Raw genomic sequence first — 42274 nt, 5'->3', positions numbered from 1 at the left:
CCCCCCCCCCCCCCCCCCCCCCCCCCCCCCCCCCCCCCCCCCCCCCCCCCCCCCCCCCCCCCCCCCCCCCCCCCCCCCCCCCCCCCCCCCCGCCGTGAGTGGCCGTCAGGCTGTGGATGAATCAGACGGGCGGGGTGTCAGGACCTGGTCTCGTGCGCGTGCTCGTGGTCGTGCGCGTTCGAAGCGCCCACGCCGGTGTCGCCACCCGTGGTGCGCTCCGTCTTGGCCGTGGCCTGCGTCTTGGCCTTCGCGGTGAGCGGGCTCAGGTCGTGTGAGTACCGGCCCACGGCGTCGGCGATGACGTCGATGTTGACGTCGAACGCCTCCTTGTTGATGTTGTCCAGGTCGTCGCAGGCCGCGTGGTAGCAGGGGTCGTACGCGACTCCGGCCTCGCCGCCGAACTTCGCCGCCTGCGCCTCGGTCTTGATGCCCTCGGCGCCGGTGAAGGTTCCCCCGGAGGGGATGCCGATCTCGATGAACGGCCCGTAGTCGGAGCGGCCGGTGAAGTCGGTGCCCTCGTGCGGGTGGTCCTTGCTGTCGAGGAAGTCGGTGATGCCCTTCTCCAGCTGTGCCGAGCCCTCCGGACCCGGACCCGCGCCGACGGCGTCGGAGTCGTCACCGTCGTAGACGAACTGGCCGAAGTTCGGCGAGGCGATCATGTCGAAGTTCAGATAGAGCTTGATCTGCGCGGCCTGCTCGGGGCTGAGGCCCTTGACGTAGTCCTCGGCGCCGAGCAGCCCCAGCTCCTCCGCCGACCACCAGGCGAAGCGGACCTTGTTGGCGGTCTTCTCACGGGACTTGGCGAGGTCCAGGGCGACTTCGAGCAGCCCGGCGGAGCCGGACGCGTTGTCGTTGATGCCCGCGCCCTCGGTGACGGAGTCCAGGTGGGAGCCGAGCATCACGGTGTTGGCCGCGTTGCCGCCCTTGGTCTCGGCGATGACGTTGCGGGTGGTGCGCTCCTCCTGGAGCTGGCGGATGTCCAGGGAGACCGTCACGGGGCCCGCCTCGGCCTCGGCGGCGAGCTTCGCGCCCTCGGCCTGCGTGATGCCGCCGGTGGGGATCCTGGCCGCGGCCGGGTCGCCCAGGGTGCCGCTGAGGGCGCCCTCGGTGTTGTTCGAGACGATCGCGGCGACCGCTCCCGCGCCGGCCGCCGTCTGCTGCTTCGTGGCGAAGTCGCAGCCGCCGCGCTGGATGAGCGCGATCTTGCCGGTGAAGGCCCCGGCGGCGTAGTCGGTGGCCTCGCAGCCGGTGGTCGCGTCGACCGGCACGACGGCGAGGTCGGCCTCGATGCCGCCCTCGGGCGTCGACGTCGTGTACGACATCGCTGTGATCTCGGAGTCGCGCGGTGTCGGCGCGGTGACCTTCAGCGTCTCGGCCTCGGTCTCGATGTAGGTGAACTCGAACGAGTCGTACGAGACGTCGTAACCGGCCTTCTTCAGGAGGCCGTACACGTACGCGGCGGAGGCGTCGTGGCCGAGCGAGCCTGCCGCGCGGTGGCCGTCGGCGGAGTCGGCGATGTCCTGGAACTTCTTCAGGTGCTTGTACGCGTCCTTGCCGGACGCCTCCCTGACGAGCTTCTTGGAAAGCTTCGCCGCGTCCTTCGCCGGGTCGGGCTTGTTGTGGGCGGAGGCGGAGGATGCGGACAGCAGAAGCGGTGCCGCGAGCGCGGTGGCGGCTGCGACTGCCATGAGTCTGCGGGACGTTGCGTTCACAGGGGTCCTTCCGATGCGAACGAAAATGCGAACGGTGCGGAGTGAAGCTAACGAAAGCTAGCGACCAGGGGTGCCCCAGGGGAACAGATGTGCCACAAGTCGTGCACTCGCGCCGGGGTCCGCTCAGCTCTTCGCGCGGGCCGGGGGGCTCTCGGCCGCCTTCGCCGCCTTGGCGGCCCGCTTGGCCTCCTGCTTGTGCGCGCGGACCTTGGCCAGGGTCTCGGGCCCCGTGATGTCCGCCGCCGAGCGGTACGAGCCCTCTTCGCCGTAGGCGCCCGCCGCCTCGCGCCAGCCCTCGGGCCGTACGCCGTACTGCTTGCCGAGCAGGGCGAGGAAGATCTGCGACTTCTGCTTGCCGTAACCGGGCAGTTCGGTCAGCCGCTTGAACAGCTGGGCGCCGGTGGCGGCGTCCTTCCACACCGCGGCGGCGTCGCCGTCGTAGTGCGCGACCAGGAACTGGCAGAGCTGCTGCACGCGCTTGGCCATGGACCCCGGGTAACGGTGCACGGCGGGCTTCTCCGAGAGCAGCGCGGCGAACGCCTCGGGGTTGTACGCGGCGATCGCGCGGGCGTCCAGATCGTCACCGCCCATGCGTACGGCGATGGCGTACGGACCCGAGAAGGCCCACTCCATGGGTACCTGCTGGTCCAGCAGCATGCCGACCAGCGCGGCCAGCGGGCTGCGTCCGAGGAGTTCGTCGGCCTCGGGCTGCTGTGCGATCCGAATCGTCGTGCTCATGGGCAGATGGTGGACCGGCGGGCGGAGAATTTCACGGATGCCACGCCCTGACGGTGTGTTCATATGACTGTTTTATGGCGCGGATGGCGGTACGGGCCGAGGGGTAGTGCTGGACACGGACAGCTGCCGGAGTCCTCCGGAAACCTCGGGAAAGGCCGCGCACCAGTGACACAGCCCTTCGAACTGCCGGATTTCTACATGCCTTATCCGGCGCGTATCAATCCCCGTCTGGAGGAGGCCAGGGAGCACTCCCGGACATGGGCCGCGGAGATGGGAATGCTGGAGGGCTCCGGCATCTGGGAGCTGAGCGATCTCGACGCGCACGACTACGCGCTGCTGTGCGCCTACACCCATCCCGACTGCACAGGCCCGCAGTTGTCGCTGGTCACCGACTGGTACGTGTGGGTCTTCTTCTTCGACGACCACTTCCTGGAGATCTTCAAGCGGACCCAGGACCGGGTCGGCGGCAAGGCGTATCTGGACCGGCTTCCGGCGTTCATGCCGATGGATCTCGCCGAGGGGTTCCCCGAGCCGGCGAATCCGGTCGAGGCGGGACTCGCCGACCTCTGGAGGCGCACGGTCCCCTCGATGTCGCTGGACTGGCGGGCCCGGTTCGCCGAGAGCACGGAGAATCTGCTCAACGAGTCCCTCTGGGAACTCGCCAACATCAACGCCGAGCGGATCTCGAATCCCGTCGAGTACATCGAGATGCGCCGCAAGGTCGGCGGGGCGCCGTGGTCGGCGGGGCTCATCGAGTACGCGGCGGGTGCGGAGGTTCCCGCCGAGATCGCCGGCTCACGTCCGATGAGGGTCCTGCGCGACACGTTCTCCGACGGGGTCCATCTGCGGAACGACCTCTTCTCCTACCAGCGGGAGATCGAGGAGGAGGGCGAGCTGAGCAACGGCGTGCTCGTCCTGGAGACGTTCCTGAACTGCACCACACAGGAGGCGGCCGACGCGGTCAACGACCTGCTGACCTCACGCCTCCACCAGTTCGAGAACACGGCGCTCACGGAGCTGGGCCCGCTCTTCGTGGAGAAGGGCGTCGACCCGGTCGCGGCGGCCGGGACCCTGGCCTATGTGAAGGGACTCCAGGACTGGCAGTCCGGCGGCCACGAATGGCACATGCGCTCCAGCCGGTACATGAACGGCGCCGAGGCGGGCGGACGCCCAACGGGGGAGACGGCGGGTCCGCTGTTCCCGCAGACGCCGGTCGGGCGCGGTACGGCGGCGTCGGACTATCTCAAGAGCCTCACCAGCGGCTCCCCCGCCAGGGCGCGCCGCCACAGCCACGTCCCGTACCAGCGGGTGGGGCCCTCGATCCTGCCCGAGTTCGAGATGCCGTTCGAGGCGAGGCTCAGCCCGCACCTGGAGGCGGCGCGCGAGCACGTGGTGGAGTGGGCGCACCGGATGGGCATCCTGGACGGGCAGCCCGGTGTCCCCGGCTCGGACATCTGGGACGAGGACCGGATCCGCCGCATCGACCTGCCGCTGTGCGCGGCCGGCATCCACCCCGACGCGACCCCCGGAGGGCTCGATCTCACGTCGGACTGGCTGGCCTGGGGGACGTACGGCGACGACTTCTTCCCCGTCGTCTACGGGAACAGCCGCGATCTGGTGGCGGCGAAGGTCTGCAACGAACGGCTGTCGCTGTTCATGCCGATCGACACCCTCGACACCCCGGCACCGCTCAGCGCGCTGGAGCGCGGCCTGGCCGACCTGTGGGTCCGTACGGCGGGCCCGATGGACGCGGACGCCCGCCGCACCTTCCGCACGTCCGTCGAGGACATGACGGCGGGCTGGGTGTGGGAGCTGACCAACCAGATCCAGAACCGCGTCCCGGACCCCGTGGACTACATCGAGATGCGCCGCGCCACCTTCGGCTCCAACATGACGATGAGCCTGTGCCGCATCGGCCACAGCGACGCCGTGCCGCCGGACATCTACCGCAGCGGCCCGATGAGGTCCCTGGAGAACGCGGCGCAGGACTACGCCTGCCTGATGAACGACCTCTTCTCGTACCAGAAGGAGATCGAGTTCGAGGGCGAGGTCCACAACGGCGTCCTCGTCGTGCAGTCCTTCTTCGACTGCGACTACCCGACGGGCGTCGCCATCGTCCACGACCTGATGAAGGGCCGCATGCGCCAGTTCCAGCACGTCGCGGCCAACGAACTCCCCGTCCTGTATGACGACTTCGCCCTCAACGACGAGGCACGCGCGGTCATCGACGGATACGTGAAGGACCTGGAGAACTGGCTCTCCGGCATCCTCGTCTGGCACGACGGCTGCCGCCGCTACAAGGAGGAGGACCTGCTTTACGACCGCGCGGGCATCACCCGCTGGCTCCCCCCGACACCCAAGGGACCGGGCACATCGGCGACGAGAATCCACCTCCCCTCCCCGGCGTCGCCGGTGCCGCCGGACAGCCGTGGCCCGGAGCAGGAAATGGTTGTTCCAATTGCCGCAAGAACGGAGTGAGTTGGCTACTTCGGGCGCTAAGGTTCACTTCTCGCACCGTGAAGATTCGGTGTGTTTATGGGGGTGGAAGCGTGTACGAGATGATCAAGGGGGCCAACACCGGACTTGCGGTCCTGAGCGAGGACACCGAGTCCGTGCGGGTGGGGCTGAGCTGGAGCAGTGAGGAGGGAGACGGGGACGCGGACGTCTCGGTGCTGCTCCTGGGCGACGGGGGAAAGGTCCGCGGGGACGCCGACTTCCTCTTCTACAACAATCCGGTGGCCGCTGACGGCAGTGTCCAGTTGCTTGGGAAGACACCCACGGACAGCGGCAGTGAGGACCGGATCAGCCTGGACCTGCACGCGATGGCGCCGGATGTCGAGCGCGTCGTCGTGGCGGCGAGCCGCTACGACGACGCACGGTTCGGCGACCTCAACGGGTTACGGCTGACTGTCGCCGACCGTACCGGCGAGGATCTGCTGGGCTTCTCCATCGACGACGCGAGCACGGAGAGCGCCTTCGTCTTCGGTGAGTTCTACCGGCGCGGCGGCGAGTGGAAGTTCCGGGCCGTCGGACAGGGGTACGAGACCGGACTGGCGGGCCTGGCCACCGACTTCGGCATCGACGTGGACGACGCGGAGCCCGAGCCGGGCTCGGACACGGGGCCGGGTACCGGTGCGGCTGCGGACACCGCGGCGGAAACCGGCGGGGCGGGGCCCGTCGGCACCTCTGTGGCCCTGTCGGGCGAGAAGGCGGTTCCGGAGAGGGTTCCTGCGGCGATCGCCACCGGCCCTTCCGCCGCCATTCCGGCACAAGCGGCAGGCGGGACCGCCGTACCGCCGGCGCCCGGGAAGGAAGAACCCGCCGCGCCGCCGCCCATACGAAGGCCACGCACCGCCAAGAAGAAGGTGACGATCCCGAAGGTCACCAAGAAGTCCCTGGCCGAGAACGACTCGTGGCGCCCCGCCCGCCTCTTCCCCGTGCCGTCGCTCAAGAACGACCGGGAGCGCGAGACACGGGCGACTTCGGTCCTGCTCTCGGTGATGACGCAGGTCCCCGAGTTCGGGCGCCGGCTCACCGCCCCGTTCGGAGCACCGGTGGGGCGCATGGAGACGTTCACGGAAGTGCCTCTGCGGCACGGCGATGCGCCGAGACGTCCCGACGGCGTCATTCGCGTGGAGCGGGCGGGCAAGCTGTGGACGGCGCTGGTCGAGACGAAGACCAACGGCAACGCGCTCAAGGCCCAACAGGTGCAGGACTACATGGACATCGCCGCTCGGCGTGGCTACGAGGCGGTCATCACCCTCTGCAACGACGTCGCCCTGGAGGGCAGCCCGCTCGTCGACGTACGGATCGACGGCCGTCGCAAGCACAAGGTCGTGCTCTGGAATCTCTCCTGGGCCGAGGTCGCCCACCAGGCCCAGATGCTGATCCGGCACGAAGGCGTCGGCAACGCCGCGCACGCCTGGCTGTTGCAGGAGTTGCTCCACTACCTCCAGCACGAGAACTCCGGCTGCCACGGCTTCCAGAACATGGGCCCGGCATGGGTGCCGGTACGCAGGAGCATCGATGACGAGACCCTGTGCCAGGGTGACCCGCGTGCCGTGGACGTGGTGGAGAGCTGGGAGCGCCTCGTACGACAGGTGTGTCTGCGGCTCGGCGGTGAACTCGGCCAGAAGGTCCTGCCCGTGCGCCGCGTGAGACGCGCCTCCGACCCCCACGCGCGCCGCGCCGCGCTGGCCGATCAGCTCTGCCACGAGGGCCGGTTGTCGGCCGAGCTGCGCATCGAGGGGACTTCCGGCATTCTCGCGCTCGCCGCCGATCTGCGAACCGGCAAGCTGCGCACGTCGATGGATGTCCCGGCCCCCGACCACGACTCTCCGCTGATCTCGGCGAAGCGTCTGATCAGGCAGCTCGCCGACGCGCCCGCGGATACCCATGTGCAGACGCTCGTGGGCGGAGGCGGCGACGGACCGCGAGGGACGCTGGAGCGACTGCGTCCCGAACCGGCCGACCTGCTGCCGAAGGGCGAGACGCGGAGCGACATGGAGATCACCGGCTTCCGGCTGTCCCTGTTCAAGGGCATGGGCAATACGCGCGGCAACGCGGAGTCCAGCTTCATCCGCAGTGTCGACGATGCCGTGGACCGGTTCTGCGCGAGCGTCGTCGCGCCTCTCGAACGGCGAACCGCCCGACGGTCGTTGCCCGAGCGGCAGGGATCGGAACCGGTGGCTGCGCGGTGATGCCGGGTGGGTGACGGGCGCCGAGGATCAATGGCCCCTGCACGTGGAGTGTAAGGAGGAAGATACCCTCGCCCCTCAGGTCTGTGGAGGGGGAGTGGCATCGTGCGGGGGCGGTTGCTGAGCGGGCGTTATGAGTTGGGGGAGTTGCTCGGGGCCGGTGGGATGGGGGAGGTCTGGCGGGCGCGGGATCGGGAGCTGGGGCGGGAGGTCGCCGTAAAGCTGCTGCTCGCGCCCAGGGGGGACGGGGAGCGGAGGGAGCAGTTGGCGCGGTTCCGGCGGGAGGCGCGGGCCGTGGCCTCGCTGGACAGCCCGCACATCGTCGCCGTACACGATCACGGTACGGACGGCGACAGCCCGTACCTGGTGATGGCGCTGGTGGACGGCCGTACGCTGCACGACGTCCTCGCCGAGAGCGGGCGGGCGAGCGTGGCGGACGCACTGGGCTGGACCATCGACGTGTGCCGGGGGCTGGAGGTCGCGCACGCGGCGGGCATCGTGCACCGCGACATCAAGCCGGCCAACATCATGATCACGGGCGAGGGCGTCGCCAAGGTCGTGGACTTCGGCATCGCCAAGTACACCGAGGCCCGGTCCGGCGATCCGCAGCTCACCCAGACGGGACAGGCACCGTTCGGCAGTGTGCTGTACATGGCGCCCGAGCGTTTTCAGCAGCGGCACGGCGACGGGCGTACGGATCTCTACGCGCTGGGGTGCGTCCTCTACGAACTCCTCGTCGGGCGACCGCCGTTCGTCGGCCACGCGGCCGGGATCATGTACAACCACCTGAACGACGAGCCGTTGCGGCCGAGCCGTGCGCGGGCCGAACTCGGTCCCGACATGGACCGGTTGATCCTCTCGCTGATGGCCAAGGATCCTGACGACCGGCCGTCGGACGCGCGTGCGGCGCGGCAGGCGCTGGAGCAGGTGCGGTCGTCGCCGGTGCGGTCGCGGGACGAGGACGGCGGTGACGCGAAGGCCGGGGCGGGGGCCGGCTCCGGGGATGGGGTCGCGGCCGAGGCCGAGGACAAGGACAAGGACAAGGACAAGGACAAGGACAAGGACAAGGACAAGGACAAGGACGAGCATGAACGTGAGCGTGAGCGTGAGCCCGAGGACGAGCGTCCGTCCGTGGCCGTGGTTGCTCCGGTTGCCGCTCCCGCTCCTGCTCCTCGGCCGCACGTCGTCGCGAAGGTGTCCGCCCCGCCCACGCCTCCGGCGCCCGTACGGCGTCGTCCACGCAACGCCCTCGTCGCGGCCGCCGTGGCGCTCGTCGTGCTCGGTGTACCGACCGGGCTCGTGATCTCCTCCTCGTCCTCTTCTCCGTCTTCGTCTTCGTCCGGCGGGTCCGTGCCGGCCGACGGACCCAGCGCGGCGGTGGCGGACCAGTACGTCGTCGGCGTCCCGTACGACTGGTCCCTCGACGATCAGCACGGCAAGGAGCGCGTGGCCGTCGTCGAGGCGGCGTTCAGGGACGCGGCGCGCGCCTCGGGCAAGAAGCTGCCGGTGCGCCTCGTCCCCGTGAAGGACGACCGGGAGACCCCGGCCACCGAGATGCTGACGAAGTATCCGGGCATGATCGCGCTGGTCGGCGATGTCAGCAGCGTCGACGGCGTCGAGACGGACTTCGACCAGAGCATGGCCGCCGTCGACACCTGCAAGGGAGGTTCGGGCCCGGACTTCGCCTTCGGCACGATGCCGTCGAAGTTCGACATGGGCACCCAGGAAGGGCGCTATCTGAGGGGTGCGTACGGCGTGCGGAAGGTGATCGTCGGCTCCGACTTCAACTGGGACGACGACATCATCGCCGACGAGGGTCCGCACCGCCGCTCGATCGGGCACGGGCTGCGCGAGGCGGGTGTCGACGCCGTCGAGGCCGTGGACTACCCGGAGGACATGGACGAGGAGGACGTGGCCCGGGACGTCGGCAAGCAGCGGCCGGACACCGTCACACTGCCCAACTCCCGGCAGCGCGAGGGCTGGGTCGACGCCCTGGAGAAGTCCGGGCAGTTGATGGTGGTGCAGGAGGACTACGAGGCGTCCTGCGACACCGACGACGACCACGAATACACCGACAAGGAAGACAAGTTGGTGCCGGACGGCACTCTGCGCTTCCGGTCCTTCCACGACGAGCGGCAGCCGGAGGCGGACTGCGAGCTGTTCCCGAAGGTCTGCACGAGTCCGGCCGCGCTGCGGGAGATGTTCCGGGCGCGGGGCGGGGTCGAGCTGTACGACGGCGCGCTCGTACTCGCCGCCGGGATCGGGAAGGTCATGGACGACGGGGCCCTGCCGGAGCCGGACGGGACGGCGGACACCGATCCCGGGCGGGCGCGGGCCGCGCTCCGTGAAGCCATGGGCGGTGTCGACGTGGAAGGGGTGCTGGGCCGGTACCGGTTCAAGGACCACCAGGCGGTGAGCCGGCCGGTGTGGATCGACGTCCGTGCGAAGGGCAAGTGGAAGCAACTGGGGACGGTCGGCAGCCTGACCGGCTGACCGGCTGACCCGACTGTCCAGAGGATCGGCTGGCCGGCTGACTGTCTGTCTGACCGGCTCGTCCGCTGAGCGCCTGACCGTCCGTCCGACCGGCTGAGCGCCTGACCGGCTTTCCGGCTGATTCGCCGATTCGAGCGATTCGCTGATCCGGCGTCAGGCACCCAGCCGTGCCGCCCGCATCATCAGATAGCGGGTCTCGGGCACGCTCAGCGTCCGGTTGGCCGCCGATCGGTAGGCGGCCAGGGCCCCTTCCGTATCGCCCGCCCTCTCCAGCAGATGCGCCCGCACCGCGTCGAGCCGGTGGTTCCCCGACAACTCCTTCTCCAGGCCCTTGAGTTCCGCGAGCCCGGCCTCCGGGCCGTGCGCCATCGCGACGGCCACCGCCCTGCTCAGCTCGGCCATCGGCTCGGGTCCGGGGGCCCGGCGTACCAACTCGTCGTACAGGGCCACGATCTGGAGCCAGTCGGTCTCCTCGGCGCTCGCCGCCTCGTCGTGCAGCGCGGCGATCGCCGCCTGCAACTGATAGGGCCCGGCCGGGCCTTGGGACAGTGACTCCTCGACCAGCGCCGTACCCTCGGCGATCGCGGCGCGGTCCCAGCGGGTGCGGTCCTGCTCGTCCAGCGGTACGAGTTCGCCGTGCGGTCCCGTACGCGCGGTGCTCCGCGCCTCCGTGAGCAGCATCAGCGCGAGCAGGCCGGTCACCGCGCCTTCCGTCGGCAGCAGCTTCCGTACCGCGCGGGTCAGCCGGATCGCCTCGTGCGCGAGGTCGGCGCGGTGCAACTCGCTGCCGGAGGTCGCCGTATGGCCCTCGTTGAAGATCAGATAGAGCACCTGGAGCACGGTCGCGAGCCGGCGGTCGCGGTCCTCCGGGCCCGGCTGCCGGAAGGGCACGCCCTTGATCTTCTGCTTCGCCCTGCTGATCCGTTGCGCCATCGTCGCCTCGGGCACCAGGTGCGCGCGGGCGATCTCGGCGGTGGTCAGACCGCCGACGGCGCGCAGGGTCAGTGCGGTACGGCTGGCGGCGGGCAGTTCGGGGTGGCAGCAGAGGAAGAGGAGGGTCAGGGTGTCGTCCTCCGAGGGGGCCCGGCTCTCCCCGGGCGGTGGCGCGGTGAAGGCGTCCCCGGGGGTCAGCGCCGCGGCGTTCTCCTCGCGTCTGCGCCGCGCCTCCTCGCTGCGGAGCTGGTCGACGAGCCGGCGGGAGGCGGTCTTGATCAGCCAGCCGCGGGGGTTGTCGGGCGGCCCGGCGGCCGGCCACTGCTGGGCGGCGGCGATGAGGGCTTCCTGTACGGCGTCCTCCGCGAGGTCGAAGTGGCCGTACCGGCGGACAAGCGCGCCGAGGACCTGCGGCGCGTGCAGGCGCAGCAGGTCCTCGGTCGTGGCGTGGCGGACCGGTGGGCCCGGACCGTTCTTCGTACCGTCGTTCACACCGCGTATTACACCCCGTCGTGCCGGGGCGCGCACGGTGTCTCAGCCATCGACGCCCGGGCCGTCCGGGATGGGCCGGATGACCACCGGATACGCCGGGACACCTTCGGGCTGGGGGCATGCCGCGACGCGGGCGGCGATCTCCGTGACCCGCTCCAGGCTGGCGCAGTCGAGCACCCAGTAGCCGGCGAGGAGTTCCTTCGTCTCGCCGTACGGACCGTCCGTGATCACCGGCTTTCCGTCCTTGTCCGCGCTGACGAAACGGGTCTGGGACGGGGCGGCCAGACCGTTCGCGTCCACCAGCTCGCCGGACTCGGCGAGGTCGTTGTTGACCTCGCCCATGAAGGCGAACATCGCCTGCAGGTCCTTCTCGCTCCAGGCCGCGCTGTGCTCGGACGCCTTGCCGTTCATCGCGTCGTAGTCGGCCTGCGAACCCTGGACCATCACCAGATACTTCATGACGTACTCCTTCTGTTCCCGGCCGCCGGCTCTCTGCCGGCTGCCGCGTCGTCACCCCTTGTGGGCGACTCTCACAGGGGACGTCGGAGCCGATGACGGGTTCTCGACAGCTCGCGGGATTTTTTTTCGAATCACTCCGTCGGCTCCGTGCGCGGTTACGAGGTCGGCCCCGAAGCCGATTCCAAGCCGGCCCCGAGTCCCGAGGGGTAGCGATGTTACGGATTGGGGTAGCGACGCTAACTCGAACATGTTAGCGTTGTTCTCGTCGGGGAGCGGAGACCGTGCTCCCGGCTGAGATCCCCTTGGGTGGAGGGAGCAGTGTCATGAGCGAGCAGTCGAGCGCGTCGCGTCGGGTGGCGATCGTCACCGGAGGGTCCCGCGGGATCGGCCGGCAGAGTGCGGAGCGCCTTGCGGCGGACGGGCACACCGTCGTCGTCAACTACGCGGGGAATCGGACCGAGGCGGAGGCGGCGGTGGCCGCCATCACCGAAGCCGGCGGCACAGCCATGGCCTTCCGCGCCGACGTGGCGGACGAGGCCGCGGTGTCGGCGCTCTTCGACGCGGCCGAGGAGGCTTACGGCGGCGTCGATGTCCTCGTGCACGCGGCGGGAGTCATGTCGGTCACGCCGCTGGTCGACATGGAGCTGAAGGCGCTGGACCGTATGCACCGCACCAATATCCGCGGCACGTTCGTGGTCGATCAGCAGGCCGCGCGCCGACTGCGCAGCGGCGGGGCGATCATCAACTTCTCCAGCTCGGTGCTTGGCCTGTCCTTCCCCGGATACACGGCGTACGCGGCCAGTAAGGGCGCCGTCGAGGCGATGACCCTGATCCTGGCGCGGGAGCTGCGCGGACGCGACATCACCGTCAACGCGGTCGCGCCCGGACCGACCGCCACCGCCCTGTTCCTGGACGGCAAGGACGAGGAGACCGTCTCGAAGCTGGCCGCGCAGCCACCGTTGGAGCGGCTCGGGCGTCCGGAGGACATAGCCGAGGTCGTGTCCTTCCTCGCCGGACCGGCCCGCTGGGTCAACGGCCAGGTGCTGCGCGCCAACGGCGGCATCATCTGACGCGGCACGCGGCAGGCCGCTGGGTGCTGGTGTCTGGCACACGCCGCATACCCGGCGCCGCGCGTGCACCGCGTCTGGGTTCCGCGTCATCGGTCAGACCCAGGTCCAGGTCGGTTCCGTTCCGTTCGCGACCGAGGGAGGAGTCCCGCCATGAGTGACACCCTGATACCCATCGCTCCCGCCCGCGCCGGGCGGACCGTCCGCGAGGCGAACGCGCTCCGCGGCCGGAGCGTCAACAGGCCCGATCCGTATGCGTAACAGCGCTACGGAGCCCTTGATACCGTCGTCCGCGATGAGCACACGAGCGCGGATCCTGGAAGTCGCGACGCGGCTGGTCGCCGAGTCGCCCAACGGCGACGTCTCCACACGGGCCGTGTGCGACGCCGCGCAGGTGGGTGCCCCGGCGCTCTACCGGTACTTCGGGGACAAGGAGGGGCTCCTGTCCGCCGTCGTGGACTACGGCTTCGACAAGTATCTGGAGACCAAGCGGCAGCGCGCACCGGAGGACGACCCGATAGAGGATCTGCGCAAGGGCTGGGACAGCCATGTGGAGTTCGCGCTCGACAACCCGAATCTCTACCGGCTGATGTACTCCCCCGCGATGCGTACGCCCCCCGCGGCGGCGCTGGAGTCCCACGAGATCCTCACCAGGGACCTGCGGCGGGCGGCGGCGGACGGCAAGCTGCGGCTGGCGCCCGAGGCGGCGGCGGAGGTCGTCATGTCGGCCAATGTCGGGGTGGCGCTGATGCTCGTCGCCCGTCCCTCGACCTTCACCGACAGGGACACCTCCCGGCGGGTCCGTGACTCCGTCCACGCCACCGTCTTCACCCCGGAGGTGACGGCGGACGGCGCGGCGCGGGCGGCGAGCGCGGCCAGGACCGAACTTCCCGCGGCGGCGGCCCAGTTGAACGCCCTGCTGGGGCGGTCGGCGCAGTCGGGGCTGAGCACCGCGGAGGTGGCGCTGATGACGGAGTGGCTGCGCCGGCTCTCCACGACCGCCGAGGGGGACAGTCCTTAGCCACCGCTCACTCAGGCGGGGAGATCCGCGCAGGTCTCCGACGCGGGGAGTTCGTCCGCGAGGAAAACGGTCTGGGCCATCATCTTGAAACCGGACATCTTCTCGCGGAATGTCTCCACGGACTCCTCGGGGTGCACGGAATCGATCACGGCGTGCTCGCCCACGGCGTTGAACTGGTGGCTCACCCCGCGCGGGATCTGCATGTCCACGAAGGAGCAGGGCGGCACGACCAGGTTGTAGCGCGTGCGCACCACACCCGGCGGGGTGTCGGGCAGCGTGTCCTCGAAGGAACGCAATGCGAAAGGAGTGACCCCGGTGACACCGGTGATCTCGAACGGCGACAGGCTGCTCACCCGGATCCGCGTCGCCGGGCCCGTCATCATCCGCACGAATCGCAGCCCGGTGTGCATATGCATACGCGAACAGACCCCGCGCTCCTCCACATTGTAGAAATCCATCAGATAGCGATCGGCGAAGAAGTCGTCGAAGGGCGCTTCGAGCATATAGACGTCGCCCTCCTCGAAAGTCTGGAAACGAGTTATCCCGTCGCCGTCCGGCGTCGTGGCCGATTCGCTTCTCTTCGCGTCCCGCACGATCTTGGTGAAGGCGTTCACCACGGCCAGGGCGATTTCATCGGGGAGTCGCAGGACAGGTGTGACCACATTTCTCGCGGCGTCCGCGAATTCCGCGACGTCGTGGACCTCGTTCTCCGCGTTCGCCTCGTGTTTCATTCTCGTATAGGAGTCGTCCATGTGAATCAAGCTCCGTCGTCTAGGATCTGTCCGGTCGACATAACGAAACCACGTGCTTGTCGGAGCAGTTGGAGGGGGCCACTGTGATCTGCCCGCACTGTGCGAAAGACCTTCAGCACCGGGAGCGGCTGAGTGGTACGTGCCCGACCTGCAAGCGGGCCTTCGCGCTCGAACCGAAGGAGAATCCGTTCCGCCTGCACGACATCCGGATGCGCAAGCTCATCGAGAAGCTCGGCAACCAGGAAGGGCTGCGCTACACACCCACCCAGCTCTGGTACGCCGCCGCGCGCAACCACACACCCACCGGGATCGTGGCGTACGGATGCGTCGCCGGCTTCCTCGTCGTCGTGACGTCCTTCGTCCTGCTGGTGGTCAGTGGCGCCTCCGAGTTCGATCCGGATGTGGTGCGCCCCGCCGTCGTGGTGGGTGTGGTGGTCCTGGCACTGGGTCTCCTGCTGACCGTCCTGGGTTCCCGCCGCGCGAAGCGGACCGGCAAGGTCGGCGTGCCGATGTCGCTCGCTGACTTCCGCGTCAGGATCATCGACCGCTGGACCTCCGTCTACAGCCGTCCGTACGGGCTGAAGGACGAGGAGAGCGTCCGGTTCCCCGTGATCCCTGAAGGGCGCGCTCAGAAAGCGGTCCTCCTCTGCCCCGACCGCGCCGTGCTGGCCTGTCTCGCGCTGAACGGCGCGCACACCACGCACTCGCTCACGCTGGCGCAGTCGCCGGATCAGCTCGGGAACATATCCACCGGCCCAACCCGGCCCGGAGAAGGTGGTGTTGTGGGGATAGTCCTGCACGACGCCAGTCCGGCGGGGCTCGCCTTCGCCTCCGAGGCCAGGGCCGCGCTCGGCGGCCGGGTGGTGGTCGCGGGGATGCTCCCCCGCACGGTCATGGACAGGGACAACGCCGTACGGCTGCGGAAGCCGCTGAATCCCGGGGACCTGGACGCCATCCGTACGTCGGCGTCGGCGCTGACCGCGGCGGAGGCCGACTGGCTGACCCGGGGCTGGTGGTCCCCGCTCGCGGCCGTACCGCCGGCGAAGCTGCTGGCCGTGGTCGCTCGGGCGGCGGACCGGGCGGCGGGGCTGGCCGATCCCGACCGGGGCCGTGCGCAGCGGATCGGGTTCCTGACCTGGCCGACGGCGTCATGAGGGACTCCGGGCGTGCGGGGCGGCGGACGGGGCCCGTGGGGGACGCGATCCTCGACCGCGTACTGCGGACGGCCGCGGAGAAGGCCGCGCGGCCCGGTCAACTGCGCTTTACCGAGCGGCAGTTGTACTACGAGGTGTGCAGGGTGCTGATGCCGTGGCACCGGGCGCCCCGGCGTGCGCAGTTCACCTCGGCGCCCGCGCTGACGTACGACGCGTTCCTGGGCGCGCTGCGTCGGCAGGGGCCCGGCTCGGTGGACGGTCTGTTGCCCCCTGTCGTGCCGACGCCCGGGCAGACGGCCGGACGGCACACTCCGGAGCCCGATCTGTTCGACTACGGCCTGCCGAGGCTGCTGGTCTGCGAGTCCGACGACATCGCCGCCATGCTGCGGGCCAACGGGGTGCCGATGGAGTCGGCTTGCCCGGTGTACGGCGCGTCGGAACTGCCCCTCGGCGAAGGGGTGTTGAGGATGCTGGGGCTGGCGGAGCGGGCGACGGTCTATCTCCTGCACGACGCGAGCGCCCGCGGGCTCACCTTCCCCGCGCGGTTCGCCAGGGCGGTCGACCTGCCGGACGGGGTGCGGGTGGTTCCGCTGGGACTGCGGCCCAGACAGGCGGGTGCACTGCATCTGGTGCACGGCCGGGGCCCGGCGTACGCGGCGGTCCCGGCCGCTTTTCCCACCGCGGGTCCCGCCGCGGGAACCACCGGTGGCCCCGTCGCCGGTCCGGTGCCAGTGGCCCGTCCCGGTGCCTGTCCTGCTCCCGGTCAGGGGATCGCGTTCGAGCTCGGTCGCTGGGAGCGCGACTGGCTGCGGCGTGGCAGATTCGTGGAGGTCGCCGCCGTGAACCCGGCGTCGCTGGTCCGTACGGTGCACCGTCTCGTACGGGAAGTGCGCACGCCGCGCTCGCAGTTGACCGAACTCCGTCAGGTACGCCGGGCGGGTTTCCTGAGCTGGCCCACCGCATGAGAGGAACCGCAGTGCCGCAGCCGCAGAGGCGGGAGATCACCTACACCGACGAACTGCTCGCCGACCGGACGGTTCACCGGCGCTACTCGGACGGCGGTCAGGAGTGGCGCAGCGCGGTCGGCGGCGGGGGCCGCCGGGTCGTGCGGTGGCGGGACGAGCGCGGTGGTTCGGGCACCGACGAACTGCTGGGCGGACGGATCGTCAAGCGTGTGTACGCCAACGGGCGCCGGCCGATCTACGGCAGGGAGGCCGGTTACGGCCGGACGCTGTGGAGCGACGGGGTGCTGACGGTGAACCGGACGTCGTTCGGCGGCCGGCTCGGTACCGTCCTGGGCGCGGTCACCGCCGGGGCCGTCATCGGCGGGCTGACCATGCCGCCCGACTTCCTCTCCCCGGAAGAGGAGGAGGAACTGCGGCGTCAGGCCGAGGCGAGTGCCTCGGGCGGAGGCGGTGACGGCGGCGGGGGTGACGCCGGATACGGGGACTGGGGCGACGGATCCGGCGACTCCGACGACGACTTCGGCTGAGCCGGGCGGCCGGCGGCCGGCTGCCCGGGGCCGGGCGGCCGGGGGAGACCGACCGAGGGCCGGAGCCGTAGCGGCGAGAGCGCGTTGCGGATGACGAGAGAAGAGAGAGGGGGCGTGAGATGTCCCGCTGGTGTGCGTCTCTGACCGCCGACGATCCGGCTGGGCAGCTGGCGGCCATGGGCGGCCGTCCCGTACCGACACGGACGGCCCGTCACGCGCTCGGACTGCTCGACGGGCCCGGCGCCGCCGCGGGGCCGTACCGGGTGGGCGACGTGTACGCGATCGGCGAGGTCACACTCCACAACGCGCCCGAACTACGCGCCCGGCTCGCAGCGCCGGGTCCGGCCGGGGGGAGCGGCTCGCGCGCGGGCAGCGGTTCGGCCCGAGCGGTGGGCGCGGGTCCCGTCCCGCACGACTGCCCGGACGGTGAACTGCTCCTGCGCGCCTACGTCAGATTCGGCGCCGCCGGACTGGCCGCCGCCGACGGCATGTTCGCCCTCGCCATCGCCGACGGCGACGAACTCGTACTCGTACGCGACCACATGGGCGCGCGCACCCTCTTCCACGCGCGCGCCGGCACGGGTGACCGCACCGCGTGGGCGGCCTCCACCTCGCTGCGGGCGCTCCAGCGCTGGCCCGCACTGGACACCGGGCTGCATCTGCCCGCCGTCCGGTCGTTCCTCACCTTCGCGTATCTCCCCGGCAGGGAGACCCTGTTGCGCGGAATCCACGAGGTGCTGCCGGGGCGGTGCGTACGGCTGAGGCCCGACGGTTCGACGGTCGAGGAGACGTACTGGGAACCGGTCGAGGTGACCGACGAGCGCCCGGCCGCCGAACACGCCCGCGAGCTGCGCGAGTTGCTGGAGTCCGCCACCGCGCGGCGGCTGCCCGCCGCCGAACCGGTCGGTGTGCTGCTCTCCGGCGGGGTGGACAGCAGCCTGGTCACCGCGCTCGCCGCCAAGCTGCACGACCAGGCCGTCAGGTCGTACTCGATCAGCTTCGGCGGCGACGCCCCGAACGAACTCGCCTACTCCGGACTCGTCGCCGCCCACTGCCACACCGAGCACCAGGTCCTCACCGTGCCGGGCGAGGCCGTCGCGGCACGGCTGCCGGAGACCGTCGCGCTGCTGGACAGCCCGGTCGGCGACCCGCTCACCGTGCCCAACCTGCTGCTCGCCGAGGCGGTCGCGGCGGACGGCATGAGAGTGGTGCTCAACGGGGAGGGCGGCGACCCGGTCTTCGGCGGCCCCAAGAACCTGCCGATGCTGATCCACGAACTGCACCGCGAGGCGCCGGGCGTGGAATCCAGGGCACGGGCCTACGTGGACTCGTACCGCAAGTGCCACTCCGACCTGCCGGTGCTGCTGACGCCCGGTGTGCTCGCCGAACTGGCACAGGCCCCACCGGTGACGGATCTGCTGGCGCCGTATCTGACGCCGGGACGGATGACCAGCCTGCTCAACCAGTTGCTGCACACCAACCTGCGGACCAAAGGCGCCCACCACATCCTCACCAAGGTGGAGCGCATCACGGCGTCCCAAGGGCTGGAGGGCCGGGCGCCGCTGTTCGACCGCGCGGTCGTCGACCACGCCTTCCGGGTGCGGCCACGGCTGAAGCTCGCCGGTACGAGCGAGAAATGGATCCTCAAGGAGGCGGTACGGGACCTGCTGCCGCCGACGATCGTGGACCGGCCCAAGAGCGGGATGCGGGTGCCCGTCCAGCAGTGGCTGGACGGCCCCCTGCGCGAGCTGGGCCACGACCTGTTGCTCGGCCGGTCCGCGCGCGCCCGGGGCCTGTTCCGCGAGGACACGATCCGGTTGTGGCTCCGGAAGGAGGGGACGCTGCTGCCGCGCCAGGGAGGCAAGTTGTGGCTGGTGCTCACGCTGGAGCTGTGGCTGCGCTCGTTCGAGGTCGGCGCCTGAGCCGGTGATCCGGGAGACCGGCCCTCGGGCCGGCACTGTCCGACCCGGCGCCTATCCTCCGATGCCATGACCACCTCCCGGACGGACGCTTCCGCCGACGGCGCCGGCGAACTCGACACCCTGCGCGCCCTGCTGGCCACCGCCACGGCCCCGCGGGCCCGTAAGGCCGTACAGGAACTCCTCGTCCGGGCCGGCGACGCACCGCCCCTCGACCCCGCCCAGGCGCTCGCGCTCGCCGCGCGTTTCGCCGCCGTCGGCCGGCCGAGCACCCACACACTCCTGAAGCTCTGGCCCAAGGTCGCCGACCCCGACGGGTTCGCCGAACAGCTCCTCGCCCCCGCCTACGGGCGCGAGAACCGCACCGACCTCAAGGTGAGCAAGACCGTCCCGGAGGGCCTGCGGCATCTCGCCCCCTTCCTGCGCACACTGCATCTGGACCGCTGCGCGGAACTCACCGACCTCGCGCCGCTCGCCGAGTTCACCCGGCTCACCAGCCTTGATCTGGGCGGCTGTTCGGGCGTCGACGATCTGGGTCCGCTCGCCGCGCTCACCGCGCTGGAGAGCCTGCGACTGCACCGCTGCCGCAAGGTGAAGGACATCGCCCCACTGCTCGGGCTGCGTACGCTGCGCCGGCTCGATCTGAGCACGACCGGCGTCGCGTCGGTCTCCGGCCTCGGAAGGGCACTGCCCGACCTGGAATCGCTCAGCCTTCAGGGCTGCCGCCATCTGCGCGACCTCCGCCCGCTCAGCGGTATGCGCCGGCTCGCCACGCTCGATCTGGGCCGGACCGGTATCAGGGACCTGTCCGGCCTGGCGGACGTCGGCGCCGTCACCGAGCTGAACCTCAGCGGTTGCTCCCATCTCGTCGACCTCAAGGGCATCGACGCGATGCCCGCCCTGCGCGTGCTGCGCATGGAGAGCCTCCGCCGCCTCCGCTCGCTCGACGGTCTCGGCCACCACCCCGACGTCACCGAGCTGCGCCTCATCGACTCCGTCGAACTCCACGACCTGCGGGCGATCGGGGGCCTGTCCGGTCTGAAGACCCTGGAGATCGCCCGCTGCTGGGGGGTCACCTCCGTCGCCGGGGTCGAGGCACTGACCGGCCTCGATCTGCTCAGGGTCACCGACTGCACCGCGCTGAGCGACTTCTCGTCGCTGGCGGGCTCCCCCGCCCCGCGCCGCCTGTTCCTCACGAACGTCCACGGCGGACCGGACCTGGGCTTCCTGCCGGAACTGCCGGGCCTGCGGGTGCTGTTGATCGACCGCTTCCGTACCATCCGGACGCTCGGCAACGCACCGGACCTGCCCGACCTGCGCGTTCTCGACGTCCGTCACTGCCCCTCGCTCGCCGGTCTCGGCCGCGTCGGGGACCTGCCCAGACTCCGGCACGTCCAGATCTTCGGGTGCGACGTCCTGCACGACGTGGACGGACTGGCGGGCCGGGCGCCGCTGGACGAACTGCGGCTGGAAGGCGTGCGGCAACTGGAGTCCCTGGACGTCCTCGCGGACTCGCCCACCCTGCGCAAGATCAGGATCGAGTCGTGCGACCGGCTGAAGGCCCCGCCGATGGGAGGGATGAAGGCGCTCCGCGAGCTGGAGTACGCGTATCAGCAGTGGCCGGACTTCGGTTTCCTGACCGGCAGCACGTCGATCGAGTCCGTGAAGGCGTACTCGCTCGGGCTGCTCGACGTCTCGGCGCTCGCCGAGCTGCCCGCCCTGAGCAAGGTGGACTTCCGGCTCTCCTCGGCCACCAAGCTCTCCTCGTTCGCCCCGTTGCTGGAGATCAAGGGGCTCACGCACGCGGTTCTGAACGAGTACGTCACGCGGCACGTCCCCGACGGGGCCGAGGTGCGCGCGGAGCTGAAGGCGCGGGGCGTCAGCCCGTTCACGTTCTGAGCCCGTGCACGTTCTGAGGCCCGTGGGCGTCCCGAGCCGCCCGTGGACGTACGGGGGCGCGCGGGACCGCTACCCCTCCTGCGCCCGCGCCCAGGCGAGATAGTCCGTGATCACCTCGGGCGGGTTGGCCGCCACGGCGAGCCGGTCCAGGTCTTCGGTCCGGTACATGTCGAACGGCAGGATCGGTACGGGGCGCCCGAGGACCTCGGTGAGCTTGCCGCTCGTGTGCAGATGGCGGGCGAGGCCGGTGCACGCCTCGTCGAAGTGGGCGATCAGGAGATCGTCCCGGACCTCCCGCTCCTCGTCCTCGACCGTGCCGTCCTCGGCCGCGTCGTCGGCGCCCGTCTCGTCGTCGGGGCCGCCGGAGTCCTCGTACCAGAGCCCGAGTTCCCTGATCTCGGCCAGATGCAGGGCGGCTCCCACCGGGTCGTCCCTCGGTTCGGGACCGTGGCCGACGACGCCCGTCGTCTCGTCCAGCGGCCAGTACGCGTAACTCCAGCGCACCTCACCGGGGTCGGCGGCCGTCGTGCCCTGTGCCGCCAGCACGCGCCGTACCTCGCTCTCGGTGTTGTATCCGATCGCGAGGTACGGGTGGCGCCAGTCCAGCGAGTCGTGCCGCCAGATCCGGAAGGAGACCACATAGATCTCGGGCCTGAGCGGTGCCGGAAGCGCCTCCAGCGCCCGCTCACCCGCCCGTCGCACGTGCTCCTGGAACGCCGTCATGGCGGGCACCCTCGCACATCGCGCCGTACGGGGCCGCGCCGGGTGCTCAGCCCTCCTTCGTGGAGTACGAGCGCGCGCCCGTGCCGGCGAGAGCCCCGCCTTCCACGATCAGGTACTCGTCACGGATGGGAGTCCCGGCGAAGTACGACTCCAGGATCTCCCGTGTGCCGGCCGCGTACCGCGCCTGCGCGGAGAGCGACGAGCCGGAGATGTGCGGCGTCATCGCGTGGTGCGGCATCGTGCGCCACGGGTGGTCGGACGGGGCGGGCTGCGGATACCAGACGTCGCCGCCGTATCCCGCGAGCTGTCCGCCGCGCAGCGCGCGGTCCACGGCGTCGCGGTCGACGATCTTCGCGCGCGCGGTGTTGATGAGGTAGGCGCCGCGCTTCATCGTGCCGATGAGCTTGTCGTCGAACAGGCCCTCCGTCTCCGGGTGCAGCGGCGCGTTGATGGTGACGACGTCGCAGTGCGGCACCATGTCGGCGGTCGACTCGTGCCAGGTGAGGTTGAGCTCCTGCTCGACGGCCTCCGGAAGACGGTGCCGGTCGGTGTAGTGGAGGCGTACGTCGAAGGGGGCCAGCCGGCGCAGGACGGCGAGCCCGATGCGGCCGGCCGCGACCGTACCGACGTGCATGCCCTCCAGGTCGTACGAGCGCGAGACGGCGTCCGCGATGTTCCAGCCGCCGTCGAGCACGATCCGGTGCGACGGGATGAAGTCGCGTACCAGGCCGAGCACCGTCATCACCACGTGCTCGGCGACGCTGATGCTGTTGCAGTACGTCACCTCGGCGACGGTGACGCCCTGCGCGATGGCGGCGTCCAGGTCGACATGGTCGGAGCCGATCCCGGCGGTGACGGCGAGCTTCAGGTTCTTGGCGGCGGCGATGCGCTCGGCGGTCAGATAGGCCGGCCAGAACGGCTGGGAGATCACGATGTCCGCGTCGGCCAGCTCGCGGTCGAAGACCGATCCCGCGCCTTCCTTGTCGGACGTGACGACGAGGGTGTGGCCGCGGCTCTCCAGGAAGGAGCGGAGGCCGAGTTCGCCCGAGACGCTGCCCAGCAGATGGCCGGGGGTGAAGTCGATGGCCTCGGGGGTGGGGGTGGTCTGGCCGCCCGGATAGTGGTCGATGACCGGGAGGTCGTCGCGGGCGTAGGTGGTGGGCCGGCCGTCGGTCGGGTCGTCGTACAGCACACACAGGATCTTGGCCATGATGGTTGCGGCTCCTCGTCCGTCGCTGTGGATTGCCTCGGCAGGTGCCAACCACGGTGTGCCCTGGCGTCAGCGCTGGTCAAAGCGTTGTTCTCTATGCCTGGATAGACGAGAACTATCGTTGCCGCGGGGGTGGTCCGGGCCCGGGAACCGCCGTACGGTCAGGGCGCCGGACCGAGGTACGTGTCGAGCAGGCTGTCCAGCACCTCCCGCACGCTCACCCGGCGCGCGGTCTCCAACAGCGCCTTCGCCGGCACCGGTTCGGGGCTCCGGTCGGCGATCACCAGCCCCACACGCGGGCCGTGCGCGGGGTGCTCCAGCGGGACCACGCGCATCGCGGCGGGCACGCCGAACATGTGCAGCCAGGCGTGCGAGATCACGCTCGACCACCGGCCGGCCGCCATGTGCGTGTAGAGGCCCGCGACGGTGTCGGTCTCGATGGCGGGGGTGACGGCCGCGCCCTCGGCGGCGAAGTACTCGTCCATGATGCGGCGGTTGCGCATCTGCGGCGACAGCAGGCACAGCGCCAGCCCGGCGACCTCGGCCCAGCGCACCGACCGCTGTGCGGCGAGCGGGCTGTCGTGCGGGGTGAGGAGCAGATACCGCTCCTCGTACAGCGGCGTCCTGCGCACCCGGCGCAGGCTTTCGTCGTCCAGATACGTGAGCGCGATGTCCAGCTCGAACGAGGTCAGCCGCCGGGTGATGTCCCGCGACGACAGGGACTCCAGAGATACGCGGACGAGGGGGTGCTGCTCGCAGAAGGGCGTGGTGAGGAGGGACGCGGCGGTCAGGGCGGTGGGGATGGCGCCGAGCCGCAGGGTGCCGGTGAGTCCACCGCGCATGACCGACAACTCGTGCTGCAGCGCGTCGCGTTCGGCGAGGATGCGGTGCGCCCACAGCAGCACCCGCTCGCCCTCGGGCGTCAGCCCCTCGAAGCGCCGGCCGCGCCGCACGATGGGCACGCCGAGTTCGTGCTCCAGCTTGCGTATCGCGGCGGAGAGGGAGGGCTGTGACACGAAACAGGCGTCGGCGGCCCGCGCGAAGTGGCGCTCGCGGGCGAGCGCGACCAGATACTCCAGCTGCCGCAACAGCACGACGACCCGCTCCCCTCGTCCCGGTTCGCCATCCTCACGCATCGGGGGCGGTTCCGGTACGGGTACGCGGCCGGTGACGGCCCTGCCGTGGCCGACGGCCGGCGACTTTCAGGAACCGGCAACCGGCAACCGGCACCGGGCCGAACGGCCGGTGGCCGGCGGCGCGACCGCGCCGCGGCTGCCGCACCCGTCGTGGTCATCCGGGCGTCGACCGCCCGTACCGCCCGGCCAGGTCCCTCAAGTGGGCGACCAGTTCCGGGGGTTCGGTGACGTCGAAGTCGTGGCCCAGCATGCCGAGGTGGACGGCCAGTGTCTCCAGCGAATCCGCGCCCGTGTCCAGGACACAGGTCGTCGCGTCGACCGCCTCCACCACACCCACCGCCGGGTTGATCCGCTCGACGACCGCCTGCGCCGGCGCGTGGACCGTCACGCGGGCGCGGTGGCGCCAGGCCGCCGCCGAGACCCGGCGCGAGACGTACGCGGCCACGTCGCCGTCCGGCGCCGGACGGGGCGTGAAGCGGGGACCGGCCGGGAGACGGGGATCGATCCGGTCGACGCGGAAGGTCCGCCAGTCGTCGCGGTCGACGTCCCACGCCACCAGGTACCAGCGCTGGCCCCAGTTGACGACCCGGTGCGGTTCCACGACACGGCGCGTGGACGCGCCGCCGTGGTCCCGGTAGTCGAAGCGCAGCCGCTCGCAGTCGCGGCAGACGGACGTCAGCGTCGTCAGCAGGTCCGCGTCCACCTTCGGGCCGGGCCGGTCGGCGGGCACCGGGACCGTGTACGTCCGCAGCGCGTCGACGCGTCTGCGCAGCCGGGACGGCAGCACCTGCTGGAGCTTGGCCAGGGCCTGGAGCGAGGTCTCCTCCACGCCCACGATGGCCCCCTCGGCGACCGTACGCAGACCGATCGCGACAGCCACCGCCTCCTCGTCGGCCAGCAGGAGCGGCGGCATCGCGGTGCCCGCGGTCAGCCGGTAGCCGCCGGTGGCGCCGCGCGCCGCGAGGACGGGATAGCCGAGTTCGCGCAGCCGCTCGATGTCGTTGCGCACCGTGCGCCCGCTCACGCCGAGCCGTTCGGCCAGTTCGGTGCCCGGCCAGGACCGTGGCGTCTGGAGCAGGGAGAGCAGGCGCAGGAGTCGTGCGGAGGTTTCCAGCATGGGTGGCAGCCTGTCCGGTATTCAGGAACGAAGTCTTCCTAATGCGACTCTACGGTTCTGTCCATGGAGAACAACAGCGGCGCCAGCCGCACCAGTGCCGATGTCCGCCCCTTCCGCATCGAGATCGCGCAGGCCGAACTCGACGACCTGCGCGACCGGCTGCGCCGTACCCGCTGGAGCGACGAGGTCCCCGGGGTCGGCTGGACGCGCGGTGTCCCGGTCGGTCATCTCAGGAAACTGGCCGCGTTCTGGGCGGAGGATTTCGACTGGCGCGCGGCGGAGGCGCGGCTCAACGAGTTCCCGCAGTTCCGCACCGAGATCGACGGCCAGAACATTCACTTCCTGCACGTACGGTCGGCGAACCCCGCCGCCACGCCGCTGCTGCTGGTGCACGACTGGCCCGGCTCGTTCACCCAGTTCGCCGAGGTCGTCGGCCCGCTGGCGAGCGATTTCCATGTCGTCGTCACATCGACTCCGGGCGTCGGCTTCTCCGGTCCGCTCAGCGCCCCCGGCTGGAACAACGGCCGGATCGCGGGCGCGTTCGCCGAGCTGATGTCCCGCCTCGGATACGAGCGTTACGGAGTCCAGGGCGGCGGCGGAGGCGCCTGGATCGCCACCGAGATGGGCCGGCAGGTGCCGGAGCGCGTCGTCGGAGTACACGTCAACGGCTTCATCACCTTCCCCTCCGACGACCCGGCCGACTTCGACGGCCTCACCGAGGGCGAGCAGACGCGCATCGCCCGCCTCCAGGAGTTCCGGGACGAGAAGATGGGGTTCAACGCCATCCAGTCGACCCGCCCGCAGACCCTCGCGTACGGGCTGACCGACTCGCCCGTCGGCCAACTCGCCTGGATCGTGGAGAAGTTCAAGGAGTGGACGGACACCGACGCGGAACTTCCCGAGGACGCGGTCGGCCTGGACCAGCTGCTGACCAATGTGAGCGTCTACTGGTTCACCGGCACGGCCGGGTCCGCCGCGAACCTCTACTACGAGTCGGCGCACGACCCCGGCGCGTGGGCGCCGAAGGAGCGCGGCACCGTTCCCACCGGGGTCGCCGTGGCGCTGTCCACGGACGTCGCCGTCCGGCGGTTCGCGGAGCGGGAGCACAACGTCACGCACTGGACCGAGCTGGAGCGTGGCGGCAACTTCCTCTCGCTGGAGCAGCCGGAGCTGTTCGTCGCGGACGTGCGCGCGTTCTTCCGTTCGGCCGGCGCGCTGTAGGGAACGCGTCCAGTGCGGTGTCCGTGGCGCGCCTTCGAGACCGGATCGCCCAGGGCCACGGCGCACAGAGCCCGGCCCGGACGATCGAGTCACTTCGCGCCGCGCGGAAGTTCCTGTGGCCGAGAGTGACCTCTTTCGCCTCACGTACCGCCCGACCAGACTCTCCGGGCCGGGGAATACGGCCACAACGACCGGAGTCGGGGGCGACGCATGGGGCCCGGGGACGCATGACGTGCGAGGACGCGTGACGAGGAGGCGCCGGGGCAGGCGCCCGCCGGCGGCACGCAGACGCTACGAGGGCCGTCGGAGAGCCCTGTCGGGCGTCGGCGTTCTGGCGCTGCTCGTGCTGATGACCTTCTGGACGGATATCTGGCCGTACGTGGTCGGCGCTGCCGTGACCGGTGCGGCGGGCGGTGTGGCCTGGTGGCTGCGGCGTACGGACCGGGTGGTACGCCGTCGGGACAGCCAGTGGCGCGAGGCGGACGCGATCAGGGCCGGGCAACGGTCGCTCGCCGAGGTGGACGCCATGAGCTGGCAGGAGTTCGAGCGGTACGTCGCCGATCTGTGCCGCCGCGACGGCTGCACCGACGTCGAGGTCAGCGGCCGGTCGGGCGACCTGGGCGCGGACGTGACCGGGAAGCTGCCCGACGGCAGACGACTGGTCGTCCAGTGCAAGCACTACGCCCCGCACCGCTACGTCCCGAGCGGCGACATGCAGAAGTTCGTCGGCACGGCCTGGCTCCATCACAAGGCGGATGTCGCGGTGTTCGTGGCCACCTGCCCGTTCAGCAGGGCCGCCCTGGCACTCGCGGTCCAGCACGGCATCCTCGCGGTCCACCGCGACCTGCTCGGCCTGTGGAACACGGGCACCCCACTACCCGGACTGCTCCCCCTGAACGGCAGGGGTCAGGGCGACCGCGGTCACCGCGGACGCTGGAAGGACACGTACGGCACCTGACTGGCGTCGTCAGCGCTTCTTGGTCTTCCGCTTCTGCCGTGGAGTCCAGTCGCCCCTGTGCGTCTGACAGCGTGAATAGCCGATCATCGCCGGCCTCTGGCACGGTTTGCCGGTCGTGGTCTTGGTCGATCCGCACTTGACCTGCTTGCCCATACGTCCTCCCGGGATCACGGGCAGTACGCCGGACACCATCGTCTCCGGGAAGCGTCGGGCACGGAAGGCGCGAAGTGCGCCCGTATCCCGTCATCCCCCGCATTCGACCGATTCGCGGGCTCCTGTGACCGGTTCCCGCCCTCGGGCCCGGCACCCGGCTGTCGCCCAAGGGCGTCCGTGCCCTGACGCGGGCCCAAGAAGGCGCATATGGCGGGCAGTTCGGTAACAGGTCTCGGCGACAGGTCTCGGTGACGTACCGCCCTCTCCGCCTCGGTGACAGCACCCAACTCGGTGGTAACGGCACCTGGCGCCCCCTCCGGCGTACGCCCGTGGAACGCGAGACGGCCGGGCCGGCCCGTTGAGTACGGGCCCACCCGGCCGAAACGCTCAGTTCGGACGCTCGACGTCCGTGGACTCGGCCGTCCGTGGACTCGGCCGTCCGCGGACTCAGCTGTCCGCGGACTCAGCCGCTCAGACGAGGTCGAACCGGTCCAGGTTCGAGACCTTCGTCCACGCCGCGACGAAGTCCTTCACGAACTTCTCCTTCGCGTCGTCGCCCGCGTAGACCTCCGCGAGCGCGCGCAGCTCGGAGTTCGACCCGAAGACCAGGTCGGCCCGGCTGCCGGTCCACTTGACCTCGCCGGTGGCGGAGTCGCGGCCCTCGAACGTGTTCTCGTCCTCGGACGTCGCCTTCCACGTCGTGCCCAGGTCGAGCAGGTTGACGAAGAAGTCGTTGGTCAGGGCACCGGGGGTCGCCGTCAGTACGCCCAGCGACGACTGCTGGTAGTTCGCGCCCAGGACACGCAGGCCGCCGACGAGGACGGTCATCTCGGGGGCGCTCAGGGTCAGCAGGTTGGCCCGGTCGATCAGGAGGTACTCGGCGGGCAGCCGGTGGCCCTTGCCGAGGTAGTTGCGGAAGCCGTCGGCGACCGGCTCCAGCGCGGCGAACGACTCCACGTCGGTCTGCTCCTGCGACGCGTCCGCGCGGCCCGGAGTGAAGGGCACCTCGACGTCGAAGCCGGCGGTCTTGGCGGCCTGTTCGACGGCGGCGGCTCCCGCGAGCACGATCAGGTCGGCGAGCGAGATCCGCTTGTCGCCGCCCTTGGCGTCCTGCGCGGAGTTGAAGCTCTCCTGGACGCCTTCGAGGGTGCGGAGCACCGTCCCGAGCCGGTCGGGGTCGTTGGCCTCCCAGCCGATCTGCGGCTGGAGACGGATACGGGCGCCGTTGGCGCCGCCGCGCTTGTCGCTGCCGCGGAAGGACGAGGCCGAGGCCCAGGCGGTGGAGACGAGCGCGGAGACCGGCACGCCCGCGGCGAGGACCTGCTCCTTGAGGGAGGCGATGTCCGCGGCGTCCACGAGCTGGTGGGTGACGGCGGGCAGCGGGTCCTGCCACACCAGCGTCTCGGCCGGGACCTCCGGGCCGAGGTAGCGCACGACGGGGCCCATGTCGCGGTGGGTCAGCTTGAACCACGCGCGGGCGAAGGCGTCCGCGAACTCCGCGGGGTTCTCCAGGAAGCGCCGCGAGATCTGCTCGTACGCCGGGTCGACGCGGAGCGCGAGGTCGCTCGTCAGCATCGTCGGGGCGTGGCTCTTCGACGCGTCGTGGGCGTCGGGGACGGAGCCCGCGCCGCCGTTGTCCTTCGGCCGCCACTGGTTGGCGCCGGCGGGGCTCTTGAACAGCTCCCACTCGTAGCCGTAGAGGATCTCCAGGAAGCTGTTGTCCCAGGTGATCGGGGTGTTCGTCCAGATGCCCTCAAGGCCGCTGGTGATCGTGTCGCCGCCCTTGCCGGTGCCGTGGCTGTTCTTCCAGCCGAAGCCCTGCTCCTCGATCGAGGCGGCCTCGGGGTCGGCGCCGACGCTCTCCGCCGGGCCCGCGCCGTGGGTCTTGCCGAAGGTGTGGCCGCCCGCGATGAGCGCGACGGTCTCCTCGTCGTTCATCGCCATCCGGCGGAACGTCTCACGGATGTCGCGGGCCGAGGCCAGCGGGTCCGGGTTGCCGTTCGGGCCCTCCGGGTTGACGTAGATGAGGCCCATCTGGACCGCGCCGAGGGGGCTCTCCAGGTTCCGGTCACCGCTGTAGCGCTTGTCGTCGAGCCAGGTGGTCTCGGGACCCCAGTAGACGTCCTCCTCCGGCTCCCAGACGTCCGCGCGACCGCCGGCGAAGCCGAAGGTCTCGAAGCCCATCGACTCCAGGGCGACGTTGCCGGCGAGGATCATCAGGTCGGCCCACGACAGGTTCTGGCCGTACTTCTTCTTGACCGGCCAGAGCAGCCGGCGGGCCTTGTCGAGGTTTCCGTTGTCCGGCCAGCTGTTGAGGGGCGCGAAGCGCTGCTGTCCGGCGCCGGCGCCACCGCGGCCGTCACTGATCCGGTAGGTGCCGGCGCTGTGCCAGGCCATGCGGATCATGAACGGACCGTAGTGACCGAAGTCCGCGGGCCACCAGTCCTGCGAGGTGGTCAGGACCTCGGCGATGTCCTGCTTCACGGCCGGCAGGTCGAGGGACTTGAACGCCTCCGCGTAGTCGAAGTCCTCACCAAGCGGGTTGGCCACGGCGGGGTTCTTCGCGAGGATCTTCAGGTTCAGCCGCTCGGGCCACCACTCGCGGTTTCCGCCGCCCTGGGTCGGATGCGGGGCCCGCCCGTGCGCGACCGGGCAGCCACCACTCGCTTCCTCCGACTTCGCGTCTACGACGATTGCATCATGGTTCTCAGACATTGAAATCCTTCCGGACCAGGCGGATCAAGGTGCTCAGGAGAGGCTGTGGCTGTCGGACGCGGTCGGGCGGTGCCCCCGCCGGCCGGGCTTGACGCGGCGTACGGGCTCTGCCGCGTTGAGCGAGTGGGGAGCCCCACACGGCCCCACACGCGACGTTCCTTGGCTATTCGCCGGAACCGATCCTACGATGGACGGAGTCCAAGTCAAGAAGCGAGCTAAACGTACATCCAGTAATAATCCGGACGTCCGGCGGACGTCCGCCGGTATTTTCGGAATCCATTCTCGGAATCTCGCGAACGCGAACAGGTGAACCGACATGAGCGACCTGCTGGAGCGACTACGCAGCCGTGGCTGGCGGATGACCTCCCAGCGCCGGGTCGTCGCGCAGGTGCTCGACGGCGACCACGTCCATCTCACGGCCGACGAGGTGCACGCGCTCGCGGCACGCCGGCTGCCCGAGATCTCCCGCGCGACCGTCTACAACACGCTGGGTGAGCTGGTCTCCATCGGCGAGGTGATCGAGGTCTCCACCGAGGGCCGCGCCAAACGCTACGACCCCAACGCCCGCAGTCCCCACCAGCACCTGGTCTGCTCCAACTGCGGCACGATCCGCGACGTCCACCCGGCCGGCGACCTCCTCGCCGCCCTCCCGCCGGAGGAACGGTTCGGCTTCACGGTGTCGACGGCGGAGGTCACGTACCGGGGGCTCTGTCCGGCCTGCGGCTAGATCCTGTCCGGCGGGGTCCGGGGACTCGTCGGCCCCTGTCCGGCGGGGTCCGGGAAGTCGCCGGCCCCCGTCCCGCGGGGATCCGGGAACTCGTCGGTCACCCGGCCGGGACGCGCGGGTCACCGTGAAACACCTGCCGCGTGTGCCAGGAGCGGTGATCCGGCGCGACGGGACTCGTGCCCGGCTGCGGGCCCAGCAAGGGGCGCCCCGCGAGGGCCGTCACCTGCGCCCGCGCCGCCTGACTCCGCCCGGCGAAGTGCCGCGAGACCATCACGCGGTGTTCGTCGTCGACACCGAACACGCCCTTGTCGAACAACTTGTGGTGCAGCGCGCACAGACAGAGCCCGTTGTCGACCTCGTCCGGGCCGTCGAACGCCCACCAGCGCACGTGCGCGGCCTCCAGCCCGACCGCGACCGCGCCGATCCTTCCGTCGTAGCCACAGAAGGCGCACCGGTACTCGTACGCGGTCAGCACCAACTCCCGCATACGCCGGTCCCGTTGCCGCCGCGCGGGCGACAGCCGAGGTATCTCAGCCGACTCCGGCTCAAGGCCGACGGCTTCACACAACTCGCCGTGGAGCGAGGGCGGGAAATGCAGATCGAGCAACACCCGCGCCATACGGCCGACGAGCGACGGCTCACGCCGCAGCGCCGCCCTCAACTCCGGCACGAGCCGCCCGGCCGCCCCCCTCGCCCGCAGCTCCAGCACCCCGCTTCCGGGGCTGCCGACGCCACGATCGGTACGCACCTCCCACACCCCGTCGCTGACCAGGTGGTGGAACGGATACGCGGGTGTCGTCCGGTTGCGGGGGCCGTACTCGATCAGCAGCCGCTTCAGATCGCCTTCCACCGCGCTGTACGAGAGCTCACTCTCGGCGTCCTCCTGGAACCGGCCGAGGGCGTAGAGAAGAAGCAGGGGCTTATGGGGAGCGCGCACACCGTTGGCCGTCCACTGCCTCAACGTCGCGGCGCGCTCAAGCCAGTCCATGACGGGCGATGATAGTTCCGGCGCCCGCGAGCCGATCCGGCGAGCGGCGGCCATCGCACGTCGGCGGCACCGAAGATCACCAGGACCGGCATGCCGAGGCCGGCCACGCGCTCGGGCATGCTCCGCTCGGTCCGAGCCGCCGGACTGCTGCCGCCCCGCGCCAATCCGACGGTGAACGCCCGGTCTCCGCACCGGGATCGCCGCCCCAACCTGAGCGGCCGGCGGCGGGCGAGGTGGTGGCTCGCGGGGTGTGACCGCGCCGACCGGCGATCAACTCCTCCGCCGGGCACCGAGTGGTACGGGCGGCACGATCGTCGGTCCTTCTGCCCCCCGTCCGCCGAGTACCGGCCCGCTCGCAGCGACCGCGACCACACACGTCGAAGGCCCGCCATCGCTAGCGACGGCGGGCCTTCGACTATTGCCCGGTGAGAGCAATGGCGGAGGATACGAGATTCGAACTCGTGAGGGGTTGCCCCCAACACGCTTTCCAAGCGTGCGCCCTAGGCCACTAGGCGAATCCTCCGCGACGAACCATACAAGACGGGGAGCCGTGCTCGCGAACTCGTTCGTGGGGGTGGGGATCGGGTACTGTTGGGCGCAGCCCCTCACGTGGCGCTATCTGACTGAACTCCCCCAGGGCCGGAAGGCAGCAAGGGTAGGTCGGCTCTGGCGGGTACGTGAGGGGCGTCCGCGTTGGCGGGGGTGGGATGTCGGAGCGGGCCGATATCGTCGTAGGTGTGTCGTCCCTAGCGCTGTACCGCCGTTACCGCCCCGAGTCCTTCGCCGAGGTCATCGGGCAGGAGCATGTCACTGACCCGTTGCAGCAGGCCCTGCGCAACAACCGGGTCAATCACGCGTACCTGTTCAGCGGGCCGCGGGGCTGCGGGAAGACCACCAGCGCGCGCATCCTGGCGCGCTGTCTGAACTGTGAGCAGGGGCCCACGCCGACCCCCTGCGGGGTCTGCCAGTCCTGTCAGGACCTGGCCAGGACCGGCCCCGGTTCGATCGATGTCATCGAGATCGACGCGGCTTCGCACGGTGGTGTGGACGACGCGCGTGATCTGCGGGAGAAGGCCTTCTTCGGGCCGGCCGGCAGTCGTTACAAGATCTACATCATCGACGAGGCGCACATGGTCACGCCGGCGGGGTTCAACGCCCTGCTGAAGGTGGTCGAGGAGCCGCCGGAGCATCTCAAGTTCATCTTCGCGACCACCGAGCCCGAGAAGGTCATCGGCACGATCCGGTCGCGCACGCACCACTATCCGTTCCGGCTCGTGCCGCCCGGGACGCTGCGGGACTACCTCGGCGAGGTGTGTGCCAAGGAGCGGATCCCGGTCGCCGACGGGGTGCTGCCGCTCGTGGTGCGGGCCGGTGCCGGCTCCGTGCGGGACTCGATGTCCGTCATGGACCAGCTCCTCGCGGGCGCCGCCGAGGACGGTGTGACGTACGCCATGGCGACGGCCCTTCTCGGTTATACGGACAGCTCGCTGCTCGACTCGGCGATCGACGCCTTCGCGGCGGGCGACGGCGCGGCGGCCTTCGAGGTCGTGGACCGGGTCATCGAGGGCGGCAACGATCCCCGGCGGTTCGTCGCGGACCTCCTGGAGCGGCTGCGGGACCTGGTCATCCTGGCCGCCGTTCCCGACGCCGGTACGAAGGGGCTCATCGACGCCCCCGAGGACGTGCTCCAGCGGCTGCGGGACCAGGCGTCGGTCTTCGGGGCCGCCGAGCTGAGCCGGGCCGCCGACCTCGTCAACACCGGGCTCACCGAGATGAGGGGCGCCACCTCGCCCAGGCTCCAGCTCGAACTGATCTGCGCGCGCGTGCTGTTGCCCGCCGCCTTCGACGACGAGCGCTCCGTACAGACGCGCCTCGACCGGCTGGAGCGCGGGGTGGCCACGGCGGCGTTCTCGACCGGGGGCCCGGCACCCGCCATGGGGTACGTCCCCGGGCCCGAGGCGCACCCGGTGGCGCCCGGCGGCGGACCGGCGGCGGCGCGGGCCGCCGTGCAGGGCGGCGGCGCGCCGGGCCCGGCGCCCACGCCCCCCGCGCCTCCTACGCCCCCCGCCGCCGCACCGCCCGCTCCCGAGCCCGCACCCGCCCCGGCGCCCCCGAGCGGCGGTCGGCCCGGCGCCTGGCCGGGTGCGGCGACGCCCGGCGCACCTGCCCCGGCCGCCGCCGAGCCCGCCCGCAAGCCCGGCGGCTGGCCCACCGCGTCGGCCCCCGGGCGGGGCCCGCAGCCCGCGGAGCCCGCTCCGGCGGCGGCCCCGCAGGCACAGGAGCCTGCGGGACCCGCCGCCCCCGGCGGCGGCCCCGTCATGACCCAGGGCGCCGGACAGGTGCGGAACATGTGGCCGGACATCCTGGAGGCGGTCAAGAACCGCCGTCGCTTCACCTGGATCCTGCTCAGTCAGAACGCGCAGGTCGCGGGCTTCGACGGGACGACCCTCCAGCTCGGCTTCCTCAACGCGGGCGCCCGCGACAACTTCGCGAGCAGCGGCAGCGAGGAAGTGCTCAAGCAGGCGCTCTCCGAGCAGTTCCACGTGCAGTGGAAGATCGAGGCGATCATCGATCCCTCGGGCGGCACCCCGCAGCCCCCGGCTCCCGGCGGCGGCAACAACCCCGGCGGAGGTTACGGGGGCGGCGGAGGAGCCGGGGGTGGTTACGGAAACGGTGGCGGTGGCGGCTTCGGCGGCGGGGACGGCGGCGCCAGACCCCAGGCACCCGCCCCCTCCCAGCGGCCCGCACCGCCCGCCCAGCCCGCCTCCGCGGGGGCGGGCTCCGGCTCCGTGATGTCCGGCGCCTACGCACCCGCCGCCCCCGCGCACACCGTCCCCGGCCCCACGGCTCCCGAGCAGCGCCGCCCGTCGGACGCGGCCCCGGCCGCCCCCCGGCACGTCGCCCCCGAGGACGACACCCCTGAAGAGGACGACGCCGACCTCGTCGACTCCGCGCTCTCCGGCCACGACCTGATCGTGCGCGAGCTGGGTGCCACCGTCGTCGAGGAGTATCCGAACGATCAGTAATGACGAGTAACGGCCAGTAATGACTGGTGATGTTCGGTGACGGCTGGGGCGCCCCGCGTCGTCCGCGCACGGCCGCCGTCCACCCGGTCCGCCGGTCGATCGCCCGTTCCCGTCCGCCCCCCGCCCGTCCCCGTTCGCCTCCGTCCTCCGTCCTCCGCCCGCAGTCCGCGCGCCGGACGTCCGGTGGGTCGCGGACCCCGGCCCGGCTAGGCTGCCCCCCGTGAAGGTCCTAGTCATCGGCGGCGGTGCCCGCGAACACGCCCTGTGCCGCTCTCTGTCCCTCGATCCCGACGTCACCGCGCTGCACTGCGCGCCGGGCAACGCCGGCATCGCCGAAGTCGCCCAGCTGCACCCGGTCGACGCCCTGGACGGTGCGGCCGTCGCCCGGCTCGCCACCGAGCTGGAGGCCCGGCTCGTCGTCGTCGGACCCGAGGCGCCGCTCGTCGCGGGGGTCGCCGACGCCGTACGGGACGCGGGCATCGCCTGCTTCGGCCCGTCCGCCGAGGCGGCGCGGCTGGAGGGCTCCAAAGCCTTCGCCAAGGACGTCATGGCCGCGGCCAGCGTCCCCACCGGGCGCAGTTACGTCTGTACGACCCCCGAGGAGATCGACAAGGCCCTCGACGCCTTCGGCGCCCCCTTCGTCGTCAAGGACGACGGTCTCGCCGCCGGCAAGGGCGTCGTCGTGACCGACGACATCGCCGCCGCCCGCGAGCACGCGCTCGCCTGCGGCCGGGTCGTCATCGAGGAGTTCCTCGACGGCCCCGAGGTCTCCCTCTTCGCCGTCACCGACGGCCGCACCGTCCTCCCGCTGCGCCCCGCCCAGGACTTCAAGCGCGCGCTCGACGGCGACGAGGGCCCCAACACCGGTGGCATGGGCGCCTATTCGCCGCTCCCGTGGGCCGACCCCAAGCTGGTCGACGAGGTCATGGAGACGGTGCTCCAGCCGACCGTCGACGAACTGCGCCGCCGTGGCACGCCGTTCGCCGGGCTGCTGTACGCGGGCCTGGCGATCACCAGCCGCGGTGTGCGGGTCATCGAGTTCAACGCCCGATTCGGGGACCCCGAGACCCAGGTGGTCCTGGCCCGGCTGCGGACCCCGCTCGCCGGTGTCCTGCTGGCCGCCGCCGAGGAGCGTCTCGCCGATCAGCCGGCCCTGGTCTGGCGCGACGACGCGGCGGTCACGGTCGTCATCGCCTCGCACAACTACCCCGGTACGCCGCGTACCGGCGACCCGATCGAGGGTCTGGCCGACGTCGTGGCGCAGGACGCGCCCCACGCGTACGTGCTGCACGCCGGGACCCGGCTGGCCGACGACGGCGGTACGGTCCTGAGCGCCGGTGGCCGGGTGCTGTCCGTCACCGCGACCGGCAAGGATCTCGGGCAGGCACGGGAGCGGGCGTACGCGGCCGTGGACCGGATCCGCCTGGACGGTTCCCAGCACCGTACGGACATCGCGCGCGAGGCCGCCGAAGCCTGACCCGGCCGGCGAGCCAGCCAGCAGGCCGACCGGGGCCGGGACGCCCGCGTCCCGGCCCCGGCGCCTCGGTATGCCCGGTACGACCCCGGACCCCGGCCCGGCACCCCACCCCACCCCACCAACCCCTCGCTCCGTCGCGGAAACACGCTGCGGAGACACTCCGCGGAAACCGGTCCCCTCCTCCGTCACCTCGCCGCGGAAACCGCACGCACAAAACACCCGCGCGTCAGCACCTTTGCCCAAAGCCATTCCATCGAGTGACGGTTAGCCCATCCGAATGACCCTCGCCGGGGCCCCAACTATGGTGCGGCGCAAGCGTTCGGGCACTTGGCCCACCGGCATTGCGATGTCAGTGGTGGGTGCCACAGTGGGGGAGTGAGCAAATCCGCCGCAGTGCTGGCAGAGGGGGTGAGATCCGGACGTGTCCGGTTCCGGAGTCGGTGAGGAGATCGGCGTCCAGGGCGCCAGGTCCAGGGCTGTCGCAGTGCTGCGTGTGCGCGGCAGGGCCATGGCCGTCGCGCTGCTGCCCGCCGCGGCGGCGGTCGTCCTGCTCGCGGGCGGTGCCACGGGCGCTCTGACCGGCGGGAGTTGGGACGCCGCGCGCTGGATCGTGACGGTTCTCGCCGGCGTCGTGCTGCTGTGCGCGGCGGCCGTGGCCGTCGTGATCGCCAGAGCCAGACCCGCCCTCAGCCCCACCGTGGAGATCGCCGAGCGCTCCGCCCCCGATCTGTACCGGCTGGTGCGGGATCTGGCCGAGCGGCTGGACGTGCTGGCGCCCTCAGCCATAGCCCTGACCCCCGACTGCGACAGTTGGCTGGAGGACCGTACGCACCCCGCGCACGCCTCCGTCGACGCCTCGGCCCTTCCGTCCGGTACGGGCGGTGACCCCGGCATCCGACGCGCCTCCCGCTCCCCGCACGGGACAGCCGCCGGCCACGGGCGTCACCACGCTCCCACCGCGCCCGTCCTCGTGATCGGCTCGCCCTTCCTGTGGTGGATGCGGGTCGCCGAGCTGCGCGCCGTGCTGGCGCCTGTCGTGGCCGGCACGGGCCCGGCGTCGCACCCCGACATAGCGGCCGCCCGCCGCTTCGTGCGGGGCCTCGACGCCGCGGTGGCGCTCTCGGGTCGTCCGGGACTCGGGCTGATACGGCGGGCGGGGCTCGGCGCCGTCGGCCGGATCGCCCGACTGATGCTGCGCGCCTGCGGCGAGCACGCCGCGCTGATGGAGCGCGGTGTCGCCTCCGCCGCCTCCGAGCGCGCGCAGGGTGTGGACTACGGCCTGCGGATCGTCGCCCAGGAGCAGGTCGGCCTCGCCTACGCGGGCTGGGACCGGCTGCTGACCCGCGTCGCGCTGCCCGCCTGGCGGATGGGCCGCTGGCCGTCCCGCCTCGATGTCGGCGTCGTGTCGGCGCTCACCGAGCTGTCGCGGCGCGACCGGCTGGCCGACGGCTTCACCTCCCGGCTCGGCGAGCGGCCCGCCTGCGACCTGCTGGAGGAGCCCGGCGCCGTCGACGAGGCCGCGTCCCTGCTGGCCGCGCGCCTCTTCCACGGCGGCCCGGCCGCTTCGGGCCCCGACTGGTCCCCGGTGGACTGGCAGCAGTATCCGGAGGAGGTCGTCGACCGCAAGTGGCGTACGGAAGCGGCGAGGCTGCACCGCGTCCTGGACGACATGGGCGTCCGCCCGTCCGCCCGGCCCGGCGGTTCCGCGGCCGACCACTCGGCCGTCCGCGTGCTCGGCCCCACGCTGGACCGGGTCATGGACCATCTCGCCGGACGGGGCGAGGAGGCGGGCGACGCCCTGGCCGCCGGAATCAGCGCCGAGGTGGCGCGCGAGGAGGCCGCGGCCGTGCCCGCCGTCCCGGCGCCCGCCCCGGCGGCGGACCCGGCCGGCGACGCCCTGTCGTTCCGTGGGACGGACCCGCTCCCGCTGCTTCCGCTCATGCCGCCGCGTACGGGCCGCGAGCTGCTCGCCGACCACGTCACGGCGATGGTCTGCTGCGCGGCCGTGGACACGGCGGGTGCGGCTCCGGGCCTGGACTGGCTCGACGGCCCGGCCCTGCTGATGGGCGGCAAACGCCGTACGGACCTGGCGGGCGGGGTGCTGAGCCTGGTGGAGGACGGTGACGTGGAGCCGCTGCGGACCTGGCTCGCCTCGACGGGCGTACGGTCGGAGAAACCGGTCCGTCTGGTGTGAATTCGCTCACCCCCACCCGGACGGAGTGCCCGGTACGGACGTGCCGAAGCCGCCGTGCCCCGCTACCGCCACGGCGGCTGACCACCCGGGCCCGGCCCGCACCTCACCCGGCGCACGACCCGGCAAACCGCGGGGCCAACCGCCCCCCGCACCGACCGGCCGGTCCCTGGAAGAAGCCCGGCAAGGCCCCGGAGGAGCCCCGGCGAACCGCCCGTTGAGCGCCACGCGCCGCCCAACACACCGTGCGGATCCGGGTGTTCCGCGCACTTCCTTTCGCGACGAACGGTGACGGAGCGCGTGCGTAATGTGATGTGCTGGGAGCCGGCGCCGCCACGGTCCGCCCCAACGGCGGTCCGCCCACCGGCAGTCGACCAACCACCAAGAACCGGACGGGGATTCCAGGGAGGGGCGCGCCAATGTGCGCCGATCACATCCGACGGTGGGAGTCGGGCGCGCTCGCCCACGCCGTCTCAGACCCCTTCGGCCAGGGCCCGGTGCCCTGGCTGCGCGGCAGCGAGAACTACTTCGACGACACGGGCCAGGTCGTCCCCTGGTACGCGGACCCGACGCTCGGGCGCGACCGCGGCGGCACCCGTACCGCCGACGACGTCCACCGTCAGATCAAGGGCTTCGCCTCGACCGGCGCCGCCGCGCCCGGCGAGTCGATCGACTTCCACGTCACCGTCGATCCTCCCCAGCCGTTCGCCGTGGACATCTACCGGATCGGGCACTACGGCGGCGAGGGCGCCCGCAAGATCACCACCAGCCCCCGGCTCTCCGGCATCGTCCAGCCCGCCCCGCTCGCCGCCGAGCGCACGGTCTCGTGCCACCACTGGTGGCTCTCCTGGCGCCTCCAGATCCCGTCGTACTGGTCGCTCGGCGCGTACGTCGCCGTCCTCACCACCACCGACGGCCACCGCTCCCACATCCCCTTCACGGTCCGCGACAGCCACCCCGCCGACCTGCTCCTCCTGCTGCCCGACATCACCTGGCAGGCGTACAACCTCTACCCGGAGGACGGCCGTCTCGGCGCGAGCCTCTACCACGCCTGGGACGAGCAGGGCCGGCTCCTCGGCGAGGAGGACGCGGCGATCACCGTCTCCTTCGACCGCCCGTACGCGGGCGCCGGCCTGCCCATCCACGTGGGCCACGCGTACGACTTCATCCGCTGGGCCGAGCGCTACGGCTACGACATCGCCTACGCCGACGCCCGCGATCTGCACGCAGGCAGGATCGACCCGACCCGCTACCGGGGGCTGGTCTTCCCCGGCCACGACGAGTACTGGTCGATCCCCATGCGCCGCACCGTAGAGCGGGCGCGCGAGCACGGCACGTCGCTGGTCTTCCTCTCCGCCAACACCATGTACTGGCAGGTCGAGTTGGGCCCGTCCGCCTCCGGTGTGCCCGACCGCCTCCTCACCTGCCGCAAGCGCCACGGGCCCGGCCGCCCGGCCCTCTGGCGGGAGGTGGACAGGCCGGAGCAGCAACTGCTCGGCATCCAGTACGTGGGCCGGGTCCCCGAGCCGCACCCGATGGTCGTACGGAACGCGCAGCACTGGTTCTGGGAAGCCACCGGCGCCTCCGAGCGCGACGAGATCCCCGGCCTCGTCGCCGGCGAGGCCGACCGTTATTTCCCGCGGACGGCGCTTCCCGAGCACGACGAACGGATGCTGCTCGCCCACTCGCCGTACCGGGACAACGACAACGTCCTCCGCCACCAGGAGACTTCGCTCTACCGGGCGCCCTCCGGCGCCCTGGTCTTCGCCTCGGGGACCTTCGCGTGGTCGCCCGCGCTGGACCGGCCCGGCCATGTCGACCCGCGCGTCCAGCGGGCGACCGCCAATCTCCTGGACCGCATCTGCAAGCGGGACTGAACGCGGCCGGGCCCGGGAGACGCCGTCGCCCCGCCGTGTTCCCGCGCCGGGCCGCCGCGCCCGCCCCGCCGCGCCCGCCCCGCCGCGCCCCCAGCCGCGCCCCGCTCCGCGCGTACGGGAGAATCGGAACAGGAAAGCCCGCGGCGAGGAACGAGGAACCGTGTCCGGATTCGTAGAAAAGCCCGAGCCGTCGCAGGTCCCGGGCCTGGTGCATCTGCACACCGGCAAGGTGCGCGACCTGTACCGGAACGAGGCGGGCGATCTCGTGATGGTCGCCAGCGACCGCATCTCCGCGTACGACTGGGTCCTGCCCACCGAGATCCCCGACAAGGGCCGGGTCCTGACGCAGCTCTCGCTCTGGTGGTTCGACAAGTTCACCGATCTCGCGCCGAGCCATGTCATCTCCACCGACCTCCCGGACGGCGCCCCCGCCGACTGGGCCGGCCGCACACTCATCTGCGAGCCCCTGCGGATGACCCCGGTCGAGTGCGTCGCCCGCGGCTATCTCACCGGCTCCGGTCTCGCGGAGTACGAGCAGACCCGTACCGTCTGCGGACTCGCCCTCCCCGAGGGCCTGGTCGACGGCTCCGAACTGCCGGCGCCGATCTTCACCCCGGCCACGAAGGCCGCCGTCGGCGACCACGACGAGAACGTGTCGTACGAGGAGGTCGCCCGCCGGATCGGCGCCGAGACCGCCGCGCTGCTGCGCCGTACGACGCTCGACGTCTACGGCCGCGCCCGCGACATCGCCCGCGACCGGGGCATCATCCTGGCCGACACGAAGTTCGAGTTCGGCTTCGACACCGACGACCGGCTGGTGCTCGCCGACGAGGTGCTGACCCCGGACTCCTCGCGCTTCTGGCCGGCGGCGACCTGGGAACCGGGCCACGCGCAGCCGTCGTACGACAAGCAGTACGTACGCGACTGGCTGACCTCGCCCGCCTCCGGCTGGGACCGCGCGAGCGAGCAGCCGCCGCCGGAGCTGCCCCAGGAGATCGTGGACGCGACGCGCGCCAAGTACCTGGAGGCGTACGAACTCCTCACCGGCACGCGCTGGTAGCCCCCCGCCGGGCAGCGAAGCCGGACAGCGAGGAACCCCCGGCCGGTGATCCGGCCGGGGGTTCCTGTGCTGAGCGGACGACCAGGTTCGAACTGGCGACCTCAACCTTGGCAAGGTTGCGCTCTACCAACTGAGCTACGTCCGCGTGCGCCGTGGCGCGAGCCCCACTATACCCAACCTCGCTCGCGGGCGAGACGCACCGCCGTGTGCCGACTCGAAGCACCCAGTTTGGACGCGGCGGACGACAGGTAGTTCCGTACGGTGCCCTGCGACAGCGAGGCCCATTCCGCGATGTCGGCGATCGGCGCCCCGTCGGCGGCCAGCTCCAGCACCTCGGCCTCGCGCGCCGTCAGCGGTGAGTCGCCGGCGGAGATCGCGTCTGCCGCCAACTCCGGGTCCACGTGCCGGTTTCCGGCGTGCACGGTGCGGATGATCTCGGCGAGCTGCCGGGCGCTGACGGTCTTCGGTACGAAGCCGCGCACCCCCGCGGCCAGGGCCCGCTTGAGATGACCGGGGCGGCCGTGACTGGTGACGATCATCGTCCGGCAGCCGGGCAGTTCGGTACGGAGCGATGTGGCGACCTTCACACCGTCCGCGCCCGGCATCTGGAGATCGAGGACGGCGACGTCCGGGCGGTGTGCCAGTGCCATCGCCAGCGCCTCGGGCCCCGACGCGGCCTCGGCGACGACGGTCAGGTCCTCCTCCAGCCCGAGGAGCGCGGCGAACGCGCCGCGGATCAGATGCTCGTCGTCGGCGAGCAGGATGCGTACGGGGGTGACCGGCGCGGGGCCGGGCAGTGGCGGCTGGCTCACGCGGTCACCTCGCTCGCCCCGGCCGCCCCGCCCGCCCCGGCCGTCTCCGCGAGCT

General features: G+C 71.4%; 31 protein-coding genes, 2 tRNA genes and 1 other RNA gene (1 of these 34 only partly in view). 19 read left to right on the top strand and 15 right to left on the bottom strand.

Annotated elements, in window-relative coordinates:
- Positions 1-137: 137 nt before the first annotated feature.
- Positions 138-1688 (bottom strand): M28 family metallopeptidase, encoded by a 1551-nt coding sequence (locus tag ACZ61E_RS21300; protein ID WP_469701398.1) that lies wholly within the window; start codon positions 1686-1688, stop codon positions 138-140.
- A 147-nt stretch (positions 1689-1835) separates the two neighbouring features.
- A complete protein-coding gene (locus tag ACZ61E_RS21295; RefSeq protein ID WP_469701397.1) occupies positions 1836-2450 on the bottom strand; it encodes an HhH-GPD-type base excision DNA repair protein in 615 nt (204 codons plus the stop codon).
- Positions 2451-2615: 165 nt separating this feature from the next.
- Between ACZ61E_RS21295 and ACZ61E_RS21290 the strand changes: the two genes are divergently transcribed.
- The 3 genes from ACZ61E_RS21290 to ACZ61E_RS21280 all read left to right on the top strand — a co-directional run bounded on the left by ACZ61E_RS21290 (position 2616) and on the right by ACZ61E_RS21280 (position 9640).
- Positions 2616-4928 carry a terpene synthase family protein gene (locus ACZ61E_RS21290; protein ID WP_469701396.1) on the top strand — a complete coding sequence of 771 codons (2313 nt, stop codon included), beginning with the start codon at positions 2616-2618 and terminating at the stop codon, positions 4926-4928.
- A 71-nt stretch (positions 4929-4999) separates the two neighbouring features.
- Positions 5000-7150, top strand: a complete 2151-nt coding sequence (locus ACZ61E_RS21285; protein WP_469701395.1) for a TerD family protein — start codon at positions 5000-5002, stop codon at positions 7148-7150.
- Between the two features lie 102 nt (positions 7151-7252).
- Positions 7253-9640 (top strand): protein kinase domain-containing protein, encoded by a 2388-nt coding sequence (locus tag ACZ61E_RS21280; RefSeq protein WP_469701394.1) that lies wholly within the window; start codon positions 7253-7255, stop codon positions 9638-9640.
- Positions 9641-9793: 153 nt separating this feature from the next.
- Here ACZ61E_RS21280 and ACZ61E_RS21275 read toward each other — a convergent pair whose 3' ends face one another.
- Both ACZ61E_RS21275 and ACZ61E_RS21270 read right to left on the bottom strand, forming a co-directional pair.
- A complete protein-coding gene (locus tag ACZ61E_RS21275; RefSeq protein ID WP_469701393.1) occupies positions 9794-11065 on the bottom strand; it encodes an RNA polymerase sigma factor in 1272 nt (423 codons plus the stop codon).
- 42 nt (positions 11066-11107) lie between these two features.
- Positions 11108-11524: a YciI family protein gene (locus ACZ61E_RS21270; RefSeq protein ID WP_469701392.1), complete on the bottom strand. Its 417-nt coding sequence runs from the start codon at positions 11522-11524 to the stop codon at positions 11108-11110.
- 323 nt (positions 11525-11847) lie between these two features.
- Between ACZ61E_RS21270 and ACZ61E_RS21265 the strand changes: the two genes are divergently transcribed.
- On the top strand, positions 11848-12594 hold the full coding sequence (locus tag ACZ61E_RS21265; protein ID WP_469701391.1) for an SDR family oxidoreductase: 747 nt from the start codon (positions 11848-11850) through the stop codon (positions 12592-12594).
- 292 nt (positions 12595-12886) lie between these two features.
- Positions 12887-13612: a TetR/AcrR family transcriptional regulator gene (locus tag ACZ61E_RS21260; RefSeq protein WP_469701390.1), complete on the top strand. Its 726-nt coding sequence runs from the start codon at positions 12887-12889 to the stop codon at positions 13610-13612.
- A gap of 11 nt (positions 13613-13623) precedes the next feature.
- Here the strand turns inward: ACZ61E_RS21260 and ACZ61E_RS21255 are convergent, their stop codons facing one another.
- Positions 13624-14364, bottom strand: a complete 741-nt coding sequence (locus ACZ61E_RS21255) for a hypothetical protein (RefSeq protein WP_469701389.1) — start codon at positions 14362-14364, stop codon at positions 13624-13626.
- Positions 14365-14420: 56 nt separating this feature from the next.
- Between ACZ61E_RS21255 and ACZ61E_RS21250 the strand changes: the two genes are divergently transcribed.
- The 5 genes from ACZ61E_RS21250 to ACZ61E_RS21230 all read left to right on the top strand — a co-directional run bounded on the left by ACZ61E_RS21250 (position 14421) and on the right by ACZ61E_RS21230 (position 20828).
- A complete protein-coding gene (locus ACZ61E_RS21250) occupies positions 14421-15518 on the top strand; it encodes a hypothetical protein (RefSeq protein WP_469701388.1) in 1098 nt (365 codons plus the stop codon).
- 35 nt (positions 15519-15553) lie between these two features.
- Positions 15554-16483 (top strand): hypothetical protein, encoded by a 930-nt coding sequence (locus tag ACZ61E_RS21245; protein WP_469701387.1) that lies wholly within the window; start codon positions 15554-15556, stop codon positions 16481-16483.
- Positions 16484-16494: 11 nt separating this feature from the next.
- Positions 16495-17010, top strand: a complete 516-nt coding sequence (locus ACZ61E_RS21240; protein ID WP_469701386.1) for a hypothetical protein — start codon at positions 16495-16497, stop codon at positions 17008-17010.
- Between the two features lie 119 nt (positions 17011-17129).
- The gene (locus ACZ61E_RS21235; RefSeq protein WP_469701385.1) at positions 17130-18932 is read left to right on the top strand and encodes an asparagine synthetase B family protein; all 1803 of its coding nucleotides are present in this window, start codon (positions 17130-17132) and stop codon (positions 18930-18932) included.
- 66 nt (positions 18933-18998) lie between these two features.
- The gene (locus tag ACZ61E_RS21230; RefSeq protein ID WP_469701384.1) at positions 18999-20828 is read left to right on the top strand and encodes a leucine-rich repeat domain-containing protein; all 1830 of its coding nucleotides are present in this window, start codon (positions 18999-19001) and stop codon (positions 20826-20828) included.
- A gap of 69 nt (positions 20829-20897) precedes the next feature.
- Here ACZ61E_RS21230 and ACZ61E_RS21225 read toward each other — a convergent pair whose 3' ends face one another.
- The 4 genes from ACZ61E_RS21225 to ACZ61E_RS21210 form a co-directional block, all read right to left on the bottom strand.
- Positions 20898-21551: a hypothetical protein gene (locus tag ACZ61E_RS21225; protein ID WP_469701383.1), complete on the bottom strand. Its 654-nt coding sequence runs from the start codon at positions 21549-21551 to the stop codon at positions 20898-20900.
- A 46-nt stretch (positions 21552-21597) separates the two neighbouring features.
- A complete protein-coding gene (locus tag ACZ61E_RS21220) occupies positions 21598-22761 on the bottom strand; it encodes an NAD-dependent formate dehydrogenase (RefSeq protein WP_469701382.1) in 1164 nt (387 codons plus the stop codon).
- 161 nt (positions 22762-22922) lie between these two features.
- On the bottom strand, positions 22923-23855 hold the full coding sequence (locus ACZ61E_RS21215) for a LysR family transcriptional regulator (protein ID WP_469701381.1): 933 nt from the start codon (positions 23853-23855) through the stop codon (positions 22923-22925).
- A gap of 196 nt (positions 23856-24051) precedes the next feature.
- Entirely contained in the window at positions 24052-25014 is a 963-nt protein-coding gene (locus tag ACZ61E_RS21210) for a helix-turn-helix transcriptional regulator (RefSeq protein ID WP_469701380.1), read from the bottom strand.
- Between the two features lie 63 nt (positions 25015-25077).
- Here ACZ61E_RS21210 and ACZ61E_RS21205 point away from each other — a divergent pair, with 63 nt between their 5' ends.
- On the top strand, positions 25078-26235 hold the full coding sequence (locus ACZ61E_RS21205; protein WP_469701379.1) for an epoxide hydrolase family protein: 1158 nt from the start codon (positions 25078-25080) through the stop codon (positions 26233-26235).
- 244 nt (positions 26236-26479) lie between these two features.
- Positions 26480-27193, top strand: a complete 714-nt coding sequence (locus ACZ61E_RS21200; RefSeq protein WP_469701378.1) for a restriction endonuclease — start codon at positions 26480-26482, stop codon at positions 27191-27193.
- Positions 27194-27817: 624 nt separating this feature from the next.
- Here the strand turns inward: ACZ61E_RS21200 and katG are convergent.
- Positions 27818-30061, bottom strand: a complete 2244-nt coding sequence (katG, locus tag ACZ61E_RS21195) for a catalase/peroxidase HPI (protein ID WP_469701377.1) — start codon at positions 30059-30061, stop codon at positions 27818-27820.
- Between the two features lie 316 nt (positions 30062-30377).
- Between katG and ACZ61E_RS21190 the strand changes: the two genes are divergently transcribed.
- Entirely contained in the window at positions 30378-30788 is a 411-nt protein-coding gene (locus ACZ61E_RS21190; protein ID WP_469701376.1) for a Fur family transcriptional regulator, read from the top strand.
- Positions 30789-30885: 97 nt separating this feature from the next.
- Here the strand turns inward: ACZ61E_RS21190 and ACZ61E_RS21185 are convergent, their stop codons facing one another.
- Positions 30886-31776: a phosphorothioated DNA-binding restriction endonuclease gene (locus tag ACZ61E_RS21185; RefSeq protein ID WP_469701375.1), complete on the bottom strand. Its 891-nt coding sequence runs from the start codon at positions 31774-31776 to the stop codon at positions 30886-30888.
- 435 nt (positions 31777-32211) lie between these two features.
- Positions 32212-32299 (bottom strand) — tRNA-Ser (locus tag ACZ61E_RS21180).
- Between the two features lie 74 nt (positions 32300-32373).
- Here ACZ61E_RS21180 and ffs point away from each other — a divergent pair.
- From ffs to ACZ61E_RS21150, 6 genes are all read left to right on the top strand, one after another.
- An RNA gene (gene ffs / locus ACZ61E_RS21175) (signal recognition particle sRNA small type) lies at positions 32374-32468 on the top strand.
- A 45-nt stretch (positions 32469-32513) separates the two neighbouring features.
- On the top strand, positions 32514-34802 hold the full coding sequence (locus ACZ61E_RS21170; protein ID WP_469701374.1) for a DNA polymerase III subunit gamma and tau: 2289 nt from the start codon (positions 32514-32516) through the stop codon (positions 34800-34802).
- Between the two features lie 220 nt (positions 34803-35022).
- Positions 35023-36279, top strand: a complete 1257-nt coding sequence (gene purD / locus ACZ61E_RS21165; RefSeq protein ID WP_469701373.1) for a phosphoribosylamine--glycine ligase — start codon at positions 35023-35025, stop codon at positions 36277-36279.
- Positions 36280-36700: 421 nt separating this feature from the next.
- Complete coding sequence (locus ACZ61E_RS21160) at positions 36701-38473, top strand: hypothetical protein (protein ID WP_469701372.1); 1773 nt, start codon at positions 36701-36703, stop codon at positions 38471-38473.
- Positions 38474-38889: 416 nt separating this feature from the next.
- Positions 38890-40347, top strand: a complete 1458-nt coding sequence (locus ACZ61E_RS21155; RefSeq protein ID WP_469701371.1) for a N,N-dimethylformamidase beta subunit family domain-containing protein — start codon at positions 38890-38892, stop codon at positions 40345-40347.
- 160 nt (positions 40348-40507) lie between these two features.
- The gene (locus ACZ61E_RS21150) at positions 40508-41407 is read left to right on the top strand and encodes a phosphoribosylaminoimidazolesuccinocarboxamide synthase (RefSeq protein ID WP_469701370.1); all 900 of its coding nucleotides are present in this window, start codon (positions 40508-40510) and stop codon (positions 41405-41407) included.
- Positions 41408-41479: 72 nt separating this feature from the next.
- Here the strand turns inward: ACZ61E_RS21150 and ACZ61E_RS21145 are convergent.
- The 3 genes from ACZ61E_RS21145 to ACZ61E_RS21135 form a co-directional block, all read right to left on the bottom strand.
- Positions 41480-41552: transfer RNA gene (locus tag ACZ61E_RS21145), tRNA-Gly, on the bottom strand.
- A 22-nt stretch (positions 41553-41574) separates the two neighbouring features.
- The gene (locus ACZ61E_RS21140) at positions 41575-42219 is read right to left on the bottom strand and encodes a response regulator (protein WP_469701369.1); all 645 of its coding nucleotides are present in this window, start codon (positions 42217-42219) and stop codon (positions 41575-41577) included.
- A protein-coding gene (locus tag ACZ61E_RS21135) for a sensor histidine kinase (protein WP_469701368.1) crosses the window boundary here: on the bottom strand, positions 42216-42274 show its 3' end. Its footprint extends 1441 nt past the window's final position; the window shows 59 of its 1500 coding nt (coding positions 1442-1500); its start codon lies beyond the right edge, outside the window — the gene reads right to left on this strand; the stop codon is at positions 42216-42218. Before ACZ61E_RS21135 ends, ACZ61E_RS21140 begins: the two co-directional genes overlap by 4 nt.

Source organism: Streptomyces sp. NPDC104581 (genome assembly GCF_055583685.1).
This window is presented reverse-complemented; position numbering and strand designations above follow the sequence as displayed.

Coding starts and splice junctions, on each gene's coding strand:
- ACZ61E_RS21255 (WP_469701389.1), bottom strand. CDS start 14,364: ATGGACGACTCCTATACGAGAATGAAACACGAGGCGAACGCGGAGAAC.
- ACZ61E_RS21230 (WP_469701384.1), top strand. CDS start 18,999: ATGACCACCTCCCGGACGGACGCTTCCGCCGACGGCGCCGGCGAACTC.
- ACZ61E_RS21210 (WP_469701380.1), bottom strand. CDS start 25,014: ATGCTGGAAACCTCCGCACGACTCCTGCGCCTGCTCTCCCTGCTCCAG.
- ACZ61E_RS21300 (WP_469701398.1), bottom strand. CDS start 1,688: ATGGCAGTCGCAGCCGCCACCGCGCTCGCGGCACCGCTTCTGCTGTCC.
- ACZ61E_RS21270 (WP_469701392.1), bottom strand. CDS start 11,524: ATGAAGTATCTGGTGATGGTCCAGGGTTCGCAGGCCGACTACGACGCG.
- ACZ61E_RS21190 (WP_469701376.1), top strand. CDS start 30,378: ATGAGCGACCTGCTGGAGCGACTACGCAGCCGTGGCTGGCGGATGACC.
- ACZ61E_RS21225 (WP_469701383.1), bottom strand. CDS start 21,551: ATGACGGCGTTCCAGGAGCACGTGCGACGGGCGGGTGAGCGGGCGCTG.
- ACZ61E_RS21185 (WP_469701375.1), bottom strand. CDS start 31,776: ATGGACTGGCTTGAGCGCGCCGCGACGTTGAGGCAGTGGACGGCCAAC.
- ACZ61E_RS21265 (WP_469701391.1), top strand. CDS start 11,848: ATGAGCGAGCAGTCGAGCGCGTCGCGTCGGGTGGCGATCGTCACCGGA.
- ACZ61E_RS21235 (WP_469701385.1), top strand. CDS start 17,130: ATGTCCCGCTGGTGTGCGTCTCTGACCGCCGACGATCCGGCTGGGCAG.
- ACZ61E_RS21155 (WP_469701371.1), top strand. CDS start 38,890: ATGTGCGCCGATCACATCCGACGGTGGGAGTCGGGCGCGCTCGCCCAC.
- ACZ61E_RS21260 (WP_469701390.1), top strand. CDS start 12,887: ATGAGCACACGAGCGCGGATCCTGGAAGTCGCGACGCGGCTGGTCGCC.
- ACZ61E_RS21205 (WP_469701379.1), top strand. CDS start 25,078: ATGGAGAACAACAGCGGCGCCAGCCGCACCAGTGCCGATGTCCGCCCC.
- ACZ61E_RS21220 (WP_469701382.1), bottom strand. CDS start 22,761: ATGGCCAAGATCCTGTGTGTGCTGTACGACGACCCGACCGACGGCCGG.
- ACZ61E_RS21295 (WP_469701397.1), bottom strand. CDS start 2,450: ATGAGCACGACGATTCGGATCGCACAGCAGCCCGAGGCCGACGAACTC.
- katG (WP_469701377.1), bottom strand. CDS start 30,061: ATGTCTGAGAACCATGATGCAATCGTCGTAGACGCGAAGTCGGAGGAA.